Genomic DNA, 57,671 nt, shown 5'->3' on the forward strand with positions numbered 1-57,671 from the left:
GCTCGTGCCCGCAAGCAGTTGCGCGCTCCACGCCAGCTGCCCGGTCGGCGAGTCGGCCAGGGCGTGCGCGAGGTTCTGCGGCGCGCTCTCCTGGAGCTTCGCGTAGCCGGACATGTCGTCGTTGAAGGTCTGAAGGAACTGCATGTACTCCAGTTCCTTCTCGGTCATGCCCTCGAACTCCGCCGGATCACCGCTCGGGAACGAGAACAGCTGCGTGACGTGCACGCCGATGACGTGCTCGGCGTCGCCGCGCCCCATCTCGGGGGCGACGAACGAACCGGCGTCGTTCCCATGCGTGCCGTAGCGCTCGTAGCCCAGCCGACGCATCAGCTCGGCCCACGCGCGAGCCGTGCGGTACCGGTTCCAGCCCTTCTCCCGGGTGGCGCCCGAGAAGCCGAAGCCGGGCAGCGACGGGATCACCACGTGGAACGCGTCCGCCGCGTCGCCCCCGTGGGCCTTCGGGTCGGTCAGCTGGTCGATCAGCTCCAGGTATTCGAAGACCGAGTTCGGCCAGCCGTGCGTGAGGATCAGCGGCGTCGCGTCCGGCTCCGGCGAGCGGACGTGCAGGAAGTGGACGTTCTGCCCGTCGATCTCGGTGGTGAACTGCGGGTACTCGTTGAGCTTCGCCTCCCATGCCCGCCAGTCGTAGCCCTCACGCCAGTAGGCGACCAGGCGCTGCACGTAGTCGAGGGGCACGCCGTACTCCCAGCCCGGCGTGACCGGTCCACGCTGCACCCCGTCGGTGACCTGGTCGGCGGGCAGTTCGTTCGCCCAGCGGACCTTGGCCAAGCGGTCGGCCAGATCGTCCAATTCGGACTGCGGGATGTCGACGCGGAAGGGTCTGATCTCTGTGTTCTCGTTCATGACACCAAGGTAAGCTGCCATTAGGAACATACCGTTCCTAATGGAGAGGCAGTCTCAAAATATGCTGGAAACTTCCGCAAGACTGCTGAGCTTGCTCTCCCTTTTGCAGACTCCCCGTGACTGGACCGGCACCGAACTGGCAGAACGCCTCGAAGTCAGCTCCCGGACGATCCGCAACGACGTCGAGCGGCTGCGCGCGCTCGGGTACCCGGTGAACGCGACCCGCGGGTCCGTCGGCGGCTACCGCCTCGGCGCGGGCGCCGACCTGCCGCCGCTGCTGCTGGACGACGAGGAGGCCGTCGCCGTCGCGATAGGACTCCGGACGGCGGCAGGCGGCACCATCGCGGGCGTCGAGGAGACGTCGCTGCGCGCGCTCGCGAAGCTGGAGCAGGTGCTCCCGTCTCGGCTGCGCCGCCGCGTGAACGCCTTGCAGGCGTACACGATTCCCGTGCCGAGGGACGATCCCGGCCCGCGCGTCGACGCGAAGACGCTCACAGTGCTGACAGCCTGCTGCCGGGATCACGAGGTGCTGCGGTTCGGCTACCGGGCCCACGACGGTTCGGAGAGCGTCCGCAAGGTCGAGCCGTATCGCCTGGTCAACTGGGGACGCCGCTGGTACCTGGTCGCGTGGGACCTCGATCGCGGCGATTGGCGCACGTACCGCGTCGACAGGCTGACCCCGCGCGTCCCGGTCGGCCCCCGGTTCACCCCGCGTGACCTGCCCGAGGACGTCACGGACCGGGTGCGGCGCGGGGTCTCGTCCGCCGCTTGGCGGTACCGGGCCGACGTCACGGTGCACGCCCCGGCCGAGGAGGTGACCGCGCGGATCAACCCGGCCGTCGGCACGGTGGAGGCCGTCGACGCGGGCACGTGCGTGCTGCACACCGGCGCCGACAGCATCGAGACGCTGGCCGTCCACTTGGGACTCCTCGGGTACCCCTTCAAGGTCACCGAGCCCCCGCAGTTGGTCGACTACTTGCGCACGCTGGCCGACCGGTACCGCGACGCGACCCGCGTTTAGTCCCCGAATGCAGGGGTCAGTGCGCGAAGGTGGTCAGGAACCGGTCCCGGAACGTGTCCATCCGCCACACCGGCGCGTTCCGGTCCGGATTCAGGCCGTCCTGCCAGCTCCATCCGGAGACCTTGTCGAGCACGGCCTTGTCCCGCGTGACGACGGTGATCGGCACGTCGCGATCCGCGCCCGCGCCGGCGACGATCGGGTTCGGCTGATGGTCGCCCAGGAACACGAGCACGAGATCGTCGTCCCCGAAGTTCTCCACGTACGAGATGAGCGAGTTCAGCGAATAGGCGATCGAGTCGCCGTACGCGCCGCGCACCTTGGCGGAGTCGGTGAAGACCTCGTCGGGCGTTTTCCCCTGCGACGGCATGGGGTTGTAGATCGACCCGTCGCCGACGGCGGCCCAGTCGACCATGCGGGGGAGCGGCGTCCACGGCCAGTGACTGGTGACGAGGTCGATTTCCGCCATCAGCGGCGGATGATCCGGTTTCGCGCGTTCGGCGCGCTGGAAAGCCGAAAGCGTGAACTGGTCCGGCATCGTGGCGTAGGAGAACGGCGGGCCGTGATACCCGACGGCACGTGAGTCGTAATAGCGGTCGTAGCCGTAGACCTTGCCCTCCGGCCAGTCCTCGGTATGCGCCGGAACGACGCCGACGGTCTCCCAGCCCGCGCGTTTGAACGCGCCGCCGAGGGTGAACCGGTCGGTCTTCACGAAGTCGTCGTAGCGGTGCTGACTGTCGACCCAGACGCCGGACTGGAACGTCGAGTGTGCCAGCCAGCTTCCCGCGCTCGTCGTCGGCGACGTCAGGAACGCGCTGCGCGAGCCGTACCCGGCGGTCTTGAGCCGCGCTGTCCCGGCGTCGAGCACCGCGTCGACCTTGGGCGCGATGTCGGAGTCCTGGACGGCCACCCGCCCGTAGCTTTCAATGAAGGTGAACAGGACGTCCTTGCCGCGCAACGCGTTCAGCAGGCCGGACGGCGGGGCACCGCGGAAGGCGTCGGCGCCGACTTCCGCGGCGAAGGCCTCCCTGTCCCGGATACCGGCCCGCACCTGGCGGAGGTCGTCGTAGGCGAAGGCGGCCGCGCTGCGCGACGCGAGCGGCTGCCCCGGGGCGAGTTGCGCGCCGGACACCGCGCCCACGATCCAGAGCACGCTGAGCACGGCGATCACCCGGGTCGACGCGGTGCGCCGCCCGGCCACCACCCGGCTCAGCCGCCGCGTCGCCAGCGCCATCAGCACGATCACGACCACGGCCAGCAGCGTCAGCCCGAGGAACGACGCGATCGCCCCCGTCCGGCCGATCGACGTGCCGAGCAGGTCGACGCCGTTGCCGAGCACACCCCAGTCGAACACCGGGTTGAACCGCCGGTTCAGCGCGAGCCCGAAGCCGATGTCGATGGCCTTGACGACGGTCAGGAGCCCGAGGACGGCGCCGGCGGACACCGCGACGATCCGCCGCGCCCCGTCGCGCAGCACGAGCACGACAGCCACCCCGAGCAGCGCCTCCACCGGCAGCCGCACGAACGCTTCCGGGGTGAGCCTGTCGAGGTCGTTCGGCGCGAGCAGGGCGAACAGCACGAGGACGGCGGAGGAGGTGGTCACCGCGCTGGACGTGATTTCGCGGGCGGCCGTCCGGTCGCCCGGCAGGCCCACCAGGGCGGGACGCGTGAAAAACGACAACGCAGGAACCTTTCCGAGGGGCAGCCTTCATCGGGTTACACGGACTGGGGGACCCGGCGGTTCAAAGGTCGCTAGTCTGCGCCGGTGAGTGAAGAGATCTGGGCGGCCCTCGGTGCGACGACCCTGGACGAGGTGCGGCGGCGCGCCGCGATCATCGACGCGGTCGCCGAGATCGAGCCGGTCGAGGTGGCCGGTGCGACGCGGTACGCCTGGAACAACGGCGGGGGAGAGTCGGCCGTCTGGTACTTCACGCCGGACGGGCGCGCACTGCTGCTGACCTTCGACCACGAGTCGGACCTGAACCTCTTCGCCGAGGGTGACTATCAGGAGCAGGAGGCGCTCTACGACGGCGTCCCCGAAGACCTCGTCGGGCTGCTGCGTGATCGGCCGGAGAACTACGAGTCCTTGAACCTCGTCCACCCGGAGACGGGAGCCACGATCCTCTACGCCGGTGGCGTGTTCTGGTTCGACGGCAAGCGGTGGTCGCGGGCCGAAGGCTTCCTCGACCACTGTCGCCGGGAAGGCCTGGACCCGCTGAGCGAGTCGGGCTTCACCTACTGCCTCGGCGAGTACCGCTTCGGCGAGGAGTTCACCCCCGAGGCGCTCGTCGAGGACCGAGCCGCCGACGGATGGTACGAAGACGACGCCGAACGGGCGAAGGCGTTGATCGAAATCCGGGAGATCTTCTCGCGGCTCGGCTGACCTTCCGCTCAGCGCACGATCTTGGCCCCGTTGTGGCACCGTTTCAGGCATGAGCCTGCTCCTGGGTCCCCTGCTGCGGCACGTCGACGAGAAGTCGGCGACGGTCTGGGTCGAGACGCGGGCCGAGGGTGAGGTCGAAGTCCTCGGCACGACCGCGAGGACCTTCGAGATCCGGGGCCACCACTACGCCCTGCTGGTGCTGACCGGTCTCGAACCCGGCTCGTGCGTCGAGTACGAGGTGCGCGTGGACGGTGAAAAGGTGTGGCCCCTGGAGGATTCCGGGTTCCCGCCCAGTCGCATCCGGACACTGCCCGGGGACGGGTCCCGCTTCCGGCTCGTGTTCGGCTCCTGCCGCAAACCGCACGAAGACGACGCCTTGGGTCCCGACGCGCTGGCCGCGTACGCCCGCCGGATGGCGGACGGCGAGGAGGCCGACTGGCCGCAAGCGCTGCTGATGCTCGGCGATCAGGTCTACGCCGACGAAACCACCGACGAGACGCAGGAATGGCTGAGCCGCCGCCGCGACACGGCCGAACCGCCGGGCACGGAGGTGGCGGATTTCGAGGAGTACACCCACCTCTACCACGAGGCCTGGGGAGAACCGGTGATCCGCTGGCTGCTGTCCACCGTGCCGACGTCGATGATCTTCGACGACCACGACGTCCGCGACGACTGGAACACCTCCTACACCTGGCAGCGGCAGATGCGGGCGCAGCCGTGGTGGAAGGAGCGCCTGCGCGGCGCGATCATGTCGTACTGGGTGTACCAGCACCTCGGGAACCTCGGCCCCGCCGAACTCGCCGAGGACGCGACCTTCCAGAAGGCCGTCACCTCCGGTGGCGACAACGCGGACCTGCTCGTCTCGTACGCCGACGAGGCCGACAACGAACGCGACGGAACCAAAGGCGCGAGATGGAGCTACCGCCGCGACTTCGGCACCGTGCGGCTGCTGGTCATCGACAGCCGGGCGGGGCGGATCCTCGCGGGCGGCACCCGGTCGATGGTCGACGAGGACGAGTTCGACTGGATCGAGGAGAACGCCGCCGCGCCCTGCGACCACCTGCTCATCGGGTCCTCGCTGCCGTGGCTGCTGCCGCCGGTCGTGTCCCATCTGCAGTCGCTCAACGAGCGGTCCTGCGCGCGCCCGGGACGGCGGGGCAGGTTCGCGGAGAAGCTCCGGCAGGCCGCCGACCTCGAACACTGGGCGGCGTTCCGCGCCTCGTTCGAGCGGCTCGCCGCGATGATCGCCCGCGAGGGACGCCGGGAGGACCCGCCCGCCACCATCGCGGTGCTCTCCGGCGACGTCCACCACGCGTACATCGCCGAAGCGCGGTACCCGAGGCCGGTGGAATCGGCCGTCTACCAGCTCACCTGCTCGCCGGTGCACAACGCGATGCCGCGGCCGCTCAAGCCGATCTTCGCCGCCACCTGGTCGCCGAGGCTGGCGTCTCTCGCGCGCCGCTGGGCGACGCGCGGCGGTGTCGGACCCGATCCGGTGACCTGGGCCAAACTGTCCGGCCCGCATTTCGGCAACGTCGTCGCGACGGTCGAGGCCACCGGCCGGGCGTGCGTCACGACCATCGAACAGGCCACCGAAGACGGGCTCGTCGAGGTGGCCAGGCAGAGGCTGGCTTGAGCCGGTTCCGCGCTCGGTAATATCGGCGCGTGACCACCTCTGCCGAAACACTCGAGTTCCAGTCGGAGGCACGTCAGCTGCTTCAGCTGATGATCCATTCGATCTACTCGAACAAAGACACGTTCCTGCGGGAACTGGTGTCCAACGCCTCCGACGCACTGGACAAACTCCGCCTCGAAGCGTTCCGCGACAAGGAACTCCAGGCGGATACCGATGATCTCCACATCGAGATCGAAACCGACCCCGAAAACCGCACCCTCACCGTGCGGGACAACGGAATCGGGATGAGCCGGGACGACGTCGTCGCGTTGATCGGCACGATCGCGAAATCCGGCACCGCCGAATTCCTGAAGAAGCTGAAGGAAACCAAGGATTCCGCGGCCTCGCAGGATCTGATCGGCCAATTCGGCATCGGGTTCTACGCCAGCTTCATGGTGGCCGACAAGGTCACGCTGCTGACGCGCCACGCGGGTTCGGACGAAGGCGTCCGGTGGCAGTCCGAGGGCGAAGGCACGTACACCATCGAGACGGTCCCGGACCTGCCTCAGGGCACGTCGGTCGTCCTGCACCTCAAGCCCGAGGACGCCGAAGACCAGCTCTTCGACTACACCTCGGCCACCAAGATCAAGCAGATCGTCAAGAAGTACTCGGACTTCATCACCTGGCCGATCCGGATGACCGAGGGCGAAGAGGTCGCCACGGTCAACTCGATGAAGGCGCTGTGGGCCCGCTCCTCCAGCGATGTCACCGAAGACGAGTACAACGAGTTCTACAAGCACGTCGCGCACGACTGGAACGACCCGCTGGAGACGATCCGGCTCCAGGCCGAGGGCACCTTCGAGTACCAGGCGCTGCTGTTCCTGCCGGGACACGCGCCGCTCGACCTGTTCATGCGGGAGCGCAAACGCGGCGTCCAGCTGTACGTGAAGCGCGTCTTCATCATGGACGACTGCGAAGCGCTGATGCCGGAGTACCTGCGCTTCGTGAAGGGTGTCGTCGACGCGCAGGACCTCTCGCTCAACGTCTCGCGCGAGATCCTGCAGCAGGACCGCCAGATCCAGCTGATCCGCCGTCGCCTGGTGAAGAAGGTCCTCTCGACCGTCAAGACGCTGATGGCGGACGAGAACCCGTACAAGTACGAGACGTTCTGGAAGGAGTTCGGCCGGGCCGTCAAGGAAGGCCTGCTGGACGACCACGAGAACCGCACCGCGATCCTCGACATCTGCTCCTTCGCTTCGACGAATGACCCGGAGAAGCTCACTTCGCTGCGCGACTACGTCGAGCGGATGAAGGACGGCCAGGAGCACATCTACTACCTGACCGGTGATTCGCGGCAGAGCATCGAGAACTCCCCGCATCTGGAAGCCTTCCAGGCCAAGGGGTACGAGGTGCTCGTGCTCACCGACCCGATCGACGAGATGTGGGTCGACGCCGTCTCCGGCTACGAGGAGAAGCAGTTCCAGTCGGTCGCGAAGGGCGAGGTCGAACTCGACTCCGACACCACCGACGAGCAGAAGGAAGAGTTCTCCGGGCTGCTGACCTGGCTGACGACGACGCTGTCGGAGCAGGTCAAGGAGGTCCGGCTCTCGTCGCGGCTGACGACGTCGCCCGCGTGCATCGTCGGCGACACGAACGACGTCACCCCGACGCTGGAGAAGATGTACCGCGCGATGGGCCAGGAGATGCCGCAGATCAAGCGGATCCTGGAACTCAACCCGGGCCACCCGCTGGTCGCCGGGCTGCGGTCGTCGTTCGCCGAGAAGGGCGAGTCCGAGGGGCTCGGGGAGACCGCGGAACTGCTCTACGGCATGGCTTTGCTGGCCGAGGGCGGAGAACTGGGCGACCCCGCCCGCTTCACGAAACTCCTCGCCACGCACCTCCAGAAGACGCTGTAGCCGGAGTACATGAAGGCCCCCTTCCTTGCGCCTAGGTACAGGAAGGGGGCCTTCGTGTACTTCTACGGCCGGGTCTTCCAGAGCACCAGCACGAAGTACGGCGTCCCGACCATGGCGATGACCAGGCCGGCCGGGATCTGGGCGGGCGCGATGACCGTGCGCCCCAAGGTGTCCGCGACGCTCACCAGCAACGCCCCGAGCGCCGCGGCCACCGGGACGATCCGGCCGTGCCGTCCGCCGACGAGTGACCGCGCCAGATGCGGCGCGACCAGTCCGACGAAGACGACCACGCCGATCGCGGACACCGCGGTGGCCGCCAGGATCCCGGAAGCCCCGAGGATCACCAGCCGCGACCGTTCGATGCGCATCCCGAGCACCCGCGGGGTGTCCTCGTCCAGCGCGTGCAGGTCCAACTCGCGGTGCTTGAGCCACAACAACGGCGTCAGCGCGACGAGCGCCAGCGCCACCGGAGCGACCTGCTCCAGCGTCCGGCCGTAGGTCGACCCCGAAAGCCAGGTCAGCGCCTTGGCCGAGTTCCACGGGTCGGAGACCACGATCAGCAGCGTGATCAGCGCCATCCCGGCCGACCAGACCGCGATGCCGATGATCACCAGCCGGTCCGAGTCCAGGCCTGACCGCCAAGCCAGCCCGTAGACCAGCAGGAACACCACGGTCGCGCCCGCTCCGGCGGCTCCGGCGATCGCCCAGGCACCGGCGACGGGGACGATCGTGATCAGCGTGATCGCGCCGAGCCCGGCGCCCGCGGTGATGCCGAGCAGACCCGGTTCGGCGAGCGGGTTGCGGCTGACCGACTGGATCCCGCAGCCGGACACCGCCAGCGCGGCACCGGCGAGCAGTGCGGCCAAGACTCGCGGAAGTCGTTGGTCCAGCACGAAAGTGAGTGCGGTCCCGGTGTCGCCGGTGACCCAGTTCGCGAGGTCGCCGAGCAGCACCATCCGGTCGCCCAGCATCAGCCCGACGACCGGGATCACGGCGAGCAGCACCACGAGCACGGCGGAGATCAGCACGAGTCGCCGTGTCGACCCGGCGACACCGACCCGTCCCGCCGGAGCCGGACGGCGCGAGCCGCTGCCCCGGCCGCGCCGGGCCAGCCACACCATGACGACCGCCCCGATGATCGTGGTCACCACGCCGGTCGGCACCCGCACGGCGGCGGCCGACCCCATGATCGCCCGCAGGACGACGTCGGCGCCGAGCACCGTCACGACGCCGACCAGCCCGGACACCGGCAGCAGCACCCGGTGCTTCGCGATCGGCAGCAGCAGCTTCGTGATCACCGGTGCGCTCAGCCCGACGAAGCCGACCGGTCCGGCGACGGTCACCGCCGCCGCGGTCAGCGCGACGGTCAGCACGATGGCGCCGACCCGCGTCCGGCGGACCCGGAGGCCGAGCACGGTCGCGTTGTCGTCGCCGAGGGCGAGGACGTCGAGTTTGCGGCCCATCGCGACGAGCGCCACCACGGCGATCACCACGATCGGCGTCATCTGGCCGGTCGCGCGCAGGTCGGACACGGTGAGCGAACCGCTGCCCCAGGCGAACAAGCCGGCCGTCTCCTGCTCGAACATGAGCAGCATCAGGACGGTCACCGACTGTAGCGCCAGCAGGACCGCCGAGCCGACGAGTACCAGCCGCGGGCTCGCCGAACCGCCGCCCGCCAGGCCCAGCACGATGACGGCCGCCGCGAGCCCGCCCACGAACGCCGCCCCGCCGACCGGGACGAGCGGTAGCGAAAGCCCGAACGCGGAGATGGCGACCACGGCGAAATGCGCGCCCGCGTTGACCGCGAGCGTGTCGGGTGAGGCGAGCGGATTCCTTGCCACGGACTGCATTCCCGCGCCCGCGACGCCGAGTGCGACCCCGAGCAGCAACGCGGCCAGCAGCCGCGGGACGCGCGAACCCTCCAGTACCGCGAGGGTTTGCGCGTCGCCGTGACCGAAGATCGCCTTCACCACGTCCAGCGGGCCGGACGTCGAAGTGCCCTGGGTCAGGTGGACGCCGGCGAGGACGGCGATCAGCACCACCAGCCCCGCCGACACCACCGCGGTGCGCACCGCTTGTGGCGCCCGTATTTCTTTGACCATCAGGCCGTGATGACCTTCACGATCTGGTCGGCGGTCATGATGACCGACTTCGGTCCGCCGAAGGTCCACGTGCCGGATTCCAGCTTGTGGATCTTTTTCGACACCACGAACGGCAGCCGCTGGTAGACGGCGTTCTGCGCGAGCCCGGTGGTGAAGACGTCCTCTTCGGAGGCGCTGTAGAACAGCACGGTCTTCGGGTCGGTGATCGCGGTCAGGCCTTCGACGTCGGTCTGGCCGAGGCCCCACTGCGCGTCTACCTTGCCGGTCCAGACGTTCTTGAGGCCGACGGCCTCGGCGGTGTCGGAGACCAGCGAGCCCTTGCCGAACGGGCGGACGCTGACTGTGCTGCCTTCGAGGTAGGCGTCGGCCATCAGGAACGGGGTGCCCGCGGCGCCCTTGCCCTCGACGGCCTTCTTGCCCTCGGCGAGTTTGGCGTCCATTTCGGACAGTTGCTTGTCCGCCTCGGCCTCCTTGCCGACCGTCTTGGCGATCAGCTTGAAGTCCTCGCGCAGGCGGTCGAAGTTACGGCTCGCGTCGCTGGTCTTGGTGACCACGACCGGGACGTACTTCTCGATCTGCGGCACCAGGGGCGAGTCGCGCTCCTCGGCGATGATGACGACGTCGGGGTTCAGCCCGACGATCGCGTCGACGCTGGGCTCGTTGCGCTTGCCGACGTCCTTGACCTCCGCGGTCAGCGGGACGGCCTTGTCCCAGACGTTGTAGCCCGCGACGTCCGCGGCGCCGACCGGCATGACGCCGAGCGAAGCGACCATCTCGGCCTCGCCCCATTCGAGCGCGACGACCCGCTTCGCCGGGGCCTTGAGGGTGACGGCCTTGCCGCGCGCGTCGGTCACCGTGACCGGACCGCTCGCGGCCGCGGCCTCGCTCGGCGCGGCCGCGGTGTTCTCGGTGGTGCCGCAGGCGGACAGCAGCAACGCCGTCGCCGCGACGAGGGCGGCGGGGGTCAGCAAACGCATGGTTCTTCCTGGTTTCTCAGGCGGGCCTGGGCGAATGCCGCCCGAGTGGCCTGCAGTGGATCGCGCCCGTCACCGGGTCGTTCGCGACGTGGACGGTGACGCCGTAGGCCTGGGAGAGGTGCTCGGTGGTGAGCACCTGCCCGATGTCACCCGTGGCCACGATGGTTCCCTCGCACAGCAGCACGACCTCGTCGGCGATGATCGCCGCGTGGTCGAGGTCGTGCAGTACCACGCCGACCGCGACCCCCTCGTTGGCCAGATCGCGGACGACGTCGAGGATCTCGACCTGATAGCGCAGGTCGAGATGGTTGGTGGGCTCGTCCAGCAGCAGGACCGAGGTCTGCTGGGCGAGACAGGACGCGAGCCAGACACGTTGGAGCTCTCCGCCGGACAGTTCGTCGACGCCGCGTTCGGCCATCGGGGTCACGCCGGTCAGTTCCATCGCGCGGCGGATCGCGGCGGTGCCGTCGATGTCGACCCCGCGCCAGCCCGAGCGGTACGGGTACCGGCCGTAGGAGACGACGTCGCGCACGGAGACGCCGCTCGGCGTGGGCCGGTGCTGGGTCAGCAGCGTGACCTGGCGGGCGAACTCCTTGCCGGACAACGCGTTTCCGCCCCAGACGGTGCGTTCGCCGAGGTGGACGCTGCCTTCGCGGGGCTTGTGCAGCCGCGCCAGCGAACGCAGGAGCGTCGACTTGCCGGAGCCGTTCGGCCCGACCAGCGCGGTCACCGTGCCGGCGCGCAGCGACAGGGACACGCCGTCCACCACGGCCCGCTCTTGGTGCGCGAGCACCAGGTCATGGCCGGTGAGCAGCGCGTCTTCCGTAGACATGAGGGGAGCCTAACCTAAGGTTCGGCGCATCCCCATGTCGCGAGAGACACAGAGCGCGGGGTGATTGTCCGGTTACCGCGGGCAGAGGGACGGCTCGCGGTCCAGAAAACGTCCAGTCGCGCTGCTTAGTCTCGAACCGCGAGAATGCGGGGAGAAAATGGAAGGTCTCTACAAACTGTTGTGGGATCGGGTGGATTTCAACGGGCGGCGGGCCGTCGACGTCTATCTCAGCGAGGTCCCCGATTTCCGGGCGGCGGCCAGGATGGCCGGGGTCCGCGCTTCGATGCTGGACTTCGCCGTCCTGCTCAGGCGCCGGGAGATCGAACTCGCCGCCGAGGGCGCGCCCTTCACCGGTGAGGACCTGGCGGTGTTGACCGCTTTCGGCGAGCAACGCGGTGGCCAGGGCGTTTCCCTGGCTTCCGGGCGGCACGTGCTCGACCTCCACGACGTGCTCACCCTGCGGGAGATCCACGAGGCGGCGGGCCTGCGCGAGGTCGGGCACGTGACCGAGATGATCGGCTGGCTGCCCACCAACGGCCTCGCCGGGCAGAACGCCTATCTCCGCGGATTCCTGGCCGGGCAGAAACGCGGCACGCCGTTCGTCAAACGGGCCCAGGAATTCGCCGCGACACTGCTCGACGACAAAGCGGTGATCCCCGGACTCCCGGAAAGCCTCGAACTGGGTTTCACCGACCGGTACCTGATCACGGTCGTGCGGCTTTCCGGTTCCCCCTTGCCTTCGGAGGAACGGCGCGAGGAGATCATCGGTGTGCTGCTGAAACGCGATCGGGTGCCGATGATCTGGCGCGAGCCCGGTGAGCTGGTGGTCCTGTTCCCGTGCGAAGACCCCGAAGAGGCGCGGGAACGCGGGTTGAGCCTCGCTCTCGAATGCGCGGCACTGACCGGACGGCCCGGCGCGGCGGGCGCGGCCTCCGGACGTGTCGGCGCGCTGCGGGACACCGCCGCGCTGGCCCGGCGGATCAGCCGGGTCGCCCCCGTCGAGGCCAGGCCGAGCCGGCTGCCCGTGATGACCGACCTCTTCGTCGAACTCGGTGTCGCCCGGCTGCCCCCTGTCGACGACTGGCTGCTCGGGATCGCGCGGCAGCTGGAGTCCGGGCCCGATCTGGTGGCCACGCTCGACGCCTACTACCGGCACGACATGAACCGCCTGAACACCGCCGGAGCGCTGCACATCCACCCGCGGACGCTGGACTACCGGTTCCGCCGGGTCCGCGAACTGGTCGGGCTGGAACCCGGCTCCTTCCACGGCGTGCGCGTGCTCGGCGCGGTGATCGCCAGGGCCCTCGCCGGCCGCTGGGCTTGACCCCTACACCGCCCGCGCGGCTTCCCGCCTGCGCTTGGCCAGCCGCTTCCCGACGATCCCGTGCCGCGGCCCGAACAGGTACACCAGCGTGAACCCGGCGCCCTGCACCAGCACGATCATCCCGCCGGACGCGGTGTCGAGGTGGTAGCTCAGGTAGAGCCCGGTCACCGCCGCGAGCACCGAGAACGACGGCGCGATCACGAGCATGCGGCCGAACCGGTCGGTCAGCAGGTACGCCGTCGCGCCGGGAATGATCAGCATCGCGACCACCAGGATCACGCCGACCACCTGCAACGCCACCACCGCTGTCAGCGCGAGCAGCCCCAGCAGCGCGGCGCCGAGCACCCGCGGGTTCAGCCCGATGGCGTGCGCGTGCGTGGGATCGAAGGCGTACAAGGTGAAGTCGCGGCGTTTGAGCACCAGCACGGTGAGCGTGATCGCGCCGAGGACGCCGATCTGGATCAGATCCGAGGTGTCGACGCCGAGCAGGTTGCCGAAGATGATGTGGTTCAGGTCGGTCTGGCTCGGCGTCACCGAGATCAGCACGAGGCCGAGCGCGAACAGCGTGGTGAACACGATGCCGATCGCGGCGTCCTCCTTGACGCGGCTGGTGTCGCGGACGACGCCGATCAGCGCCACGGCGAGGAAACCGAAGACGACGGCACCCAGCGCGAAGGGCGCGCCGAGGACGTACGCGAGCACGACGCCGGGCAGCACCGCGTGCGAGACCGCGTCGCCCATCAGCGACCAGCCGATCAGCACCAGCCAGCACGAGAGCACCGCGCAGACCGCGGACGCGATGACCGTGGACGCCAGCGCCCGCACCATGAAGTCGTAGCTCAGCGGTTCGAGGAACAGGTCGTAGAGACTCACGCGAGTTCCTCTTCCCGTTGCAGGACGTCGAGTCCGAAGGCCAGCGCGAGGTTCTCGGGCCGGAGCACCTCGCCGGGGGAGCCGTGCGCGAGCACCTTGCGCATCAGCAGGATCGCCTCGTCGGCGAGACCGGGCAGCGCGTGCAGGTCGTGGGTGGAGATGAGGACCGCGGCGCCGTCGGCCGCGAGTTCCTTGAGCAGCCGGGTGATCGTGGCTTCGGACCGCTTGTCGACGCCCGCGAACGGCTCGTCCAGCAGCAGGACACGGGCGCCCTGGGCGATGCCGCGCGCGACGAACGCGCGTTTGCGCTGCCCGCCGGACAGCTGGCCGATCTGCCGTCCGGCGAGTTCGGTCAGCTCGACTCGCTCCAGTGCCCGCTCGACGGCCTCGTGGTCGGCGCGGCGCGGCCTCCGGGTGAAGCCGAGGTGACCGTAGCGGCCTGTCATCACGACGTCGCGCACCGAAAGTGGGAACGACCAGTCGACGTCCTCGCTCTGCGGCACGTATCCGATCGCGCCGGTCTTGCGGGCCAGCGCGGGGGTGCCGCCGTCGACCGAGACCGTGCCGGTGTCCGGCCGGACCATGCCCATGACCGTCTTGAACAGCGTCGACTTGCCGGAGCCGTTCATCCCGACCAGACCGCAGACGTGGCCGTGTTCGAGCGTGAGGTCGACACCGTCGAGCGCGAGGACCTCGCCGTAGTGGACGGTGACGCCCTCGACGCGGATCGCGGCGGTCACGGCTTCGCCCCGGTGAGCGCGGCCACGATCGTCTTCGAGTCGTGGCGGATGAGGTCGAGGTACGTCGGCACCGGGCCTTCGGGACCGGACAGGGAATCGACGTAGAGGACGCCGCCGAACGCGGCACCGGTCGCGGAGACGACCTGGCGCATCGGGGCGTCGGAGACGGTCGACTCGCAGAACACCGCGGGGACCTTGTTCTCCTTGACGAAGCCGATCGCGCGGGTGATCTGCTGCGGGGTGGCCTGCTGTTCGGCGTTGACCGCCCAGATGTACCGCTCGGTGAGGCCGGAGTCGCGCGCGAGGTAGGAGAAGGCGCCTTCGCAGGTGACCAGCGCGCGCTCGTTCTTCGGCAGCCCGCTCAGCGCGCCGGTCATCTCGTCCTGGACCGCCTGCAGTTTCGCCTTGTAGGCGTCGCCGTTGGCCTTGAACACGGCGGCGTCACCGGCGGAGACCTCGCTGAACGCCTTGACCATGTTGTCCACGTAGATCCCGACGTTCTTCGGCGACATCCACGCGTGCGGATTCGGCTTGCCCTGGTAGGAGTCCTCGCCGATGGCGATGGGCTGGACGCCTTCGCTGACCACCTTGTGCGGTGCGTCGCTCTCCTTGACGAACCGGGCGAACCACGCCTCCAGGTTCAGCCCGTTGTCGAGGATCAGGTCGGCCTTCGCGGCCTTCTTGATGTCGTCCGGCGTGGGCTCGTAACCGTGGATCTCGGCGCCGGGTTTGGTGATCGACTCGACCCTGAGCTTGTCGCCCGCGACGTTCGCCGCGACGTCCGCCAAGACCGTGAACGTGGTCAGCACCACGGGCCGCTTGTCGTCCGAGCCGCCTGCGGGCGCGCCGCACGCGGTCAGGACGAGCGTCGACGCGGCCAGCCCGCAGACGGCCTTGAACAGATTCGCCATCCCGTGAGTCTAGAGTTCGGTGCGCCGAACTTCCAACTCCCGTGTGCCTTAAATCTCTGGGTGAACCCGCGTCCGCGATCGACGTCGGCAGGGCGCGGCATGGTCACACCGGTCAGGCCGGGCAGGAAGGGCGCCCTGCCACCGCGATAGCGGGGCCTGCGGCCGGGCGGGTTCACGTACTGTGTCCATTCCCGGCATGCATCTCAGCTCCGCCAACCGGTGCCTAAATCTCGGTCGCGGTCCGGTCTCGCTCCTTCACGGTCTCCAGCAGGAGCTGGGAAACGTCGCGCACGGTGACGCCTTCGCCACGCTGCTCGCTCTGCCGCTGGACAAGGCCGTCGTTCAGCATCACGCGGCAGAACGGGCAGCCGGTGACGATCGTTTCGGCGTTCGTGCCGAGGGCCTCGTCGACGCGTTCGAGGTTGATGCGCTTGCCGATCTGCTCCTCCATCCACATCCGCGCGCCACCGGCGCCGCAGCAGAGCGAGCGGTCGGCGTGCCGGGGCATCTCGCTGAGCGTGGCGCCGGTCGCGCCGACGAGTTCGCGCGGCGGTTCGTAGACCTTGTTGTGGCGGCCGAGGTAACACGGGTCGTGGTAGGTCACCGGGCCGGCGTCGACCGGTTGGACCGGGGTCAGCTTCTTGGCGCGGACCAGCCGGTTCAGCAGCTGCGTGTGGTGCAGGACCTCGTAGTGCCCGTCGAGTTGCGGGTACTCGCGGCCGAGCGTGTTCAGGCAGTGCGGGCAGGTGGTGACGATCTTGCGTGTGCCCGGCTCGCGGCCCTCGAACACCGCGTTCAGCGTCTCGACGGTCTGCTGCGCGAGCATCTGGAAGAGGAACTCGTTGCCGGAGCGGCGGGCCGGGTCGCCGGTACAGGACTCGTCGGTGCCGAGGATCGTGTACTTGACCCCGGCGAGATGCAGGAGTTCCGCGGTGGCGCGGACGGTCTTGCGGGCGTTGTCGTCGAAAGCGCCCGCGCAGCCGACCCAGTAGACGTACTCGACGTCTTCGGCCAGCTCGCCGTCGAAGATCGGGACCTCGAAGTCGAGGTCCTTCGTCCAGGCGAGCCGGTCGGAGTTGTTCTGGCCCCAGGGATTCCCCTTGGTTTCGAGGTTCTTGAACAGCACGCCGAGTTCGCTCGGGAAGGCCGACTCGATCATCACCTGATAGCGGCGCATGTCCACGACGTGGTCGACGTGCTCGATGTCGACGGGGCACTGCTCGACGCAGGCGCCGCAGGTGGTGCAGGACCAGAGGACATCCGGGTCGATGACGCCGAAGGCCTCCTTGGTGCCGACGAGCGGACGCTCTTCGGGCGCCTCCTTGCCGTCGAGGATGTACGGGGCGCTCTCGAAGAGATGGTCCCGCAGGTCCATGATCATGAGCTTGGGGGACAAGGGTTTCCCGGTGTTCCACGCCGGGCACTGCGACTGGCAGCGGCCGCATTCGGTGCAGGTGGCGAAGTCGAGCATGCCCTTCCAGGTGAAGTCCTCGATTTTGCCGCGGCCGAACGTGTCGTCCTCGCCCGGATCCTCGAAGTCGATCGGCTTGCCGCCGGACTCCATCGGCAGCAGCGGGCCGAGCGCGTCCGGGAGCCGTTTGGCGGTGACGTTGACCGGCGCCAGGAAGATGTGGAGGTGCTTGGAGTAGAGCACGATCGACAGGAACGCCAGCATCACGCCGATGTGCAGCAGCAGCCCGACGGTCTCCAACGGTTCGGTGACGGAGAGGCCCAGCGGCTCCAGGAGTTCGCCCACGCCGAGCGAGACCCACGCGCCCGACTCGTACGGGAAGACGCCGACCGCCGCCGACGCGCCGCGGAAGAAGAACATCGTCCAGATCACGTTGAAGATCATGAACAGGATCAGCCAGGCGCCGCCGGTGTGCGAGCCGTAGAAGCGCGACGCGCGGTCTTTCCGTTCGGGTGCCTGCCGGATCCGGATGACCGCGAAGACCCCTAGCGAGGCGACGACGGCGACGGCGATGAAGTCCTGCAGGAAGCCCAAGACCGCCCAGTGCCCGATGAGCGGGATATGGAAGTCGTGGTCGAACAGGGCGCCGTACGCCTCGACGTAGACCGACCCGAGGATCACGAAACCCCAGAACGTGAACAGATGCGCGAGCCCGGGGACGGACCACTTGAGCAGTTTGCGCTGCCCGAAGACCTCGGCCAGATGCGTCTTCGCGCGGACGGCCATGACGTCGGAGCGTTTCTCGTCCGGCTGGCCGGAGCGGATCAGTCTGGCGAGCCAGGCGGCGCGGCGGGCGGCGAAAGCGAGGCCGACGACGGTGATGAGCAGACCGAGGATGAGACGAACGAGCACGAGCCCTCCGGGGGAGAAGCGGCTCAGTGAGAGCCGGTGTAGTACCGGCACGCCTTGCAGGCGTACCGCATTTTGGCCACTCGCCACCGTTTTCGGTAGGTCTCGAGGTGCCCCGGCCGTGGCGGATGCACGCCGAGCCTGTGGTGACGGCGGATCCGCCGTCCCGTTTCGAAGAGTTCGGTCGCCAGGCCGAGATAGGCGCGCCTGAGCGCCATCCCGGCGTCCGTGCCGGTGTGGTCGCGGCAAAAGCGGTGCAGGAGGGCGAGATCCGGCAGGCCCGGACTGCTCGCGCCGGGGAGATGTTCGACGATGCCGAGCCCGGGATGTCCCGCGGGAACGGCGAAACGCGCGGGAAGTCCACAATGGACGCAGGTGAGCGTGCAGCTCAGACATCGGGTGACGTGGCGGATTCGCCGTTCGCGCTGATCCTCGTCGATCGTCTCGCGAACGTGCCAACCCAATGGAGCCTCCCAAGACCGTGGTGTGTCCTGTGTCACTCTCAATACTGGAGAGTAGGGCTCGCTCGTGTGGTGCGACAGGTCCAACCGGATGGCTTCCGAGCGGCCGCTCGGCGTAACGCTCCGCGCCCGCTTGCGCCTTCCGTGTCGCGCCCCTCCGCGACCCCGCGCATCCCTGCCGCATTCAGAGGACTAAACGCGGCGGAGCGACGGGATGCGGCGGGTGGGCGTGGGTCGAGGTGGTCGTGAGTGGCAAGTGTCGTTAGAACGCGACTTATCACTCACGACCACCTGTACCGACGCCTCACCGCCGCCCCCGCTCACCTGTAGTACGTGAAGGACCCCTTCATTGCGCCTAGCGCAATGAAGGGGTCCTTCACGTACTACGGAAGGTGTGAAGGTCGAGTTTCCTCGGCTGAGCCGCGTGAAGGGGTCCTTCACGCGCACCCGCTGTGACTCCTGCTGCGCCTGGGACGAACGTGGCGATCAGGAAGTCCGTGAAGGCCTCCTTCACTACCTTCAGGGTAGGCAAGGGGCCCTTCTCGGACCTGCCGGTCTTCCCCGGGGCCCCCACGACCCCGCCGCATTCAGAGGACGAAACGCGGCAGGTGGCCGGACCCCGCACGCTTCCGCACACCGTGACCCACTCGTAGCCGAAAACGGCCCGCCCGGCGTCACGCGCTGGTTATAGTCCTGACCCGGGGTAATGGGGGAGGGAACGACGGCGATGGGCGGGTTCGTCACCGCGGCTCTGGGGTTTCCGGCCGTGCTCTTCAGCTTCCTGCTGATCGTGGTGATCGGCTACTGGCTGCTGGCACTGTTCGGCGGCGTCGACGTCGATGACGCTGTTGGCTTCGACGGCGGCGACGGGCTCCTGGCGGGCTTCGGCGGGGTCCCACTGTCCATTTCGCTCTCTTTGCTGATCGCATTCACCTGGTTCGCCAGCCTGGCAGGAACGGTTCTTCTCGATGACTTGGAGCTTTCGACACCATCGAGGATCGGGTTCGGGGTCGGCGTGCTCGCCGTCGCGCTCGTCCTCGGCACACTCGGGACGAGGGTGATCGTGGTGCCACTGCGCCGGGTATTCGGTCCCGCGAAGGAGCCGAGCAGGCGGGACTTCGTCGGTCGCGCCGCCGTCATCCGCACTTCGTCGGTGACGCACGACTTCGGCCAGGCCGAAGCGACCGCCGCCGACGGGTCGTCGGCCATTGTGGACGTTCGGCAGGCGGGCCAAGGCAACCTGACGGCGGGCAGCCGCGTAGTTCTCTATGACTACGACTCCGAAGGCGAGTTCTTCTGGGTCGAGTCCTTGGACATCTGAAGCAGAAAAGGAACACTATGGGTGCCATCAGCGTGGGGGCCGGCGTTCTGATCGCCGTGATAGTTGTCATCCTCCTGGTCTTGCTCTTCACGATCACCAGGTTGTTCAAAAAGGTGCCGCAGGGGAAGGCACTGATCATCTCGAAGGTCCGCCGCGTCGACGTGACGTTCACCGGCGCGATCGTCCTGCCGGTGCTGCACAAGGCCGAGATCATGGACACTTCGGTCAAGGCGATGGAAATCACCCGCACGGGCCGTGAAGGCCTGATCTGCCGGGACAACATCCGCGCCGACATCCGGATCTCGTTCTTCGTCCGGGTCAACAAGACCGTCGAGGACGTGATCAAGGTCGCGCAGGCGATCGGCACCGAACGCGCGAGCCACGAGGCGACGCTGCAGGAACTGTTCAACGCCAAGTTCTCCGAGGCGTTGAAGACCGTCGGCAAGCAGCTGGACTTCGTGGATCTCTACACCAAGCGCCACGAATTCCGTGACCAGATCATCCGCGTCATCGGCACCGACCTCAACGGCTACAGCCTCGAGGACGCGGCCATCGACTACCTCGAGCAGACGCCGATGGCGCAGCTCGACTCCGCGAACATCCTCGACGCGCAGGGTATCCGCAAGATCACCGAGCTGACCGCGATCGAGCACGTGCGTACCAACGAGTTCCGCCGCGGCGAGGAAAAAGAGATCACCCGCCAGAACGTCGACGCCCGCGAGGCGATCCTCGAACTGGAGCGGCGGCAGGCCGACGCCGAGATCAAGCAGCGCCGCGAGGTCGAGACCATGCGGGCGCGCGAAGAGGCCGAGATCGCCAAGGTGCAGGCGGAGGAGCGGCTCAAGTCGCAGGCCGCCGATCTGCGCACGGACGAGCAGCTCGGCGTCCAGCACCAGAACCAGCAGCGTGAGATCGAGGTCGCGGGCAAGAACCGTGAGCGCGTCATCGCCATCGAGAGCGAGCGCATCGAGAAGGACAGGCTTCTGGAGGTCATCGGCCGCGAACGCGAGACCGAGCTGTCCCGGATCGCCAAGGACAAGGAAGTCGAGACCGAGAAGCGGTCCATCGCCGAGGTGATCCGCGAGCGGATCGCGGTCGAGAAGACCGTGGCGGAGCAGGAAGAAAACATCAAGAAGCTCCGCGTCGTCGAAGAGGCGGAGCGTCAGCGCTCGGCCATCATCATCCGGGCCGAGGCGGAAGCGCAGCAGAACCTCGTCAAGGACATCAAGGCCGCGGAAGCCGCCGAGGCCGCGTCGAAGCACAAGGCCCGCGAGGAACTGACGCTGGCCGAGGCCCGTCAGCAGGCCGCCGAGCTGGAGACCCGCGCGAAGATCCGCCTGGCGGAGGGGATCCAGGCCGAGGAGGCCGCCATCGGCCTTGCCGCGGCACAGGTCAAGGAGCGCGACGCCGACGCGCTGGAGAAGGTCGGCCGCGCCGAGGCGATCGTCGCCCGCGAGAAGGCGATCGTGCTCGCCGACGGCATGCGCGACAAGCTCAAGGGCGAGGCCGAAGGTCTCACCGAGAAGGCCGCCGCGATGGCCGCGCTCGACACCGCCAGCCGCGAGCACGAGGAGTACCGCCTGCGCCTGGAGGCGGAGAAGGAGATCCGGCTCGCCGCCCTCAACGTGCAGCGCGAGGTCGCCGAGGCGCAGGCCACGGTGCTCGGAATCGGACTGGAGAAGGCCGACATCGACATCGTCGGCGGCGAGACGATGTTCTTCGAGAAGATCATCGGCTCGATCGGACTCGGCAAGAGTGTCGACGGGTTCGTCGAGCACTCGGACGTCGTCCAGACGCTCGCGAAGCCGTGGCTCGACGGCTCGGGCAGCTTCACCGACGACCTGACGAAGCTGATCTCCTCGGTGAGCACTGAGGACGTGAAGAACCTGACGCTGTCGGCCTTCCTGGCGAAGCAGTTGCAGGCGGGCGGCCCGGACAGCGGCAAGGTGCAGGAGCTGCTGGCCATGGCGCAGCGGCTCGGCCTCGCCGACAAGTCCGTCGCCGCCCTCGCCCCCGCGAAGCAGTGACGGCGACCGAACCGGCGGCAGGAACGGAGCAGCTGGACGCGGGCACCTATGAGGTGCTCCGCGCCCGGCTCGCCGCACAGGCCGCCGAACTGGCGAAACGCGCGGACGAGCTCAACACCGCGCGGCTCGGGGTCTTCGGCAGCGCGCAGCTGGCGCTGATCGGCACGGAACGGATCCGCACCGCGAACAACTGCGTGCCGCGGGACGTCGTTTCGGTCGGCGGGCGGATGTTGTTCGGCTACAACGTCTTCATCGGGCTCAAACCCGAGACGACGGTCGACGACGTCTTCTCGCTGCACGGTTTCAGCCATGACGCGGAAGCCTTCCGCTTCGACGACGTGCCGGCCGAGGAGCTGCCGGGTCTGCTGCGCGACGAGCAGTTCGTCCGCGATTTCGCCGAGCTGTACCGGTACTACCGGCAGGCGAAGCTGCTGCAGCTGCGGCGGGTCGAGGGCAAACTGCTCGCGGTGTTCCAGATCGGTCCCCGGACCGAGGACATCCGCGTGCTGCGCTGGGGGATCGCCGCCGACGGCAAGGTGTCCTATGTGGACAGCCGAGGCGAACGCGATCACGTCTTCCCGCCGTCGCACGACTTCGAATGGATCGAGACCAGCCGCGAGCAGCACGTCCTCGGACGGCACCCGCACATCTCGATCGAGGACGAGGTGTTCGTCGAGACCGTCGGCGGCAACCTGACGATCAAGGTCGAGGACAACACCGAGACCGGCGAGGGCGTCTACTCCGAACCGGTCGACGAGCCGCTGCAGAGTCTCGCCGACGCCGAGGTGTCCTACGCCAGGATCGGCCCGCTGATCCTGCTGCGGATGCTGCCGTACAAGGAGACCGTGCACCGGTACCTGGTGTTCAACACCCGCACCCGGGACGTGGTGCGCCTCGACGGGATCGGGCAGGCGTGCCAGCGGCTGCCCGAGGACCACGGCATCATCTTCCCCGGCGGCTACTACCTCGACACGGGCATCAGCAAGACGTTCGACACCACTGTGGACGGTCTCGAATTCGAACGCGTGATCCGCTCACCCAACGGGGAGGACGTGCTCTACGTCTTCCACGCGCGGGCCGAGGGACGCTCGCTTCTCCTGCCGTACAACGTGATCCGCAAAGAGGTCTCGAACCCGATCCCGTGCCACGGGTACTCGCTGTTCGACGACGGCACGATGGTGCTGTTCCGCGCGCTGTCCGACGAGCCGAGCCGGGTGCACCCGATGCAGGTGTGGCGGACGCCGTTCCAGTCGGACACGTACGCCGCGTCGCAGCCGGCCGGGACAGGGCCGCTGGAGCGGGTCGGCAACGCCGATCTGGTCCGCGGGATCTCGGACTGCCTCTCGATCGGCCGGATGGTCGGCGAGATGGCGCCGTCGGTGGCGGTGTTCGAGGCCCTGATCGCCGCGTGCGCCAGGGTTTTCGATCACTACCACTGGCTCGGCGAGGCCGAACTCGGCGATCTGCGGTCGCCGCTTTCGGACGTCCGGGTCACCGCGGAGCAGGTGCTCGACGAGTTCGAGACGGTCACCTCGCTCACCGCGCAGGCGGCCGAGGCCGTCGAGGAAGCCGCGGCGGAAACCGCGTCGCTCGTGCGGAGGGTCCGCGGTGAAGCACTGAACGCGGCCGACGCGTGGGTGCGCAGGCTCGCCGAAATGCACCGCGCGCGAGGCCATCTCGTCACCGTGCGGGAACTGCGGTATGTCGACACCGAACGTGTCGACAAGCTGATCGCCGACCTCGACACGGAATTCGGCGAGGCCGCGCAGCGGGCCGTCCGGTTCCTGCAGGGCGAGGAGGCGTTCACGAGCTACCACGCCGAGGTCGACGAGCTGATCGAGGCCGCGGGCGCGATCTCCACCGTCGCCGAGGCGGTCCCGGTCGCCGAGCAGCTGGACGAGCAGTCCGGCGGGCTCGAAGTTCTCACCGACGTCGTCGGCGGGCTGGAGATCGCGGACGCCGTGGTGCGGACCAAGATCCTGGAACGCGTCGGCGAGGTCATCGGCGGGGTCAACCGGGCTCGGGCCACCCTCGACGCGCGGCGCAAGGAACTGCTGGAGACCGAGGGCCGGGCGGAGTTCGCCGCCGAGTTCGCGTTGCTCGCACAGGCCATCACCGGCGGGCTCGCGGTCGCGGACACCCCGGACCGCTGCGACGAGCAGCTCGGCAGATTGTTGCTGCAGCTGGAAAACCTCGAATCGCGGTTCGGCGAGTTCGACGACTTCCTGGCGTCGCTCGGGGAGAAACGCACCGACGTCTACGAGGCTTTCTCCTCGCGCAAGCAGGCGCTGCTCGACGAGCGGGCCCGCCGCGCGGACAGGCTGGTCGATTCGGCCGAACGCATCCTGACGAGTGTCACCCGCCGGGTCGGCACGCTCGGTTCGGTCGACGAGATCAACACCTACTTCGCCTCCGATCCGATGGTCGCGAAGCTGCGCAGCGTCGTCGCCGAACTGCGCGACCTCGGCGATCAGGTGCGTGCCGAAGAGCTCGAAGGCCGGGTCAAGGCCGCTCGCCAGGAGGCAGGCCGCGCCCTGCGCGACAGGCTCGACCTCTACGGCGACGGCGGGGAGACGATCCGCCTGGGCCGCAACACCTTCGCGGTCAACACGCAGGACATCGACCTCACTCTGGTGCCGCACGACGGCGGGATGAAGTTCGCGATCACCGGGACCGACTACCGCTCGCCCGTGCGGGACGAGTCGTTCGAGGCGACGCGGCCGTACTGGGATCAGTTGCTGGTCTCGGAATCGGCCGAGGTCTATCGCGCCGAGTACCTGGCCACGTCGATCCTGCTGGACAAGCCGGATCTGCCGGAGGACGGCCTGCTGGAGGTCGTCCGGCGGGTCGCGGGAGACCGCTACGACGAGGGCTACGCGCGCGGCGTGCACGACCACGACGCCGCCGCGATCCTGTCGGCCCTGCTGCGCCTGCGGTCCGCCGCCGGGCTGCTGCGGTATCCGCCCGCCGCGCGGGCCGCGGCTCAGCTGTTCTGGGCCTTCGGCGCCGAAGAGGCGGCGAAGTCCGCGTGGACAACGCGTGCCGCGTCGCTCGCGCGGGTGCGGGAGGCGTTCGGGCACACCACGGCGATCGACTCGCTGGCGAGGGAGCTCGCCGAGGCGATGGCCGCGTTCGCCGCGTCGTCCGGGCTGGCGCTGGACCTCGAATCCGCCGGTGAGTACCTGTTCGAGGAACTGGCCGACGCGTCGCCGGGGTTCGTCACCAGCGGTGGCGCGCGGACGCTGCTCGACAAGTTCCGCCTCGACCGCCGGAGCTTCGCCGAAGACCTGCGGGCACTCGAAGACCTCGCAGACCGTTACCAGCTCGCCGAAGCCTGGCTTTCGTCCTTTGTGGACTCTGCTGGGATTCCGGGCGACGAGCTGGCCGAGGCCGTCGCGATGGAACTCGCCGATCTGCCGCGCTACGAGTCCTCTGCGGAGCTCACGGCCACTGTGGACGGTCTGCTCGGTTCGCATTCCCGGATCGTCAACCGGTCCCTGACCCTGCGGCTCGACGAGACGCTGGCCAGGACGGGACGGTTCCGGCGTGACCGGGTGCCGGGTTTCCGGGCGTACCAGCGGCAGCGCAACGAACTGGTGGCCGCCGAACGCGACAGGCTGCGGCTGGCTGAGTACAAGCCGAAGGTGATGAGCGCCTTCGTGCGCAACAGGCTGCTCGACGAGGTCTACTTGCCGCTGATCGGCGACAACCTCGCCAAACAGCTCGGCGCGACAGGCGACGCGCGGCGCACCGACCAATCCGGTCTGCTGCTGTTGATTTCGCCGCCCGGATACGGCAAAACGACGCTCATGGAGTACGTCGCGAGCCGCCTCGGGCTGGTGTTCGTCAAGGTGAACGGTCCGGCGCTCGGGCACGAGGTCACGTCGGTGGATCCGGCGGACGCGCCCAACGCGACCGCGCGGCAAGAGGTCGAGAAGATCTCTTTCGCGCTGGAGCAGGGCAACAACGTGCTGCTGTATCTGGACGACATCCAGCACACCTCGCCGGAATTGCTGCAGAAGTTCATCTCGCTGTGCGACGCGCAACGGCGGATGGAAGGCGTTTGGGAAGGCCGCACGCGGACCTATGACCTGCGGGGCAAGCGATTCGCTGTTTGTATGGCGGGCAACCCGTATACGGAGCAAGGAAAGCGGTTCCGGATCCCCGACATGCTCGCCAACCGCGCGGACGTGTGGAACCTCGGCGACGTGCTTTCGGGCAAGGAAGACCTGTTCGCGCTGAGCTACATCGAGAACTCGCTCACCGCGAACACCGTACTGGCACCGCTGGTCTCGCGCGAACGTTCCGATGTGGACGTTCTCGTGCGGCTGGCCCGCGGCGACGGTTCGGTGCGGGCGGATCAGCTGAAGCACGCGTACTCGGCGACCGAACTCGAGCAGATCCTCGCCGTGTTGCGAAAGCTGATCCAGGTGCAGCGGATCATCCTGAAGAACAACCAGGCCTACATCGCTTCGGCGGCGCAGGCGGACGCGTCCCGGGTCGAACCGCCGTTCCAGCTGCAGGGTTCGTACCGGAACATGAACAAACTCGCCGGCCGGATCGTGCCCGCCATGAACGACGCCGAACTGGAAGCCCTGATCGACGACCACTACGCCGGCGAAGCACAGACGTTAACCTCGGGCGCGGAAGCGAACCTGCTCAAGCTGGCCGAATTGCGGGGACGGCTGAGCGCCTCGGAGGCGCAGCGGTGGGCGGACGTGAAGGCGGCCTACCTGCGTGCGCAAGCGCTGGGTGGGGACGACGAGGACCCGATGAGCCGGGCTGTCGGCGCCATGGGGCTGCTGGCGGACCGGGTCGGCGCGGTGGAAGCGGCTATTGAGCGGGCTTCGGAGCGGATGGTCGTTCGGGATGTGATGTAGGGCTTTCCCGGCAGCCGGATTTCGGCTGCCGGGAACGGCTTTCGGGCGTTGCCGGAAATCGGCGACGCCTTGTGGCGTCTGGATGATCGAAAAGTGTCGGTGGTCGGTCGTATGTTCGATGGGTGGACACGCGCGAAGCCACCTCTGTGGCGCAACTCAAAGAACTTATCGACCCGGACGTCTTGGAGTCGGTCAACGGTGCCGTCTTTTCCTTGGAGGACAGCGATTGTGTTGCTGTGGCGCAGGCGGCGTCGGCGGGGATCGCGCGGCTGGAAGCTGTCCGGTTCCGGGCGCTCGCTCAGCTGAACCTTCATCGTGAGGGTGCGCGGAGTGTGGTGCAGGAGGTCGCGTTCGCTCTGTCTCTTGTGGACAATCATGCGGGGGCGATGGTCGCCGCCGCGGAGGCGTTGACTACCCGCTTGCCCCGAACCCTGCATCTGATGGACCAGGGCGAGGTGAGTGGTTTCGGGGCGATGAAAGTCGCCGCCGCGACCGCGTGGCTGTCGGATGAGAACGCGCGGGCTGCTGATGCGTTGCTGGAGGATCGGTTACCGGGGCGGAACGTCGATCAGATCCGGAAGGCGGCGAGTCATGCGGCGATCTCGGTCGATCGTGAGGGTGCCGAGACCCGTGCGGAGCGTCATCGGGAGGGTCGTCGTCTCACGATCCGGCAGGGCGAGACCGGGGTCGCGTCGATCGAGGTCGAGGACGGCCCGGTCGAGAAAGTGACCGCTGCTTACCGGCGGATCGATCGTGAGGCCAGGGCGCTCAGAACCGGCGGCGAGACCCGCACCCTGGACCAGCTCCGCGCGGACGTCGCCCTGGATCTCCTGCTCGGCGGCACCGGTGGCGTGAGCGAACGCACGGAAGTGTTCCTGTATATGGACTTGGCTACTTATCTTGGTCTCAACGAGGATCCGGCTGAGTTGGCGGGGCATGGTCATCTGCCTGCCTCACTGGCGCGGGAGATCGCGGCCGGGCCGGGCACGGTGTTGCGGCGGATCATCACCGACCCGCTGTCCGGGCAGGTCCTCGACCTCGGCCGGGAGCGGTATCGGCCCACCGCCGGTCTCGGCGAGTTTGTCCGGGTGCGGGATCGTGAGTGTCGAAGACCGGGCTGTCACCGGCCGGCGCAGGCCTGCGATCTAGATCATGCGGTGCCGTGGCAGCACGGCGGCCACACCGACGCCGATGACCTTATCGACCTCTGCCGCCGAGACCACCGCCTCAAAGACGAACCCGGCTGGACCTACCACCTCGACCCCAACGGCACCCTCACCATCACCACCCCCACCGGACAGACCTACGACAGCGTCCCACCACCACTCCACGACCCCCGCCCGCGAGACAGTGAGGAACCGCCGCCGTTCTGAGCCCCGTTGCCGAAAACCGGCGACGATCGGCCGCCGCGCACCCCACCGGCAGGCCTCGGCGAGTTCGGCCAGAGACGGACCGCGAGTGCCGAAGACTCGGCTTGACCCACCGGCCTTACACCCTCACCGCCACCGTTCTGAGTGCCGTTGCCGAAAACCGGCGACAGTCGGACGCCGCGCATCCCACCGGCAAGCATCGGCGAGTTCGGCCAGAGACGGACCGCGAGTGCCGAAGACTCGGCTTGACCCACCGGCCTTACACCCTCACCGCCACGGTTCTGAGCCCCATCGCCGAAAACCGGCGACGATCGGTCATCGCACACCCCACCGGAAAGCCTCGGCGAGCTCATCCAGGCAGACCGCGAGTACCGAAGACCTGGCTCGACTTACCGGCTCACCGCCAGTCCGCACGCAAACACCGAAGAACCACCGTCGCCCTGAGCCCCGTTGCCGAAAAACGGCGACGATTGGTCGCCGCGCACCCCACCGGCAAGCATCGGTGAGTTCGGCCAGGGACAGACCGGCAGTACCGAAGCCCCGGCTCGACCCACCGGCCACCGGCCTCACACCCGACGGCACTTTCGCCGAAAACGGCTACCGGTCGGTTGCTTCGACAGCCTGGGGCAGTCAGTGTTGGGTCGCATTACCGAAAGACGGCAACTAGCGGCCGGCTCTGAATCCCCAAGTCTGAGCCTGACATCGCGTACAGCCGCCCATCGCCGAAAAACGGCCACCGCGCTCAAGAACCCAAAGCCGCCAACTGCGCCGCGGTCAGCCGTTCCACCAACGGAACCGCCCGATACTCAGAACCGCCAGAACCGCCAGAACCGCCGGAAACCACCCTCACCGGCCCGGCGATGTGCGGAGACTCCTCAGCCACCCGCAAAGCCTTCGCGACCCGTTCCGAGGGCCACTCCAGCGCGGACGCCAGCGCCGTGACGGAAAGTGCGCGTCCGGCATGCAGTAGCGCGGCGAGGGCCGTCAGGGCGTCGGCGGTGTACACCTCGACGCGGTCGTCCAGCATGACTTCGTTGATCCGCGCGTGGAATCGGGAGAGGTCGTCCATGCGGGCACCGGCGGGTGTCGCGGTGCCGAGCACTTCGGCGCCCTGGCGGGATATCTTGACCCATTCCTGGTTCGCCCGGACGCTCTCGGCCCATACTCGCTGCGGCATTTCCTCGTCGATGACGTACTGCTCCCGGCGGCCGTCCCTGTCCCGCCGGAGCAACGCCTGGGTCTCCAGGTAGCCGACGGCGATCGAGATCGACGCCGGGCTGACCTGGAGGCGCCGGGCGAGTTCGGCCGCGGTGAGGACACCGTCGTCACTGACGGACAGGCACGAGAGCACCCGCGACATCATCCGGGGCAGTCCGGTCGCCACCATCATTTCGGCGAAGTCGGTCTCGAAGGCGCGTACGGCCCCCGGATCCCGTCCGTACCCGTTCGCGACGGCGGGGATGGCCTGTGGCTGTGGCCTGCGGCGCCGAGCCCGTTCCCCGGTCACCCGATTCGCTTCTTCCGGGCGGTAGCCGGAGTGACCGCTGTTGCGGGCGACTTCGCGGCTGATCGTCGACGTCGGGCGCCCGAGCCGCCGCGCGATTTCAGCGTATCCGAGACCGTCCCCGAGCCAGGCCGAGATCAAACGGCGGTCTTCCAGCGTCAGTCTGCCGCCGGGCATCGGCGCCTCCTTTGCGTTCAGCGTCATTCCATTGCAACGAAGCGTTGCGTTCACAGGCAAAACCGTTGCAACGATTTCCGGAACTCTACCAGCAAATACCCAGAAAACAGCCAGAAGTGACCTTTGGGCGATAACTGAACGCAACGTAGCCTTCAGTTATCGCTAAAAACTGGGAGGAACAGTTATGACGTCTTCAGCGCCCCATCTCGCGGAGTTACCCCTCGAACGGCCGAAGGGCTGCCCGTTCGACCCGCCCGCCGAGCTCGGCCCGTTGCGCGACGAACACCCACTTGTCCGGATGACGTTCCCTGACGGGCACGAAGGCTGGCTCGCGACCGGTCATGCGATCGTCCGGGACATCACCGCGGATCAACGGTTCAGCGCACGGCAGGAACTGTTGCATTCACCGTTGCCGGGACCGTCCGCGATGGTGGTGCCGCCGCCCGCGGTACCGGGGATGTTCATCAAGATGGACGACCCCGAACACGGCCGCTACCGCAAGCTGCTCACCGGCAAGTTCACCGTCCGCCGGATGCGGCTGCTCACCGAACGGGTCGAGCAGGCGACCGCCGAGCACCTCGACGCGATGGAACGACAGGGAACGACCGCCGATCTGGTGACGGCCTTCGCCCAGCCCATCCCGGCGCTGATGATCTGCGAGCTGCTCGGCGTCCCTTATGCCGACCATGAGTTCTTCCGGCTCAGCGTCGCGCCGCTGAACAGGCCGGACGCCTCGCTCGAAGAACAAGACACCGCCATCAACGCGCTGGGGGAGTACCTCTACAAACTCGTCATGGCCAAGCGGGCCGAGCCGACGGACGACATCCTCGGCGAGCTGGCCGCCACCGAGCTCACCGAGGAAGAACTCACCAGCATCGCGTTCCTCTTGCTGGGGGCCGGTTTGGACACCACGGCCAACATGCTGGCGCTGGGCACCTTCGCGCTGCTGCGGCATCCGGACCAGCTCGCCGCTCTGCGCGAGGATCCGGAGCGCATCGAAGGCGCGATCGAGGAACTCCTGCGCTACCTGGCGATCGCGCACACCGGTGTGCGCACCGCGCTCGAAGACGTCGAAATCGGCGGACGGCTCGTCAAGGCGGGGGAGGCTGTCGCGCTCTCGGTGCTGGCCGCCAACCGCGACCCGCTGAAGTACCCCGAGCCGGAGCGGCTCGACGTCGGCCGGAAGACCGCCGGGCACCTGTCCTTCGGGCATGGGGTCCACCAATGCCTCGGGCAGCAGCTCGCGCGGGTCCAGATGAAGGTCGCCTTCACCGGGTTGCTCGCCAGGTTCCCGGCGCTGCGCCTGGCCGTCCCGGCCGACGAGGTCCCGCTGCGGTCCGATTCCGACATCTACGGGGTGTATGCGCTCCCGGTGGCCTGGGGCTGATCGCGATGAGGCTCGAAGTCGACCGCGAACGCTGTGTGGGCGCCGGGATGCAGCTGTGCCCGGCGGCGGCGATCACGGCGAAGGGCTGACGTGGCGAAGGGCTGACGTGGCCAGGGGGTGCCGGGCGGGCACCCCCTGGCACGTGATCAGCCGACTTCCGCGAGGACCTTGCCCGCGTCGGCGCTCCGCACGGCGGTGCCGGCGTAGTTCCGCTGGACTTGGGCCTTCTCCTGGGCGTTCGGGTTCACGCTGGCGCAGCTGACGCCACCGGTCGAACCGGACATCAGCGACGAGCACGGCCCGGGCTTCACGTCGGGCAGGCCGAGGCTGTGGCCCAGTTCGTGCGAGGCGATCCGGGTCTTGTTGTAACCCTGCTGGACGGCCTGCCTGCCGTACCAGACGGTGACCGTGCCGCTCGGGCGGACCGGCCCGAGGGTGGCGCGCGGCCAGCCGTTGTCGGCGACGATCCGGATGTTGACCCGCTGCCCCGGCGTCGCCTTCACGAGGCGGACGTTGGTGACGTTGGTGTTCCAGACGTTGATGCCGGCGGCGACCGCGTCCTTGAACTCCGCGGCCTGGCTGTCGTCGTAGGTCAGGGTGGTCGCCATGATCTCGGCGGCACCGGCGGAGGGTGCCGAGAGCACCGAGATGGAGAGCGCGGCGCCGGTGAGCACCGCGGCGAAGGTACGTCGAAGCACGTTGAACTCCTCGCGTTAAGGCGTGCTGGAATTTCGGAGCAGTGTCGACACTTTTGTTCTGGCGGGAGGGATCTGTGCGTAATCCTCCGTTGCCTCCGCGTGATGTTAGGACCTGCCGAGGTCGTCGGGGTACCCGCCGATAGTCGCCTGTCGTTAACCATGATCTTGACTCGCCAGGAAGACTGTGCCGTTATGACGACGGCGCGTTTCACCGGCCACGAAGAACCGATCCTCGCGGTCGCGGTGAAGGGGAACAGGCTGGTCACCGGGGGTGCGGACAGGACGGTCCGGGTCTGGGACCTGGAGACCGGCAGTCAGCGGTTCGCGCTGAGCGGCCACGATCGGCCGGTGCTCGCGGTGGGTATCTCGGGGCAGCACGTGGTCGGTTGCGATGGGGCGACGGTGCGACGCTGGCGGCTCGCCGGGCATGAGGCGCAGCCCCCGGAGGTCCAGACCACCAAACGGACCGTCGTGGTCGCGGTGGCGCAGGACTTCGCCGTGTCCGGCGCGGGAAACACCGTCGAGGTCCGGCGGCTGGACGGGGTGACGGTGCGGGGACTGCGCACCGGCGGCCCGGAGATCGAATCGGTCGCGGTGACCCCGGACGGCCGGATCGTCGTCGCCGGTGACGACACCGGCGGAGTCCGGCTGTGGGACAGGGAAGTCGTTTCCCACTACCGGTTCGGCGGCGCGGGCGCGGTCCACGTGGTCGCGGTTTCGGCCGACGGCGAGCGGGTGCTGTCCGGTGAGGGCGAGACTGTCCGGTTGTGGGGACGCAACGGCGATCCGGCCCTCGTCTTCCCCGGGCACGCCGGGGTGGTGCGGACACTGGCCTTCAGCCCGGACGGCAAACTGGTGTTCTCCGGCGGTTCCGGCGGCGAGGTCTGCGTCCGCGACATCGACGACCCGGCCGGGTACACCCTCCTCAAGGGACATCGGGGGAACGTCCGCGCGATCGCCTGCACCGCGGGCAACGAGAAGATCGTCACGGTCGGGGACGACCGCACGATCCGGGTGTGGGACCGCTTCGGCAACCAGATCGACGGCACCGGTTTCGTCGAGCCCAAACCGGGGCGGGCGCGGCCGCGGATCACGCCCGACGTCGAAAGCCCGCTCGACCTGATCGGCTTCCAGGACGACGTGCGCACCCTCGCCGCGGTCATCGCCGACCGCGAGACCAGCCCGCCGCTGTGCGTCGCGCTGCTGGGCCCCTGGGGCTCCGGCAAGTCCAGTTTCGTGCGCCAGGTGACCGACCGGGTGGCCGAACTGGCCCGCCGGTCCCGCGGCGACGCCGCCAGCAGCGTGTTCGCCGGTGAGATCCGGCAGATCCGGTTCAACGCCTGGCAGTACCACGACGACCATCTGTGGGTCGGGCTGGTGGACCACCTGTTCCGGAACCTCGGCGCGCCCGAGGCGCACGCGGACGCCGGCGAGGTCCGTGCCGAACGCGAGGAGCTGCGGACCCGGCTCGCGAGCCTCCGGGCCGTCAAAGGGGACTCCCCGCTCACCTGGCGCTGGCGGCTCCTGGTGTCCGGGGTGGACCAGGCGGAACGTCGTCGGCGGCGCCTCGCCGTCGCGGGCTACGCGGTGCTGTGGGTACTCGGCGTCGTCGCGGCGATCACCGGCTGGGCCTTGTGGCACAACGTGATCCTCGCCGCGGCGGGTGCCGTCGTCGCGCTCGGCGCCGTGCTGACCCCGGCGCTCACCACGGCCAAGGCGGCGCTCGCACCGGTGAAGTCCACATTGGACAGATTGCGGAATGACGTCGACAAACGCGCCGAACGGTTCGAGACCGAGGTCCGCGAGACCGAGGAACGGCTCCGGCGGCTGGACGCGGCCACCCGGCTCGGTGACCTGATCGAAGAGGCGAAGACCGGCCGATACGGGGACTACCAAGGGGTTTTCGCCCGTGTCCGGGAAGATCTCGCGGGCCTGAGCGCCGATCTGGTGGACGCGCGGAAGGAATGGCAGCTGGCGGGCGGAAAGGGCGAGCCGCCGCTGGAACGGATCGTGCTCTACATCGACGACCTCGACCGCTGCCCGCCGTCGAAGGTCATCGAGGTGCTCGCCGCGGTACACCTGCTGCTGGCCCTGCCCGCGTTCGTCGTGGTGGTGGCCGTCGATCCGAGGTGGCTGCGGCGATGCCTCGACCAGCACCACGAGGAGCTGTTCGGCGCCGGGGAGGAGAGGCGGACGGAGTACCTCGACAAGATCTTCCAGATCGTGTTCGCCCTGCGCCCCATGGGAGCCGCGGCGGACGAACTGATCGACGTCCTGATGCCGATCGAAGGACGGGAGCCGTCGGCGCGCGGGCACGAAGAATGGGCCGAGGACGGCTTCGAACGCGGGGAAAGCGAGGAACCGGTGCAGGTCCTGGTCGAGGACACGGCCCCGCCGACGTTCTACAACATGCGGCCCGACCGGTTGCGGCTCACCGAGGTCGAACGCGATTTCGTCCACGTCCTCCGGAAAAGACTGAACACACCGCGCGAGATCCGGAAACTGGTCAACCTGTACCGGCTCGTGCGCATCGGCATTCCCGACGCGGAACTGGCGCGGTTCGTCGGCGGCCCGTATCGGGCGGTGCTCGTCCTGCTGACGCTCTTGGTCGCCGATCCGGCCGCCGCGCGCTCGACTTTCGTCGCGCTTTCCGGCGGCGAATCGCCGCGGGAAGCCTTTCCACCTGAATGGCGGCTAGACGTCGAATCCTTCGATGATCTACAGGCCTATCGGAATTGGGTGGGCACCCTCGCCCGCTTCAGTTTCGAAACCTATGATCTCGTGACCGAGGAAACGGAACCGGGAACCACGTTGTAGCTACACTTGCCCGCTATAACGGCAAGGGGGCGGCGTATGCGGAGATCAGGCTGGCTTTCGCTCGTCTTCGGCGCGCTCGTCGGGACGCTCGTGATCGTCCTGCTCGCGACCACGGTCACCGCGCCTTCGAACGCGGCCAGGGCCGACTGCGTCCGGCTGGTCACCAGTTCTTCCACGGAGAAGGGCGACCTGATCGCCGAACTGGCCGAGCGGTACAACAACACCGGCCGGACGTTCGACGGCGGCCGGTGCGCGAAGGTCGAAGCGTTCAAGAAGACCTCGGGGGCCGCGCTCGACCTCATCGCCGACGGCTGGAACGACATCGACGAACACCAGCCCGAGCCCCAGGCCTGGCTGCCGAGTTCGTCGCTCTGGCTCGATCTGCTGCGCCAGCGCGGCAAGGGGGACCTGATCCAGGACCGCCCGAAGAACTCGCTCGCCACGAGCCCGATGGTGATCGCGATGCCGGAGCCGATGGCCAAGGAGCTGGGCTGGCCCGCGAAGAGCATCGGCTGGCGGGACATGCTCGAGGTGAACCGGAAGGGCGGCTGGGGCGCGATCAGCCCGCAGAACGCGGCGTGGGGGAACTTCACGCTGGGCAAGGACAATCCACGCCGGTCGACCTCGGGCCTCGCCGCGACCATCTCGACCTACTTCGCGGCGACGGGCGGCGATTACGGCAAGCTCGACGGCGCGGACGCCGTGCAGTTCGTCCGCGGCGTCGAGGCGTCGGTCGCCTACTACAGCGACGATTCGGTGGCCTTCCTGAAGACACTGTACGAAGAGGACCAGAAGAAGCCCACGCCGTACATCAGCGCGATGGCGATGCAGGAACAGATGGTCTACCTCTACAACCACGGCGCACCGACAGGGAACCCGAAGCAGTTGCACGACGATCCCGCCCCCCTGAACCGGCCGCTGGTCGCCGTGCACCCGAGCGAGGGGACGATGCTGATCGATCATCCCTTCCTGACCACGGCCAAGGCGTCACCGGAACAGCGCGCGGCGGCCAAGGACTTCTCCGACTTCCTCCGGGAACCGGCGCAACAGGACCGCTTCCGCGATCTCGGCTTCCGTGATCCGGAGGGCCGCGGGAACGACAAGCTGGCCAAGGGCGTGCACACCGGAGGGATCGCCGAGCCGCGGCGCATCGAGATCCCCACCGGCGAGCAGATCCAGAAGATGCTGGACGGCTGGGAGTACACGCAACGGCGCGGCCGGATCCTGCTGGTGCTGGATCTGTCGGGATCGATGGGCGAGCCGTTCGACAAGAACCGCAAGGACAAGCCGTACTCCGAGCGCCGGATCGACCTGCTGAAACCCGCGATCAAGAAACAGCTCGAGTACCTGCATCCCGAAGACGAGGTCGGGCTGTGGACCTTCTCGAACAAGTACGAGGAGAAAGTGCCGATCGGCAAGGTGAAGAACGTCCGTGGACCGATGATCGACCTGGTCGAGAACCTGACCCCCAAGGGGGACACGGCGCTCTACGACACCGTGGTGAAAGCCAACGACGAGATGCGGCGGACGTTCGACCCGAACGTCATCAACGCCATCGTCTTCCTGACCGACGGCGAGAACACCGGTATCGGGACCACCAAAGAGCAGGCGCTCCAGGCCGTCGACGCCGAACGGCTGGACAACTCCGTCCGGATCTTCACCATGGCCTACGGCGCTCAGGCGGACAGTCGCGTTCTCGACGAGATCGCGCAGAAGTCCAAGGCCCGCAGCTATCAGGCCGTGGACCCGCAGGGCATCGACAAGATGTTCGTCAACGTCTTCAGTAACTTCTGACATGGCCGAGCACGACAACCGCCCGTTCCACGTCGTGGCCTGCGTCCTCGCGCTGATCGCCGGGCTGATCGGCCGCGCGGTGACCTATCCGCATCCGGCGGCGTGGCTCTTCGGCGCCGTCGCCGTCTTCGCCGTGCTGCTTCCCGCCGAAGTCGCGTTCTTCGTGTTGAACGGCAGGCGATCGAAGCCGGTGAGGGAGGTCCGCGCGCCGGAACCCGCCGGCGTCTACGACCACTTCAGTCTGCTCGGGCGGGCGCTGACGGCCATCGAAACGGTGCAGCCAGGCGAATCGGAGCTTTCGGGGGTCTTCCGGCAGGCGGTGGCGAGGCTCGAAAGCCGTCGGAGTGAGAACGGGTCCGAGGTCCTCGAACTGCGGGTGACGGTGAAACAGACCACCGAAAAGCTGGAGCGACACGCGCGAGATGAGAACCCGGATCCGGTGATGCTCGTCGAGCGGATGAGGGTGTATCGGGAAACACTCGAAGAGGCCATCGCAGTGGTCGAACCACGCTGAGTGTTCGGTGCCGAACAGACTACGGCCGTGCGTCATGCTGATCTGACAGTATGCCGTTGATCGGGCGCCGGGTTGTCGAGGGCGTGGAACATGTGGTCGTACCGGTGGAGCACCGGTTCAGCCTGGAGGAAGCCGTGCTGGCGGTGATGGCCGCCAAGAGCACTGTGCGGCCCGCTCCAGGAATCAAGGTCGCTCCGCTGAAGGTGTCAGAGGTACGGTCAGCGCTGCTCTATGCGGCGAAGCACGCCGATAGGCGACACCAGATCGTGGACAGCTATTTCGTCGAGGCCGAAGACGGACCGTTGCACCGGCTGGCCGAGTGGATCAGGTTGGAGCTGGTCCGGCTGGGCATCTTCACCACCCATGATGGTTCCGCCGCCGGATCGGGTGGCCGATTCGGTTACTCTCCGCGATAGGTGTTCACGACTGCCTGGGAGGGTGTTTCGTGGGTTTGGGCCCGGAGGCCGCCGAAGAGAGAGAACGTCCGTTCCTGGAGCGGCTGGACGAACCCGTCCGTGCCCGGTTGCTGGAGATGGGTACCCCGCAGACCTACGACAGCAGACAGGCGCTGATGCGGGCGGGTGAGCCCGGCGACTTCGTCATGCTGCTGCGGCACGGCTATGTGAAGGTGACCAGCGCCGACCGGATGGGTGCGACGGTCATCCTCGACGTCGGCGTGCCCGGCGATCTGCACGGCGAGATAGCGGTGATCGCGGGCGGCATCCGGATGGCCGACGTCGTCGCCATCGAGGAAGTGCACGTCCGGCGCATCGCGGCGAGCGAGTTCAACCGGTTCCTGCTGGATCATCCGGCGGCGATGCGGGAGGTGCTCGTCAGTGTCGCCCGCCGGTTCGTGCTCGCCCAGCGGCAGCGGACGCAGTCCTGGAAACCGCAGGCGGTGGCACGGGTCGCGACGCGGCTGGACTACCTCGTCGACGTCTGTGGCATCCGGACACCCGCCGGCTGGCGGATCGGGATCCCGCTGAGCCAGGACGAACTCGCCCAGTTCATCCCGATGGGCCGGACCATGGTCGCGCAGGCTCTGGACAAGCTCCGGAAGGCGGGAGTCGTGGCCAGTTCGCGCCGTGCGATCACCGTCATCGACCGCGAGGCATTGCGCGTGATCACGGAAAAAGGTGTGACTTAGCTCACTGGCGTTGACCAGCGCGGGGTCAGGTTTTGTTCGGTTCCGAACAGAACTTCCGGTGAGGAGTGGGAACACTGCTTCCTGCCGCCAGTTTTCACCGATCAGGGGAGGGGTCGCAGAGATGCAGGTGCTGACCTCAGGCCACTACAACGCGCACACCCACGCCGTACTTTCCGTCGACATCGTCGGTTCGTCCAAGGCCAGTGACGACCTGCTGGACCCGATGAAGACCGAGATGGAAACGCTGGTTTCCCGCTCTTTCAACGCGGTGGGACTCGCTCCGGGGGATGCGCGTCACTTCCGGGAGACCGGGGACGGGCTGATGGTCGCCTATCCGGACCACGCCGTCGGCCAGCTCTGCGAGGTCGCGTTCCATCTGGACCATCTGCTCCGGACCCGCAACCGCTACGCCCGTGTCCCGATGCGGGCGCGGGTGGCGGTCCACATGGGACCGATGGCGGACAACCACCGGTACCACCGCACCTACATCACGCTGACCAGGCTGTTGTGCGCCTCGACCTTCAACGACGCCGTCGGCTACTGGTGCCGTTCGGACCCGACGGGCGACAAGTTCGGCGCCGGGATGATCGTCTCGCAATCCGTGTGGCGCAACGTGGTCGAGCCGTTCGGGGTCGCGCTGGTCCCGCCCGCGCGCTGCGCCCGGATCAGCGTCACGACCCCGGACTTCGCGGACAGCGCGTGGATCCACTTGCCCGGCCTGGACGCCGAAGCGGTCCTCGCCGAACTGAACCCCGCTGTCGCGGTGCCGCTCGTGTTCAACCGGGTGAGCCGGTTGTCGACGACGGCCTGACCCACAGACCGGGCGGTCCGGTTTCCAGGGAGGGAAAGCCGTATCGCTCGCCGGTTTCTGGCCCGGTACCCCTACGCCGGGCCAGGAACCGGACCCCCGGCGCGGGGGGTCGGGGGCGCGGGTCATCCCCGCCGCGCCCCCTGACCAGGAAATGTCAGGAAAGGGTCGTTCAAGACACGCTTGATCAGCGCTGTTCGTCCTGAACGACCCTTTCATGACATCCCGCGGACTTCGCCTACTGGCGGCAGCGCTTACCGCTGTTGACGCACTTCACCAGCTGGTTCATCAGCCGCTGCGACATGACGTTCGCGAAGTCGTCGTGATCGGAGCGCGGGTTGTGTTTCTCCTGCGCGAAAGCGTCGACCGCGTACTGCCCGGCCGCCTGGATGTCCGGCGGGATGTTGTACACCAGCGTGATCCGCAGCTGCGGCACGTTCTTGAAGCCGCGCGGGCATTTCCCGTTGCGGTCGGAGAACACGATATGCGTGCGGTGGTTCGCGCTGTCGGTGTTCTTCCCGTCCCAGCAGTTCGGGAACGCGTGGATCCGGGCGATCTTGCTGCCCTGCGGGCAGATCGGGTACAGCTCGGTGAGCCGGTCCTCGAAGCCGGTGCAGGTCCAGCTGGGCCGGGCGTTGGCCGGGCCGTTGGTGCTCTGTTTGGCGTCGCCGTAGAGCACGCGCAGGAACTTCGGCATCGCGACGACGCGACGGGCGCCGCCGCTGGTGAAGGTCAGGTCCGCCTTCTCAGGGCGCTGGATCTCGCCCTCGTTGTTGCCGATCTCGTTGTTGCCGTCGACGCCGGGCAGGTCGGCGGCCTTGCCGTCGGACTTCTTCTTCTCGGCGTCGCCGGCACCGGCGGCGTTGACGTTGCTGTTCTGGCCGCCGTTGTCGAGGCCGCCTTCGCCGTTCTGCTTCACCGCGCAGCCGGCGAGCTGGTCTTCGTTCTTCTCGACAGCCTTGCCCGCCTGCTTCATGGTGTCGCTGATCTTCTTGATCGACGGCTTCCGCTTGTCCTTCAGCTCGTCGAGCACCTGGCCCGCTTGTTTTCCTTGCGCCAGCTGGTTGTTCGCGTTGTCGGAATCCTGGTCGAGCTTGTCGAGGTTCTCCTCGACCGCGGGCGTGGCCTGGTCGGGAACGTCACTGAGCTCACTGAGTTCGCTGGCGACGTCGGGGCAGTCGACCTGGGCGCCCGCCTCGTCCTTGGCCGCGTCGACGCGGTCGGCGGCGAGTTTCTCGTCGTTCGCCGCCGCGTTCTCTTCCTCTTCCTCGGTGTCGATCCGGATGACCGGCCAGAAGTAGGCCGACTTGTCCCCGTTCTTGCAGGTGGTGCCCGCGCGCAGCAGGCTCTTGTTGTTCGAGTCGGCGTTGGTCGAGAGGTTCCCGACGTAGTCGTGGAGGTGCTCGGCTCCATTGCGGACGCCGGGCTGCGCGATGAAGTTGTCGCCGTTGAAGTGGCCGTTCTCGTTGCGGCCGCAGTCCACGGTGAACGTCCCTCGGGCGCCTCGTTTCGCGAGGTCGAGGTTGACGTTGTTGCCGCGGGGAACCTTCTTGATGTCGATGAAGAACGACTTGTCCGCGCCGTCCGCCCTTGCCGAGTCGGGGGTTCCGGTCGTGTTGACCACGACGATCCCGCCGACGGCGAGGGAGAGCGCGATGGCGCCGGTGGCGACCTTGGTGCGACGCGCCATGCGGTGACGTCCGGCGGTTCTTTGGTTACGGGGCATGAACTTGTTCACCTCGTTCGGTGTCGTTGCGCGAAGCCCGGGGGATGCGGCACCGGCAGTGCCGGCGTCACTGACTCCGCGTTGGCTGAAACGGCCCCGAAGCAAGGTCGGTTCAAAAAGCGATCTTGCCGTTATCTTTTCGTTATATTAATTGTTCCCCAGGACGCGAGAAGGCCCGGCCTCGGGGCAGTCGAGGCCGGGCCGGATTCCCACTGGTCAGGCGTCCACCTTGTCCTTGGGCTCCGCCTCGGAGGCGGTGGGACGGGCAGGCAGGAAACGCTTGATCAACGGGAAGAACAGGATCACCAGGATGATCACGTAGACCACGATCGCGAACGGGGTGTTGAACAATCCGCCCAGGCTGCCGTCACTGAGCTGCAGCGCGCGCCGCATCTGCTGTTCGGCGGCCGGGCCGAGGATCACGCCGATGATCGCCGGCAGCACCGGCAGGCCGTAGCGGCGCATCGCGAACCCGATCAGACCGATCACGAACATCACCAGCAGATCGAAGATGTCCGCGTTGACCGCGTACGCGCCGACACTGGCGAAGAACAGGATGCCCGCGTAGAGGTACGGCCGCGGGATCCGCAGCAGCTTCGCCCACAGCGGCGCCAGCGGCAGGTTCAGCACCAGCAGCAGCGTCAGGCCGACGAACAGCGAGGCGATCAGGCCCCACACCAGCGAAGACTCCCGTTCGAACAGCAGTGGTCCCGGCTGGATGCCGTACTGCTGGAACGCCGCCAGCATCACGGCCGCGACCGCGGTGGTCGGCAGGCCGAGCGTCAGCATCGAGACCAGCGTTCCGGCGGCCGACGCCGACGCCGTCGCTTCCGGACCCGCGACGCCTTCGATGGCGCCCTTGCCGAACTCGTCCTTGTGCTTCGAGAGCCGCTTTTCCGTGACATACGAGAGGAACGTCGGGATCTCCGCGCCACCCGCGGGCACCGCGCCGAACGGGAACCCGATGAGCGGTCCGCGCAGCCACGGCTTCCAGGTGCGCTTCAGGTCGGCGCGCGAGAGCCACGGCCTGCCGACCGGGATCGGTTTGAACGCGTTGCGCCGCAGGTGCGCGGCGACCCAAAGGGACTCGCCGACCGCGAACAGCGCGACCGCCACGATCACCACGTCGATGCCGTCGGCCAGGTGCAGCGAGCCGAAAGTCAGCCGCTGCTGGCCGGTCATCTCGTCCAGGCCGACCAGGCCGATGGTGAGCCCGATCAGCAGCGACGCCACGCCGCGGATGCGGGAACTGCCGAGCACCGAGGTGACCGCGATGAACGCCAGCACCATGATCGCGAACAGGTCCGGCGCGCCGATGTCGACGGCGTGCTTCGCGATCACCGGGGCCAGGATGACCAGCGCGATCGTGCCGAGGATGCCGCCGACGAAATGCCCGATCGCGGCCGCTGCAAGCGCTTGCGCGCCGCGACCCTTGCGGGCCATCGGGTTGCCGTCGATGGCCGCGACCACCGCCGCGCTCTCACCCGGGGTGTTCAGCAGGATCGACGTCGTCGAGCCGCCGAACATCCCGCCGTAGTAGATGCCGGCGAACATGATGAACGCGCCGGTGGGCTCCAGGCCGTAGGTCACCGGGAGCAGCAGGGCCACCGCCATGGCCGGGCCGATGCCCGGCAGCACGCCGATCGCGGTGCCCAGCAGGACCCCGATCGCCGCCATCGCGATATGCGTGGGGGTCAGCGCGGTGCCGAAGCCGTCGATGAGTTGCTGGAACATCAGAACACCTCCATCAACGGGCCACCGGGGAGCGGGACACCGAGCAGGTTGTTGAAGACCAGGAAGGTCACGACGGACATGCCCGCCGCGATCAGCGGGTCACGCACCAGGTTGCGGCTGCCGAGCGCGTACGCCGCGCCCCAGAACAGGATCGCGCCCGAGATCGGGAACCCGACCAGGCCGATCAGTGCCGCGTTGGCGAGGAACGCGCCGCACAGCAACAGGACCGTGCGCAGGTCGGCGGGCTCGGTGAGGTCGATGTCCTCGCCGCCCTCGGCCTCGCCCTTGCCGCCGCGCAGTACGTCGCGCGCCAGCAGCACGGCGACGAGCAGCAGCAGGGAGCCGACCAGGATCGGCACCGCCTTCGGCCCCACCGGTCCGCGCTGGGCGAAGTCGGTGGGGATGCTCAGCGCGTCGGTGAGCACCAGTACGCCGAGCGCCAGGAGCCCGACGCTCACCCCGAGTTCGGAGCGCTCCTTCAGCCACGTGGTCGTCATGCGAGACCCAGCCATGCGAGACCCAGTCATGCCAGACCCAGCTCTTTCAGCACCGTTGCCACTCGCGTGTTCTCCTCTTTGAGAAACGAACCGAACTGCTCGCCGGGAGCGAACGCCCCGGTCCATCCGTTGCGCTGCAAGGCTTCCTGCCACTGCGGCGTCTTCTGCAGCCGCTCGAACAGGCTGACCAGCTTCGCGCGGTCCGCCTCGGTGATGCCGGGCGGTGCGACGATGCCGCGCCAGTTGGTGAACTTGACGTCCACCCCGGACTCCGAGAGCGTCGGCGCGTCGATCCCGGGGATGCGCTTCTCGCTGGTCACCGCCAGCACCCGGAGCGTGCCCGCGGCGATCTGGTCGCGGTATTCGCCGACGCCCGAGACGCCGAACGCGACCTTGCCGCCGAGGACCGACGCGAGCAGTTCGCCACCGCCGTCGAACTGGACGTAGTTGACCGTCTTGGGCGCGAGCCCGACGGCCTTCGCCATCAGCATCGGCGCCAGGTGGTCGGGGCCGCCGGGGGACGAACCGCCGCCGACCTGGACCGCGCCCGGGTCCCTCTTCCACGCTTCGACCAGCTGGCCGATCGTCTGATAAGGCGAGTCCTTGCCGACCACGACGATGTCGGACTCTTCGATCAGCTTCGCCACCGGCGTGGTGTCGAGCAGCGAAGACGGCGACTTGTTCGTGAACACGCTGCCGACGACGCCGAGTCCCATCGACATGACGAGTTTGCCGTTGCCGCGTTCGGCCACCGTGCGCCCGAGGCCGACCGTGCCGCCGGCGCCGGGGAGGTTGAACACCTCCGCGTTGCCGAGCAGGTCGGCGTCCTCCATCGCCTTGGTCGCCGTGCGGGCCGTGATGTCGTAACCGCCGCCGGGCGCGTTGGGCACGAGGACCCGCAACGACCGGATCTGCGAGCCCTCGTCGGCCTCGCTGCCCGGGGTGAGCAACGGTGGCACCAGCAAGACGGCGACAAGCGCCGCCGCGATGGCCAACCAGCTACTGGGCTTCACTGTGATCCCCGCCTCTCTGCCGCGTGGTTGGACATGTTGCACTCGTGTAAACAGAGATGTCCCGCTTGCGGGCCCAATGGTTGTTGTGGTCGTTTTGGTCACGCGGAGGTGGCGATGGGTGCTCGGGGTTCCTTGGCCCGCCAGCTCCTCGTGTGGCAACTGGTAGTCGTCACGTGCCTACTGTGCGCGGTGGGCGTGCTGGCCGTCACCCAGGCGGGGAACAACTTCCGCACCACCGAGGGACGCCGGGTGCTCTCGGTCGCGGAGACCGTCGCCGCGCAGGGTGTCGTCGGCGACCTCGAAAACGGCCCGTTCGAACTCAACGCGCCCGCGGAGACCGCGCGGAGCCTCTCCGGGGTCGATTTCGTCGTCATCGCCGACGCCCAGCGTTATGTGCTCGCTTCGCCGTATCCGGATCAGCTCCGGAGCACGCTCGACATCGGCGAGAGCACCGTCCTTTCCGGACGGTCGTGGGTCGGCGAGGTCGACGGTTCGATCGTGGCGCACGTCCCGGTGCTCGACGAAAAGGGCGGCACGGTGGTCCGCATGGTCGCGGCCGGCTCGAAGTCGCCCGGCTTCTTCGCCGGTTTCCTCGACTCGCCGGACAACGCGCTGCGGGTGCTGGGTGTCGCGCTGGTGATCGGCGTGAGTGGTTCGCTGCTGCTGGCGCGGCGGGTGAAGAACCAGACGCTCGGCCTGGAGCCGCACGAGATCACCGCGCTGGTGGAGAACCGGGAGGCGCTCCTGCACGGCATCAAGGAGGGCGTCGTCGGGCTGGATCCGCAGCACCGGATCACCCTGGTGAACGATCACGCCCGCGAACTGCTGGCCCTGCCCGACGACGCGGTCGGCCGGTCGGTCGAAGACCTCGACCTCAACGAGCGGATCCGCGACCTGCTCACCGGCCGCGCGACCGGCGCCGACCAGATCGTGCTGCGGCAGGGGAAGGTGCTGACCCTGAACCGGATGCCCATCGACGTGCGGGGCGCCGTCGTCACCTTGCGCGACCGCACGGATCTGATGACCCTGCGGGACGAACTCGACGCCAGCAGGCACGCCACCGACACGTTGCGGGCACAGGCGCACGAGTTCAGCAACCGGCTGCACACCATCTCCGGCCTGCTGGAACTCGGGGAATACGACGAGGTGCGCGGCTACGTCAGCCGGATCAGCTCGGCGCAGGGGGAGTGGCGCGCGGAGGTCGGTTCGCGGATCGGCGATCCGGCGGTGGCGGCGCTGCTGATCGCGAAGGCGTCGCTGGCCGCGGAACGCGGGGTCGGGCTGCGCATGGCGCCGGACAGCGAATTGGACCGGGTCGAGGACGCCCTTTCGACGGATTTGGTGACCGTGCTGGGAAATCTCGTCGACAACGCGCTGGACGCGCTGAGTTCGGCCAAACAGGGCGGCGAGCAGGGCTGGATCGAGGTCGGTGTGTGGCAGGAGGAGGACGAAGTGCGGGTGGAGGTCCGCGATTCCGGTCCGGGAGTCGCTCCGGAGATCGCGGAAGAGGTGTTCAAGCACGGCTTCACCACGAAGGCGGCCGCGCACGGGCAGCGCGGTCTCGGGCTCGCGCTGATCCGGCAGGCGTGCGTCCGGCGGGGCGGTTCCGTCGAGGTGCACAACTCCGGTGGCGCGGTGTTCACGGCGAGGTTGCCGCGATGATCCGGGTACTCGTCGTCGACGACGATTTCATGGTCGCGAAAGTCCACAGTGGATACGTCACGCGCACGGAGGGGTTCGCCGTGGTCGGGGTCGCGCACACCGGTGCCGACGCGATCCGCCTGGCGCGGGAGCTGAAGCCGGATCTGGTGCTGCTGGACGTCTACCTGCCCGATCTCGACGGGCTTTCCGTGCTGCGGGAACTGCGCGCCACCGAAGACGTCGACGTCATCCTGATCACCGCCGCGACCGACGTGGAAACCGTGCGGCAGGCGATGCGGGGCGGGGTCCTGCACTACCTGATCAAACCGTTCGAGTACGCGTCGCTGCGTGATCAGCTCACCCATTTCGCGTCGCTGCACCGGCGGCTGGACAGGCTGGCCGAGGCCGGGCAGGCCGACGTCGACCAGGTCTTCGGTGCGCGGCCGAGCGCGAAACCCGTGCTGCCCAAGGGACTCACCGCCGAGACCGCGCGGCTGGTGGAGACCGCGCTGCGGGGCGCGTCCGGCGGGATGTCCGCGAGCGAATGCGCCGAGGCGACCGGCGTCGCCCGGGTGAGCGCGCGCCGGTACCTCGAGCATTTCGTGGCGACGGGGAAGGCCGAGGTGACCCTCAAGTACGGCGGGACCGGCCGGCCCGAACGGCGTTACGTGTGGAGCTGACGGGGAGCAGCAGATCCTCGTCAGCGGCGCGGAGGCGGGCCAGCGGGCCGGTGATCGCGGTGGTGACGACGGCGATCAGCACGATGATCGTGTAGCCGAGCGCGTTGATCAGGCCGTGCTGCAGGCCGACGTTGGCGATGACCAGTTCGGTGATCCCGCGGCAGTTCATCAGCGCGCCGAGCCGCAGCGCCTGACGCCCGCCCTTGCCCGCCAGGGTCGCCGCCCCGGCGGTGCCGGCGAACTTCGAGAGCATGGCGACGGCCAGCCCCGCCGCCAGCAGCAGCCAGCCAGCCTGGCCACCGAAGGCGGCGAAGTTCGCCTTCTGGCCCACGCTGGCGAAGAACAGCGGAAGCAGGACCACCACCGCGAAGTCGTTCAGCTTCGCCCCGGCCCGGACGACGACGTCCTGGCCGCGGGGGAGGAGCACCCCGAACAGGAACGCGCCGATGACCGGGTGCAGGCCGATGGCGTCGGTGACGGCGGCGAACGCCACGGCCCCGGTGACCAGGAACGCCGCGATCGCCCGTTCGCCGGTGCCGCGCCGCGCCGCTCGCCGCAGGACGGCCGCCAGCGCGGGCCGGACAAGGGTGAACGAGACGATCAGCAGCACGACCGCGATCAGGCCGCGGACGACGACCGTGCCCGCGTCACCCGCCCCCGCGGCGGCGAGGACGACGGCCAGGATCGCCCAGGCCAGCCCGTCCCCGATCGACGCGACCGCGAGCGCGAGGGTGCCGGTCGGGGACCCCTCGACGCGGTGATCGGTCAGGATCCGCGCGAGGACCGGCATCGCGGTGATCGAGATCGCGAGCCCGAAGAACACCAAGTACGCCGCGAACGGGACGCCCGGCGGCGCGAACCACTCGCCCACCGAGGCGGCGAAACCGAAGCCCGCCGCGAACGGCACCGCGATCGTGCCCGCCACGATCAGGCCGATGCTGCGCCGGTCACCGTCGAGCAGCTCGGTCCGGAGTTCGCTGCCGAGCAGCAGCATGAACACGACGAGCCCGAGCTGCCCGGCGAGATCGATCGTGGTGAGCAGGGCGGGGGTGAACAGCGCGTGGTGCGCGCCGGGGACGATCGCGCCCAGCAGCGACGGGCCGAGGAGCAGCGCCCCGGCCAGTTCCCCGACCACCGGCGGCTGGCGCAGCCTGCCGCACAGCGCGCCTGCCAGGTGACAGACACAGAGGACGAGGGCCACCACGAGAAGGAACCGGGTGAGCTGCTCGAAGGCGGGCATGGTTCTTCTTTCCGTGCGATGGGCGGGTAGGGCGGGGGCGTCGGTCAGGTTGCGGTGAGCGAAGACGGAACTCGCGTGATCAGGAACGTGACTCGCGTGATCAGGAACGGATCTCGCGTGATCAGAGACGTAACTCGCCCGAACACGTCCTGTTCTCCGGACGGTCAGGCGGTGACGATCAGCGCGCTGTTGAAGCCGCCGTGCCCGCGGGCGAGCACCAGGGCCGTTCGCAGCGAGGCCTCCCGAGGCTGGTCCAGCACCAGGTCCAGCTCCGCGGTGTACGAAGACTGTCCGATGTGGATGGTCGGGGGGATCGCCGAGTCACGCAGTGACAGCAACGCCGCCGCGACGTCGAGTGGCGCGCCGCCTGCCGAAAGCCGTCCGGTCATCGTCTTCGGCGCGGTCACCGGGACACCGCGGGCGCCGAACACGGCGGCGAGGACGGCGGCCTCTTCGGCGTCCTGGGCGGGGACGCCGCTCGCGTCCGCGAACACGACGTCGACGTCCGACGCGGTGAGCCGGGCGTCGTCGAGGGCCAGTTCGATCGCGCGTCGCAGGGCAGGCGGGCGGCCGGAACCGGGTCGCGGATCGAACGTCGAGGCGTGGCCCGCGATGGCGCCGTACCGGTGTTCGGCACCGCGTTCCGCCGCCTGCGCCGGATCCTCCAGCACCAGCAGTGCCCCGCCTTCGCCGGGGACGCTGCCCGAAGCCGCCGCGTCGAACGGCAGGAACGCCCGCGCCGGATCCGGTTCCGGGCTCATCGTCCCGCTGCGGGTCAAGCACAGCCACGACCACGGGCACAGCGAGCCGTCGACCCCGCCGGACAGCATCACCGGGGTGCCGGAGCGGACGTTGCGCCGCGCCTTCGCGAGCGCGTCCAGGCCACCCGCCTGCTCGGCGACCAGTGCGGAGCCGGGCCCGCGCATCCCGTGCCGGATGGAGATCTGCCCGGTGTTCACCGGATAGAACCAGGCGAACGACTGGTACGCGCTGACGTGGGAGCCGCCCTTGCTCCACAACGCTTCCAGCTCGCGCTGGCCGAATTCGAAGCCGCCTGCCGAGGCCGCGGTGACCACACCGCAGGCGAACTCCGGCATGCCCGCCGGACTCACCCCGGAGTCGGCCAGCGCCTCCTCGGCGGCCACCAGCGCGAGCCTGGTCATGTGGTCGGTCTGGGGCAGGAGGCGGCTCGGCAGGTGGTCCTTGGGCTCGAAGTTCACCTCGCCCGCCACATGCGCCCGATAGCCCGACGTGTCGAACCGGCTCACCGGGGCCAGGCCACTGCGGCCGGCGAGGGTCGCCGCCCAAAACTCCTTCACCCCCCAGCCGTTCGGCGCGACCACGCCGATTCCGGTCACCACAACGGGGTCACGTTCGTCCTCACCCGGCACCGGGGGCGTCCTTTCTCTCGTCCTGCACGGAAGTTCAGTGGTTCTTGACGAAGTCCCAGAGGGACTCGGCGAGGTAGGCGACCATCTCCGGGGTGAGGACCGGGTGCACGCCCACCCAGAAGGTCCGTTCGGTGACGATGTCCGAAGTGGACAGATCGCCGACCACCCGGTGCGGCTTGTCTTCGTACGCCGGGTGCCGGGTCAGGTTCCCGGCGAAGAACTGGCGCGTGCCGATCCGGCGGGAATCGAGGAACCGCACCAGTTCGAGCCTGCTGAAGGGCGCGTCGGGCTGCACGGTGATCGCGAAGCCGAACCAGCTCGGATCGCTGTCCGGCGTCGGGCTCGGCAGGAGCAGGTTCGGGATGTCTTCGAGCGCGTCACGCAGCAGACGCCAGTTGTGCCGCCGCGCCTCGGCGAACGCGGGCAGCTTCGGGAGCTGGGTCAGCCCGAGCGCGGCCTGGAGATCGGTCGACTTCAGGTTGTACCCCACGTGCGAGTAGGTGTACTTGTGGTCGTAGCCGAGCGGCAGGGTGCCGAGCTGGTAGGTGAACCGCTTGTGGCAAGTGTCGTCCTCGCCGGGCAGGCACCAGCAATCCCGCCCCCAGTCCCGCATCGACTCCACCACGCGGCCCAGTACCAGGTTGTCGGTGGCCACGCCGCCGCCTTCGCCGGTGGTGATGTGGTGCGCGGGGTAGAAGCTGACCGTGGCCAGATCGCCGAAGGTGCCGGTGGCCTTGCCTCGGTAGGTCGAACCGAAAGCGTCGCAGTTGTCCTCGATGAGGAAGAGGTCGTTGTCTTCGGCGATCTTGGCGATTTCCTCGGCGGCGAAAGGGTTTCCGAGGGCGTGCGCGAGCATGATCGCCTTGGTGCGCGGGCCGATGGCTTCGGCGATCCGCTCCGGGGTGGGGTTGTAGGTCCCGAGTTCGGTGTCGACGAACACCGGGACGAGCCCGTTCTGCAGGATCGGGTTCACCGTGGTGGGGAACCCGGCCGCGGCGGTGATCACCTCGTCGCCGGGCCGCAGGGCGCGGTCGCCCAGCCTCGGCGACGTCAGCGTCGACAGCGCGAGCAGGTTCGCCGAGGAACCGGAGTTCGTCAGATAAGCCTTGCGTCGCCCCATGGATCGCGCGAACTGACGCTCGAATCTCGTGGCGATGGCGCCGGAGGTGATCCGCAGATCCAGCGCCGCGGCCACCAGCGCGACCCGGTCCTCCTCGTCCAGCACCGCACCCGCCGGATTGATCGGGGTGACCCCCGGCACGAACTTCGCGGCTTGGCGTTGTTCGGTGTGGTAGCTGCGGACCTGATCGAGGATCTGACGGCCTAGCTCGCTCATGCCATGCCCTTTCTCGCTCCGGGTGCGGGCTTCCCGGCAGACGATGCGGCGCCGGGTTCGAGCGTGGATCCAGCCGCCGCGCTCCATCCGCGCTCGACGCGGCGGGCCGAGCATTCATCGTGTCCTGAGCCGAATTCTGAGGAGTGGCGCCATGAAAGCACTCGTGCTGGCCGGCGGAACCGGAAGCCGCCTGCACCCGCTGACCTTCTCCCTGCCCAAACAGCTGATCCCGGTGGCGGGACGGCCGGTGCTCGAACTCTGCCTGGAGAACGTCCGCGAGCTGGGGGTGCGCGAGGTCGGCCTGATCGTCGGCGAGCACGCCGGCCAGATCGCCGACGTGCTCGGCGACGGGTCGCGGTTCGGCCTGCGGATCACCTACCTCCACCAGGATCGCCCGGCGGGGCTCGCGCACTGCGTGCTGCTGGCGAGCGATTTCCTCGGTGACGACGACTTCGTGATGTACCTGGGCGACAACGTGCTCGTCGGTGACGTCACGGCGGCCGCCGAACGGTTCCGCGCCGAGCGCCCCGCGGCCCGGCTGATGGTGGCGAAGGTGAGCCAGCCCAGCTGTTACGGCGTCGCCGAACTCGACGCCGACGACGCGGTGCTTTCGGTGGCGGAGAAGGCCGAGAAGCCGCCGAGTGATCTGGCCATCATCGGGGTCTACTTCTTCACCGGCGCGATCATCGAGGCGGCGCGCAGGATCGAGCCCAGCGCGCGGGGAGAACTCGAGATCACCGACGCGATCGCGGCGCTGATCGACGAGGGGCTGCCGGTGGTGGCGAGCCGGTTCTCCGGGATGTGGAAGGACACCGGCACCGTCGAGGAACTGCTGGAGTGCAACCGTTCCCTGCTTTCGGAGCTGCCGAGCCGGGTCGACGGCGAGGTCGACGCCGAGAGCGTGCTGCGTGGGACGGTGGTCGTCGAGGCGGGCGCCAGCGTGGTGCGGTCCACGATCCAGGGGCCCGCCCTCATCGGGGCCGGAAGCCAGGTCACCGACAGCCGGATCGGCCCATCGGTGTCGATCGGCGAGGACTGCGTCCTGACCGGGGCGGGCGTGACGGACTCGATCGTCATGGCGGGCGCGACCGTCCGAGGGCTTGCCGAGGTGACCGGCTCGCTGATCGGCCGGGAGTCCGAATTGGACAGTGATCTGGACAGTACTTCGGCTCCGTCGACACATCGGCTGCTGCTCGCCGACCGGTCCCGGCTCGGCCTCACCGCGGGACCGGCTCGATGACCGCGATCCGGAGCGAGACGATCGCCGAGCGGTTCACGCGGTCGGCCGAAGCCACCGACAGCCTGGTCTCGCCGAACGCCGACTTCGCGGCCTGGTTCGCGGCCCGGTCGGCCGCGCACTCCTACACCGTCGAGCGGGTGCCGCTGACGGAACTGCCCGGCTGGGGGTTCGAGCCGGGGACCGGCGACCTGCGGCACACCAGCGGCCGGTTCTTCGGGTTCACCGGCGTGCGGGTGCGGACCGGCCGCGGCGACTGGGAACAGCCGATCATCGACCAGCCGGAGATCGGCATCCTCGGCCTGGTGACCCGGGATTTCGCCGGGATACCGCATTTTCTCGTGCAGGCGAAGATGGAACCGGGGAACACCAACCTCGTCCAGCTCTCGACGACGGTGCAGGCGACGCGCGGCAACTACCTGCGCGCTCATCAGGGACTGCCCACCCCGCATCTGGAGCACTTCCTGCCACCGCGGCCCGGCCGGGCGCTCGTGGACCGGATCCAGGCCGAGCATTCGCAGTGGTTCCTCGGCACGCACAACCGGAACATGGTGGTCGAAACCGGACAGGACGTGCCGATCGGACCCGATCACCGGTGGCTCACCCTCGGGCAGCTCTGGGACCTTCTCGGCCACGACAACCTGCTCAACTCCGAGACCCGCACGGTGCTTTCGTGCGTTCCCGTCGCCCCTCCGCAGGCGGACACCGGTGACCCGTATCGGGACGCACTGCGGCGTTCGCTGGCCGGTCCCGGCCTCGACGACGACCTGCTGAGCTGGTTCAACGACGGCAAGGGGGCGCTGGAGCCGGTCGCGAGGACGTGCGGGCTGGCCGAGGTCGGCGGCTGGCGGCTGTCGGGCGGCCGCATCGGGCACGAGAGCGGCCGCCATTTCGAGATCGTGGGGGTCCGGGTCGAGGCGCCGACGCGTGAGGTGACCCGGTGGAGCCAGCCGCTGATCGAGCCTGTCACGCCCGGGCTGTACGGCTTGCTGGTCCAGCGCTTCGACGGCGTGCTGCGGGTTTTGATGCACGCCCGCGCCGACGCCGGTTCCGCCCGGTTCACCGAATTCGGGCCCACCGTCCAGTGCTGCGACACCGGTGACCGGCCGGTGCCCTTCCGCGCCGAGGTCGCCGCCGAACCGGGACCGGGCACCGTCCGGCACGACTCGCTGCAGTCCGAGAAGGGCGGCCGGTTCCTGAACGCGGTCAACCGTTACCGCGTCGTCGAACTGCCCGCGGACCGGCCGGTGCCCGCCCCCGACGGCTACCGCTGGCTGAGCCTGCGCCAGGCACTCGACCTGATGGCCCAGCCGGATCAGGTCAACATCCAGGCCCGAACCCTGCTCACCGCGCTGCTGAGCACCTGGTGAAAGGAGAAACGATGTCGTTCACCCCGGCCGAAACGGCCTATCTCGCCGCACAGACCTTCGCCCGGCTGGCGACCGTCGGGCCGGACGGCCCGCACGTCGTCCCCGTCGGGTTTCACCACGATCCCGAACTCGGCACCATCGACATCACCGGCCGGGACCTCGCGGCGAGCCGCAAGTTCCGTGACGTACTGCGGGAACCGAGGGTCGCGCTGGTCGTCGACGACGTCCCGCCGGGTTCCCCGCCGTCGCCGCGGGGCCTGGAGATCCGCGGCACGGCGGAGGCGCTGGGCACCGGGGACGACGCGCTGATCCGCGTCCGGCCCCGCCGGGTCGCGGCCTGGGGGATCGACGCCCACTGGAGCGAAGGCGTCCGAAGCCGCGACCTCACCACGAAGGAGCACAGCGCGTGATCGGCGAACTGCCCGCTTTCCCCTGGTCGGCCTTGATGCCCTTGCGCGCGCTCGCGGCGGGTCATCCCGGCGGCATCGTCAACCTCGCGCTCGGCACCCCTGTCGACCCGTCCCCGGACGTGGCGCGCGCCGCGCTGGTGGCGGCGTCCGACGCGCCGGGGCACCCGGCGACCGAAGGCACGCCCGAATTCCGGGAGGCGGCCACCCGCTACCTCAAGCGGCGGCTCGGCGCGGAGGTCGCCGAGACGGCCGTGCTGCCCGCCGTCGGCACCAAGGAACTGATCGCCTGGCTGCCGGCCGCGCTCGGCCTCGGCGCCGGCGACACGGTGGCCTACCCGCGGTTGTCCTTCCCCACCTACGACGTCAGCGCCCGGCTCGCCGGGGCGACGCCGCTGGCGGTGGACCTGACCGCGGGGCCGCCCGTGTCCGCGCCGAAACTGCTCTGGCTGAACTCGCCGTCCAATCCGGACGGCCGGATCCTCACCGCGGCGGAACTTCGCGAATACGTCGAATGGGGCAGAAAGCACGGCGTGCTCGTGGTCAACGACGAGTGCTACATCGAGCACGGGTGGACCGCGGAGCCGGTTTCGATCCTGCATCCCGACGTCAGCGGACCCGGCCACGAGGGCGTGCTCGCTGTCCATTCGCTGTCCAAACGGTCGAACATGGCCGGGTACCGCGCCGGTTTCGTGGCGGGTGACGAACGGCTGGTGCGCACGCTGCTCGAGGTGCGACGGCACGCGGGCCTGATCGTGCCCGCGCCGATCGCCGCGGCGATGACAGCCGCGCTGAACGACGACGACCATGTGGCCGAACAGCGGCTCCGCTACCTCCGCCGCCGGTCACTGCTGCTGGAAGCCTTGCTCGGCCGGGGTTTCCGGGTCGACGGCTCGGCGGGATCGCTGTTCCTGTGGGCGACCGAGGGCAGGCCGTGCTGGGACACCACGCGGGACCTGGCCGAGCTGGGCATCCTGGTGGCGCCGGGGGAGATCTACGGCCCGGCGGGGGAGAAGCACGTCCGGCTGGCGCTCACCGCCACCGACGAACGGATCGAGACGGCGGTGACCCGGTTGCGGCGGTGATCTCCCGCGTGCGGCGACGATGTTACGATTTTGGCTTCGCTGAGCCGAAATCCGGAGGCACCGAATGCTGCGTGGGCTGCTGCCCGGGACGAGACCGCTGCGCACCTCCAGGGATTTCCGCCTGCTCTGGCTGTCCGGTTTCGTGACGTCGTTCGGGACCGTGCTCACCCTGCTGGCGATCCCGGTGCAGATCAAGGAGCTCACCGGCTCCCCGCTCGCCGTCGGCCTGATGGGCACGGTCGAGCTGGTGCCGATGATCGTCTTCGGGCTCTACGGCGGCGCCCTCGCCGACGCGATCGACCGCCGTCTGATGGTGCTGTTCACCGAAATCGCCCTCGGCCTGCTTTCGGTCGGCCTGCTGCTGAACGTCCTGCTGGACCGGCCGCTGCTCTGGCCGCTCTACGTCGCCGTCGGCGCCGCGGCGGCGGTGGGCGGGCTGCAGGGCCCGGCGATGACCGCGATCGTGCCCCGGCTGGTGCCGCCCGAGCAGATGACCGAGGCGCTGGCGCTCAACTCGTTGCGCGCCAACACCTCGGCGATCGGCGGTACCGCCGTGGCGGGCGTGCTGATCTCCGTACTCGGCCTGCGGGCGGCCTATCTGATCGACATTGTCACCTTCGCGCTGTCCGCGCTGCTGATCTTCTGGGTCCGGCCGCAGCCGGTGGGCAAGCACGCGACGCCGCCCTCGCTGCGCGCGATGGCCGAAGGGGTCCGTTACGCGCTCAGCCGTCCCCTGCTGGTCGGCAGCTACCTCGTGGACCTGGTGGCCACGGCGCTCGCGCTGCCGTTCGCGTTGTTCGCCTTCCTGGCCGCCGACATCGGCGCGCCGTGGGTGCTGGGCCTGATGTTCTCCGCGACCGCGGTCGGCGGCCTCGTCGCGGCGGCGACCAGCGGCTGGTCGTCACGGATCCGGCGGCACGGCATCGCGATGCTCGTCGCGGCGGCCGCCTGGGGCGTGGCGATGATCGGCGTCGGGCTGAGCCCGTGGTGGTGGCTGACCCTGGTGATGCTCGCGTTCGGTGGCGCGACCAACTTCGTCGCCGATCTCTTCCGGGGCACGCTGTGGAACCACGTCGTCCCGGACCGGTTGCGCGGCCGCCTCGCCGGCATCGAGATGCTGGTGGGCTCCGCCGGGCCGCAACTGGGCGACCTGCGGGCGGGCCTGTTCGGCAGCCTGTTCGGGATCCGCCGCGCGGTCTGGACCGGCGGGCTGGCCTGTGTGGCGGGCATCGGCCTGGTCGCGACGGGCGCGCGTTCGCTCGTCCGGTACGAGTACCGGCCGGAGGAGTCGACGGCGTCGGTGAACTGACCACGGGCGGAGAGGCCCGAGGGGCGGGCGGCGATCCACCCCCCGGGCGCGGCTCAGGCGGGGACGGGCAGCATGCCCGCGGCCCGTGCCTTGTTCACCGCGTCGATCCGCGAGACCGCGCTCAGCTTCACGAAGATGTTGCGGAGGTGGCGTTTCACCGTGCCGATGGTGATGAGGAGCCGGCTCGCGATCTCGGCGTTGCTCAGCGCCTCGGCGACCAGCAGGATGATCTCCCGCTCCCGGCTCGAAAGTCCCAGCTCACGGGGGCGCACGATGGACGCGATCCCGACCCGTGAGGTCACGATGAACACCAGTTCGTGGTCTCCGCTCACGCCGCGGACCACGGAGACCAGATGCTCTCCCGAAACGTCTTTCGGGAGGTACGCGCTGACGCCGGAGCCGAGGAAGGCTTCCGCGGAGCCGGGCTGTTCGCCCTGGCTGAGCACCACCACGCGGTAGCCGGGGCGCTGGCGGAACAGCCGCGCGAGACCCGCCGCCGGTGTCCGGTTCGGCGCCGCCTCCTCCATTCCGTACAGCACGACGTCGACAGGCTGGCGGTGCAGCACTTCGATCGCCTGGTCCACGCTGCCCACGGCGGCGCAGACGGCGAAGTTCTCCTCGGCGGCGAGGAAGGATTGCAGACCCATCCGGAAGACGGGGTTCGGCTCGACGACCAGGATCCTCGTGGCGTTGTTTGCGTACGGCAAAACATCTCCTTCCGGTCAGGAACGAACACGCGGAGTCACTGTCGTGCCTGTCGGAAGGAATTCTTTCGGTGACGAAGCATTTCGCGCCGTACACCTTTTGTTCTGGTTGTTCGAAACCGGATCAACCATTCTCGGAAAATGGTGTGATCGCAATTTGTAACCCCCAAGCAATACCTTCGTCCCCAGGAACACAACTCCCCGTGTACGCGTTTCTATCGAGCGCCTCGGGGGGCTCGTAGCTGAGGTTAACGACTCGCCGAAGGCTTGGAATCGTCCATTGAGGTGACCCGTCGGGGCGTCATCGGTAATCGTTCACAAGTGGACAAAGAGGACGAGTATCGCTATTTGGTCGCCGTATTCCGGGTAGTAAATGACTGAGTAATGTAGTCTTTACCCGGCGGTCCGGACGCTGGGATTCATCCTTTTGCCCGACGATTAATCGCGAATGTGATCCGGAGTCGAACGAGTGCCGAGAGTGATAGTCGAATGGGGTTTCGGCTGTTCTTCGTCCTACTTCGGCGAATGGTCTATCGGCGTCGCAAAGTATAGCACGCGAATTATCCTTGTCGATCGCCCCGGATTCCGCTAAAGGGGGCCGGGCGCGTCATCGCTCCGGGGGCGGGATCAGTACCGAGCGGCGGACGGCGTCCATCCGCGAGGCCGCGCCCAGTTTGGCGACGATGTTGTGCACATGCCGTTTGACGGTGCCGTCGCTCAGCTGCAGCGTCCTGGCGATCTGCCGGTTGGTCAGCGAGCGGGCCATGAGCCGGACGACCTCCTGCTCCCGCAGGGAGAGCACGGTGCGTTCGCTGGTGAGCAGGGCGGGGAGCGCCGCCTGGGGTGCCGAGACGAAGATCCATTCGTCGTTCTGCCCGATCTCGCGGATCACCGAGACCAGATGGTCGTCGGTGACCTCCCTCGGCAGCCTGCCGCGCACCCCCGGCCGCAGCAGCAGCTGGGCCGCGGCGGCGCGGGAGTGCCTGCCGACCAGCAGCAACACCTGCTGGTCGGCGCGGGCCTCCAGGATGCGGTCCAGACCGGCTTCGAGGTCGGCGCCCGGGTCGTCGTCACCCAGCAGCACGAGATCCGGCAGCTCCCGCATGATCAGCGGCGCGGCGGACGGCGCGTCGGCGGCCGAGCCGACCACCCGGAGGCCGGCGGCGCCGAGCACGGACCTCAGCCCGCCGCGGAAGACGGGGTTGCTCTCGACGATCAGGACGCGCGGACCGGTTCTCATCGGGCCTCCCGTGCCGTATCAGAGATCGAGCCGGATCCGGTAGCGGTCCAGCCAGGAGTTGAGCCACAGTGCCATCTCCAGGCCGCCGCGGTCATAGGACCGGCTCTGCTCCCGCAGGGGCTTGGCCAGCAGCGCGCGCACCCGTTCGCGGTCGAGCAGCGGCCGTACGGGCGCGTCCGGATCGGCGTCCACCCGGGCCAGTTCCGCCCGGAGCGCCTTCTCGTAGCCGGTGTCCAGCGTCGCCGGATACGGCGTCTTGGGCCGCTCCAGCACCGAACGCG

45 protein-coding genes (2 of these 45 cut by a window edge) are annotated in these 57,671 nt (G+C 68.6%); 23 read left to right on the top strand and 22 right to left on the bottom strand.

Features of this window, described 5'->3' with window-relative positions; translation table 11 throughout:
- Window positions 1-864, bottom strand: the 5' portion of a protein-coding gene (locus ACZ6YV_RS24030; protein ID WP_465511750.1) for an epoxide hydrolase family protein. The gene continues 294 nt to the left of window position 1, outside the view; only the first 864 of its 1,158 coding nucleotides appear in the window; its start codon is at window positions 862-864; the stop codon falls past the left edge of the window.
- Window positions 865-925: 61 nt separating this feature from the next.
- Here ACZ6YV_RS24030 and ACZ6YV_RS24035 point away from each other — a divergent pair, with 61 nt between their 5' ends.
- Window positions 926-1,885 (top strand): helix-turn-helix transcriptional regulator, encoded by a 960-nt coding sequence (locus tag ACZ6YV_RS24035; RefSeq protein ID WP_465511751.1) that lies wholly within the window; start codon window positions 926-928, stop codon window positions 1,883-1,885.
- A 16-nt stretch (window positions 1,886-1,901) separates the two neighbouring features.
- Here the strand turns inward: ACZ6YV_RS24035 and ACZ6YV_RS24040 are convergent, their stop codons facing one another.
- Entirely contained in the window at window positions 1,902-3,563 is a 1,662-nt protein-coding gene (locus ACZ6YV_RS24040) for a sulfatase-like hydrolase/transferase (protein WP_465511752.1), read from the bottom strand.
- An 84-nt stretch (window positions 3,564-3,647) separates the two neighbouring features.
- Between ACZ6YV_RS24040 and ACZ6YV_RS24045 the strand changes: the two genes are divergently transcribed.
- The 3 genes from ACZ6YV_RS24045 to htpG are packed head-to-tail and all read left to right on the top strand — an operon-like array spanning window position 3,648 to window position 7,796.
- Window positions 3,648-4,265 carry a hypothetical protein gene (locus tag ACZ6YV_RS24045; protein ID WP_465511753.1) on the top strand — a complete coding sequence of 206 codons (618 nt, stop codon included), beginning with the start codon at window positions 3,648-3,650 and terminating at the stop codon, window positions 4,263-4,265.
- 49 nt (window positions 4,266-4,314) lie between these two features.
- Window positions 4,315-5,901, top strand: a complete 1,587-nt coding sequence (locus ACZ6YV_RS24050; protein ID WP_465511754.1) for an alkaline phosphatase D family protein — start codon at window positions 4,315-4,317, stop codon at window positions 5,899-5,901.
- A 29-nt stretch (window positions 5,902-5,930) separates the two neighbouring features.
- On the top strand, window positions 5,931-7,796 hold the full coding sequence (htpG, locus tag ACZ6YV_RS24055; RefSeq protein WP_465511755.1) for a molecular chaperone HtpG: 1,866 nt from the start codon (window positions 5,931-5,933) through the stop codon (window positions 7,794-7,796).
- 62 nt (window positions 7,797-7,858) lie between these two features.
- On the opposite strand, the gene ACZ6YV_RS24060 is transcribed toward htpG, so the two are convergent.
- The 3 genes from ACZ6YV_RS24060 to ACZ6YV_RS24070 are packed head-to-tail and all read right to left on the bottom strand — an operon-like array spanning window position 7,859 to window position 11,707.
- Window positions 7,859-9,898 carry an iron ABC transporter permease gene (locus tag ACZ6YV_RS24060; RefSeq protein ID WP_465511756.1) on the bottom strand — a complete coding sequence of 680 codons (2,040 nt, stop codon included), beginning with the start codon at window positions 9,896-9,898 and terminating at the stop codon, window positions 7,859-7,861.
- Entirely contained in the window at window positions 9,898-10,875 is a 978-nt protein-coding gene (locus ACZ6YV_RS24065) for an ABC transporter substrate-binding protein (RefSeq protein WP_465511757.1), read from the bottom strand. Before ACZ6YV_RS24065 ends, ACZ6YV_RS24060 begins: the two co-directional genes overlap by 1 nt.
- Window positions 10,876-10,891: 16 nt before the next feature.
- The gene (locus ACZ6YV_RS24070) at window positions 10,892-11,707 is read right to left on the bottom strand and encodes an ABC transporter ATP-binding protein (protein ID WP_465511758.1); all 816 of its coding nucleotides are present in this window, start codon (window positions 11,705-11,707) and stop codon (window positions 10,892-10,894) included.
- Between the two features lie 157 nt (window positions 11,708-11,864).
- Between ACZ6YV_RS24070 and ACZ6YV_RS24075 the strand changes: the two genes are divergently transcribed.
- On the top strand, window positions 11,865-13,031 hold the full coding sequence (locus tag ACZ6YV_RS24075; RefSeq protein WP_465511759.1) for a PucR family transcriptional regulator: 1,167 nt from the start codon (window positions 11,865-11,867) through the stop codon (window positions 13,029-13,031).
- Window positions 13,032-13,034: 3 nt separating this feature from the next.
- Here ACZ6YV_RS24075 and ACZ6YV_RS24080 read toward each other — a convergent pair whose 3' ends face one another.
- From ACZ6YV_RS24080 to ACZ6YV_RS24100, 5 genes are all read right to left on the bottom strand, one after another.
- Window positions 13,035-13,904 (bottom strand): metal ABC transporter permease, encoded by an 870-nt coding sequence (locus tag ACZ6YV_RS24080; RefSeq protein WP_378237416.1) that lies wholly within the window; start codon window positions 13,902-13,904, stop codon window positions 13,035-13,037.
- Window positions 13,901-14,644, bottom strand: coding sequence for a metal ABC transporter ATP-binding protein (locus ACZ6YV_RS24085; RefSeq protein ID WP_465511760.1), 744 nt, complete (start codon window positions 14,642-14,644; stop codon window positions 13,901-13,903). Before ACZ6YV_RS24085 ends, ACZ6YV_RS24080 begins: the two co-directional genes overlap by 4 nt.
- Complete coding sequence (locus tag ACZ6YV_RS24090) at window positions 14,641-15,555, bottom strand: metal ABC transporter substrate-binding protein (RefSeq protein WP_465511761.1); 915 nt, start codon at window positions 15,553-15,555, stop codon at window positions 14,641-14,643. Before ACZ6YV_RS24090 ends, ACZ6YV_RS24085 begins: the two co-directional genes overlap by 4 nt.
- Before the next feature lie 223 nt (window positions 15,556-15,778).
- Window positions 15,779-17,878, bottom strand: coding sequence for a (Fe-S)-binding protein (locus ACZ6YV_RS24095; RefSeq protein ID WP_465511762.1), 2,100 nt, complete (start codon window positions 17,876-17,878; stop codon window positions 15,779-15,781).
- A 23-nt stretch (window positions 17,879-17,901) separates the two neighbouring features.
- Window positions 17,902-18,339 carry a hypothetical protein gene (locus tag ACZ6YV_RS24100; RefSeq protein ID WP_465511763.1) on the bottom strand — a complete coding sequence of 146 codons (438 nt, stop codon included), beginning with the start codon at window positions 18,337-18,339 and terminating at the stop codon, window positions 17,902-17,904.
- A gap of 703 nt (window positions 18,340-19,042) precedes the next feature.
- On the opposite strand from ACZ6YV_RS24100, the gene ACZ6YV_RS24105 reads away from it, so the two are divergent.
- The 4 genes from ACZ6YV_RS24105 (at window position 19,043) to ACZ6YV_RS24120 (ending at window position 27,937) form a co-directional block, all read left to right on the top strand.
- Window positions 19,043-19,657: a hypothetical protein gene (locus ACZ6YV_RS24105; RefSeq protein ID WP_465511764.1), complete on the top strand. Its 615-nt coding sequence runs from the start codon at window positions 19,043-19,045 to the stop codon at window positions 19,655-19,657.
- 80 nt (window positions 19,658-19,737) lie between these two features.
- Window positions 19,738-21,684: a flotillin family protein gene (locus ACZ6YV_RS24110; RefSeq protein ID WP_465511765.1), complete on the top strand. Its 1,947-nt coding sequence runs from the start codon at window positions 19,738-19,740 to the stop codon at window positions 21,682-21,684.
- Window positions 21,681-26,564, top strand: a complete 4,884-nt coding sequence (locus ACZ6YV_RS24115) for a DNA repair ATPase (protein WP_465511766.1) — start codon at window positions 21,681-21,683, stop codon at window positions 26,562-26,564. The genes ACZ6YV_RS24110 and ACZ6YV_RS24115 overlap by 4 nt, the downstream gene beginning before the upstream one ends.
- A gap of 146 nt (window positions 26,565-26,710) precedes the next feature.
- Window positions 26,711-27,937 (top strand): HNH endonuclease signature motif containing protein, encoded by a 1,227-nt coding sequence (locus ACZ6YV_RS24120; RefSeq protein WP_465511852.1) that lies wholly within the window; start codon window positions 26,711-26,713, stop codon window positions 27,935-27,937.
- Window positions 27,938-28,676: 739 nt separating this feature from the next.
- Here ACZ6YV_RS24120 and ACZ6YV_RS24125 read toward each other — a convergent pair.
- On the bottom strand, window positions 28,677-29,615 hold the full coding sequence (locus ACZ6YV_RS24125; protein ID WP_465511767.1) for a helix-turn-helix domain-containing protein: 939 nt from the start codon (window positions 29,613-29,615) through the stop codon (window positions 28,677-28,679).
- 184 nt (window positions 29,616-29,799) lie between these two features.
- Here ACZ6YV_RS24125 and ACZ6YV_RS24130 point away from each other — a divergent pair, with 184 nt between their 5' ends.
- A complete protein-coding gene (locus tag ACZ6YV_RS24130; protein WP_465511768.1) occupies window positions 29,800-31,002 on the top strand; it encodes a cytochrome P450 in 1,203 nt (400 codons plus the stop codon).
- A 146-nt stretch (window positions 31,003-31,148) separates the two neighbouring features.
- Here ACZ6YV_RS24130 and ACZ6YV_RS24135 read toward each other — a convergent pair whose 3' ends face one another.
- Entirely contained in the window at window positions 31,149-31,700 is a 552-nt protein-coding gene (locus ACZ6YV_RS24135; RefSeq protein ID WP_465511769.1) for a snapalysin family zinc-dependent metalloprotease, read from the bottom strand.
- A gap of 192 nt (window positions 31,701-31,892) precedes the next feature.
- Here ACZ6YV_RS24135 and ACZ6YV_RS24140 point away from each other — a divergent pair, with 192 nt between their 5' ends.
- The 6 genes from ACZ6YV_RS24140 (at window position 31,893) to ACZ6YV_RS24165 (ending at window position 38,783) form a co-directional block, all read left to right on the top strand.
- Entirely contained in the window at window positions 31,893-34,517 is a 2,625-nt protein-coding gene (locus tag ACZ6YV_RS24140) for a P-loop NTPase fold protein (RefSeq protein WP_465511770.1), read from the top strand.
- A 36-nt stretch (window positions 34,518-34,553) separates the two neighbouring features.
- A complete protein-coding gene (locus ACZ6YV_RS24145) occupies window positions 34,554-36,311 on the top strand; it encodes a substrate-binding and vWA domain-containing protein (protein WP_465511771.1) in 1,758 nt (585 codons plus the stop codon).
- 1 nt (window position 36,312) lies between these two features.
- Window positions 36,313-36,825, top strand: a complete 513-nt coding sequence (locus ACZ6YV_RS24150) for a hypothetical protein (RefSeq protein WP_465511772.1) — start codon at window positions 36,313-36,315, stop codon at window positions 36,823-36,825.
- A gap of 50 nt (window positions 36,826-36,875) precedes the next feature.
- A complete protein-coding gene (locus ACZ6YV_RS24155) occupies window positions 36,876-37,241 on the top strand; it encodes a hypothetical protein (RefSeq protein WP_029715552.1) in 366 nt (121 codons plus the stop codon).
- A gap of 29 nt (window positions 37,242-37,270) precedes the next feature.
- Window positions 37,271-37,972 carry a Crp/Fnr family transcriptional regulator gene (locus tag ACZ6YV_RS24160; protein WP_378237400.1) on the top strand — a complete coding sequence of 234 codons (702 nt, stop codon included), beginning with the start codon at window positions 37,271-37,273 and terminating at the stop codon, window positions 37,970-37,972.
- Between the two features lie 121 nt (window positions 37,973-38,093).
- Window positions 38,094-38,783: a hypothetical protein gene (locus ACZ6YV_RS24165; RefSeq protein WP_378237399.1), complete on the top strand. Its 690-nt coding sequence runs from the start codon at window positions 38,094-38,096 to the stop codon at window positions 38,781-38,783.
- Between the two features lie 235 nt (window positions 38,784-39,018).
- Here ACZ6YV_RS24165 and ACZ6YV_RS24170 read toward each other — a convergent pair whose 3' ends face one another.
- The 4 genes from ACZ6YV_RS24170 to ACZ6YV_RS24185 form a co-directional block, all read right to left on the bottom strand.
- The gene (locus tag ACZ6YV_RS24170) at window positions 39,019-40,470 is read right to left on the bottom strand and encodes a DUF1996 domain-containing protein (protein WP_465511773.1); all 1,452 of its coding nucleotides are present in this window, start codon (window positions 40,468-40,470) and stop codon (window positions 39,019-39,021) included.
- A 252-nt stretch (window positions 40,471-40,722) separates the two neighbouring features.
- Window positions 40,723-42,240: a tripartite tricarboxylate transporter permease gene (locus tag ACZ6YV_RS24175; protein ID WP_465511774.1), complete on the bottom strand. Its 1,518-nt coding sequence runs from the start codon at window positions 42,238-42,240 to the stop codon at window positions 40,723-40,725.
- The gene (locus ACZ6YV_RS24180) at window positions 42,240-42,737 is read right to left on the bottom strand and encodes a tripartite tricarboxylate transporter TctB family protein (protein WP_378237554.1); all 498 of its coding nucleotides are present in this window, start codon (window positions 42,735-42,737) and stop codon (window positions 42,240-42,242) included. Before ACZ6YV_RS24180 ends, ACZ6YV_RS24175 begins: the two co-directional genes overlap by 1 nt.
- 26 nt (window positions 42,738-42,763) lie before the next feature.
- Window positions 42,764-43,732: a Bug family tripartite tricarboxylate transporter substrate binding protein gene (locus ACZ6YV_RS24185; protein WP_378237553.1), complete on the bottom strand. Its 969-nt coding sequence runs from the start codon at window positions 43,730-43,732 to the stop codon at window positions 42,764-42,766.
- A 132-nt stretch (window positions 43,733-43,864) separates the two neighbouring features.
- On the opposite strand from ACZ6YV_RS24185, the gene ACZ6YV_RS24190 reads away from it, so the two are divergent.
- Together ACZ6YV_RS24190 and ACZ6YV_RS24195 are read left to right on the top strand one after the other, a co-directional pair.
- On the top strand, window positions 43,865-45,412 hold the full coding sequence (locus tag ACZ6YV_RS24190) for a sensor histidine kinase (RefSeq protein WP_465511775.1): 1,548 nt from the start codon (window positions 43,865-43,867) through the stop codon (window positions 45,410-45,412).
- Window positions 45,409-46,071 carry a response regulator gene (locus ACZ6YV_RS24195; RefSeq protein WP_465511776.1) on the top strand — a complete coding sequence of 221 codons (663 nt, stop codon included), beginning with the start codon at window positions 45,409-45,411 and terminating at the stop codon, window positions 46,069-46,071. The genes ACZ6YV_RS24190 and ACZ6YV_RS24195 overlap by 4 nt, the downstream gene beginning before the upstream one ends.
- Here ACZ6YV_RS24195 and ACZ6YV_RS24200 read toward each other — a convergent pair.
- The 3 genes from ACZ6YV_RS24200 to rfbH all read right to left on the bottom strand — a co-directional run bounded on the left by ACZ6YV_RS24200 (window position 46,022) and on the right by rfbH (window position 50,038).
- The gene (locus tag ACZ6YV_RS24200) at window positions 46,022-47,311 is read right to left on the bottom strand and encodes a cation:proton antiporter (protein WP_465511777.1); all 1,290 of its coding nucleotides are present in this window, start codon (window positions 47,309-47,311) and stop codon (window positions 46,022-46,024) included. The genes ACZ6YV_RS24195 and ACZ6YV_RS24200 overlap by 50 nt on opposite strands.
- A 164-nt stretch (window positions 47,312-47,475) precedes the next feature.
- The gene (locus ACZ6YV_RS24205) at window positions 47,476-48,702 is read right to left on the bottom strand and encodes a ketosynthase chain-length factor (protein WP_465511778.1); all 1,227 of its coding nucleotides are present in this window, start codon (window positions 48,700-48,702) and stop codon (window positions 47,476-47,478) included.
- Between the two features lie 34 nt (window positions 48,703-48,736).
- On the bottom strand, window positions 48,737-50,038 hold the full coding sequence (gene rfbH, locus ACZ6YV_RS24210; RefSeq protein WP_465511779.1) for a lipopolysaccharide biosynthesis protein RfbH: 1,302 nt from the start codon (window positions 50,036-50,038) through the stop codon (window positions 48,737-48,739).
- Window positions 50,039-50,189: 151 nt separating this feature from the next.
- On the opposite strand from rfbH, the gene ACZ6YV_RS24215 reads away from it, so the two are divergent.
- The 5 genes from ACZ6YV_RS24215 (at window position 50,190) to ACZ6YV_RS24235 (ending at window position 55,446) form a co-directional block, all read left to right on the top strand.
- Window positions 50,190-51,278, top strand: a complete 1,089-nt coding sequence (locus ACZ6YV_RS24215) for a glucose-1-phosphate thymidylyltransferase (RefSeq protein WP_465511780.1) — start codon at window positions 50,190-50,192, stop codon at window positions 51,276-51,278.
- Complete coding sequence (locus ACZ6YV_RS24220; protein ID WP_465511781.1) at window positions 51,275-52,645, top strand: NDP-hexose 2,3-dehydratase family protein; 1,371 nt, start codon at window positions 51,275-51,277, stop codon at window positions 52,643-52,645. The genes ACZ6YV_RS24215 and ACZ6YV_RS24220 overlap by 4 nt, the downstream gene beginning before the upstream one ends.
- 11 nt (window positions 52,646-52,656) lie before the next feature.
- Entirely contained in the window at window positions 52,657-53,055 is a 399-nt protein-coding gene (locus tag ACZ6YV_RS24225) for a PPOX class F420-dependent oxidoreductase (protein WP_465511782.1), read from the top strand.
- Complete coding sequence (dapC, locus tag ACZ6YV_RS24230) at window positions 53,052-54,137, top strand: succinyldiaminopimelate transaminase (protein ID WP_465511783.1); 1,086 nt, start codon at window positions 53,052-53,054, stop codon at window positions 54,135-54,137. Before ACZ6YV_RS24225 ends, dapC begins: the two co-directional genes overlap by 4 nt.
- A 64-nt stretch (window positions 54,138-54,201) precedes the next feature.
- Window positions 54,202-55,446: an MFS transporter gene (locus ACZ6YV_RS24235; RefSeq protein ID WP_465511784.1), complete on the top strand. Its 1,245-nt coding sequence runs from the start codon at window positions 54,202-54,204 to the stop codon at window positions 55,444-55,446.
- Between the two features lie 53 nt (window positions 55,447-55,499).
- Here ACZ6YV_RS24235 and ACZ6YV_RS24240 read toward each other — a convergent pair whose 3' ends face one another.
- From ACZ6YV_RS24240 to asnB, 3 genes are all read right to left on the bottom strand, one after another.
- Entirely contained in the window at window positions 55,500-56,153 is a 654-nt protein-coding gene (locus ACZ6YV_RS24240; protein WP_465511785.1) for a LuxR C-terminal-related transcriptional regulator, read from the bottom strand.
- Window positions 56,154-56,757: 604 nt separating this feature from the next.
- Entirely contained in the window at window positions 56,758-57,390 is a 633-nt protein-coding gene (locus tag ACZ6YV_RS24245) for a LuxR C-terminal-related transcriptional regulator (protein WP_465511786.1), read from the bottom strand.
- Window positions 57,391-57,408: 18 nt separating this feature from the next.
- Window positions 57,409-57,671, bottom strand: partial view of an asparagine synthase (glutamine-hydrolyzing) gene (asnB, locus tag ACZ6YV_RS24250; protein ID WP_465511787.1) — the 3' portion only. The gene runs 1,576 nt beyond the window's last position; only the last 263 of its 1,839 coding nucleotides appear in the window; its start codon lies off the right edge, out of view; it ends in the stop codon at window positions 57,409-57,411.

The sequence above is a fragment of the Amycolatopsis sp. NPDC102522 genome, assembly GCF_055584485.1.

What these genes read in the sequence shown, in the direction of transcription:
- ACZ6YV_RS24035 (WP_465511751.1), top strand. Translation starts at nt 926, where the DNA reads ATGCTGGAAACTTCCGCAAGACTGCTGAGCTTGCTCTCCCTTTTGCAG.
- ACZ6YV_RS24050 (WP_465511754.1), top strand. Translation starts at nt 4,315, where the DNA reads ATGAGCCTGCTCCTGGGTCCCCTGCTGCGGCACGTCGACGAGAAGTCG.
- ACZ6YV_RS24060 (WP_465511756.1), bottom strand. Translation starts at nt 9,898, where the DNA reads ATGGTCAAAGAAATACGGGCGCCACAAGCGGTGCGCACCGCGGTGGTG.
- ACZ6YV_RS24065 (WP_465511757.1), bottom strand. Translation starts at nt 10,875, where the DNA reads ATGCGTTTGCTGACCCCCGCCGCCCTCGTCGCGGCGACGGCGTTGCTG.
- ACZ6YV_RS24070 (WP_465511758.1), bottom strand. Translation starts at nt 11,707, where the DNA reads ATGTCTACGGAAGACGCGCTGCTCACCGGCCATGACCTGGTGCTCGCG.
- ACZ6YV_RS24075 (WP_465511759.1), top strand. Translation starts at nt 11,865, where the DNA reads ATGGAAGGTCTCTACAAACTGTTGTGGGATCGGGTGGATTTCAACGGG.
- ACZ6YV_RS24090 (WP_465511761.1), bottom strand. Translation starts at nt 15,555, where the DNA reads ATGGCGAATCTGTTCAAGGCCGTCTGCGGGCTGGCCGCGTCGACGCTC.
- ACZ6YV_RS24105 (WP_465511764.1), top strand. Translation starts at nt 19,043, where the DNA reads ATGGGGGAGGGAACGACGGCGATGGGCGGGTTCGTCACCGCGGCTCTG.
- ACZ6YV_RS24125 (WP_465511767.1), bottom strand. Translation starts at nt 29,615, where the DNA reads ATGCCCGGCGGCAGACTGACGCTGGAAGACCGCCGTTTGATCTCGGCC.
- ACZ6YV_RS24130 (WP_465511768.1), top strand. Translation starts at nt 29,800, where the DNA reads ATGACGTCTTCAGCGCCCCATCTCGCGGAGTTACCCCTCGAACGGCCG.
- ACZ6YV_RS24140 (WP_465511770.1), top strand. Translation starts at nt 31,893, where the DNA reads ATGACGACGGCGCGTTTCACCGGCCACGAAGAACCGATCCTCGCGGTC.
- ACZ6YV_RS24145 (WP_465511771.1), top strand. Translation starts at nt 34,554, where the DNA reads ATGCGGAGATCAGGCTGGCTTTCGCTCGTCTTCGGCGCGCTCGTCGGG.
- ACZ6YV_RS24150 (WP_465511772.1), top strand. Translation starts at nt 36,313, where the DNA reads ATGGCCGAGCACGACAACCGCCCGTTCCACGTCGTGGCCTGCGTCCTC.
- ACZ6YV_RS24155 (WP_029715552.1), top strand. Translation starts at nt 36,876, where the DNA reads ATGCCGTTGATCGGGCGCCGGGTTGTCGAGGGCGTGGAACATGTGGTC.
- ACZ6YV_RS24165 (WP_378237399.1), top strand. Translation starts at nt 38,094, where the DNA reads ATGCAGGTGCTGACCTCAGGCCACTACAACGCGCACACCCACGCCGTA.
- ACZ6YV_RS24170 (WP_465511773.1), bottom strand. Translation starts at nt 40,470, where the DNA reads ATGGCGCGTCGCACCAAGGTCGCCACCGGCGCCATCGCGCTCTCCCTC.
- ACZ6YV_RS24175 (WP_465511774.1), bottom strand. Translation starts at nt 42,240, where the DNA reads ATGTTCCAGCAACTCATCGACGGCTTCGGCACCGCGCTGACCCCCACG.
- ACZ6YV_RS24180 (WP_378237554.1), bottom strand. Translation starts at nt 42,737, where the DNA reads ATGACGACCACGTGGCTGAAGGAGCGCTCCGAACTCGGGGTGAGCGTC.
- ACZ6YV_RS24190 (WP_465511775.1), top strand. Translation starts at nt 43,865, where the DNA reads ATGGGTGCTCGGGGTTCCTTGGCCCGCCAGCTCCTCGTGTGGCAACTG.
- ACZ6YV_RS24195 (WP_465511776.1), top strand. Translation starts at nt 45,409, where the DNA reads ATGATCCGGGTACTCGTCGTCGACGACGATTTCATGGTCGCGAAAGTC.
- ACZ6YV_RS24200 (WP_465511777.1), bottom strand. Translation starts at nt 47,311, where the DNA reads ATGCCCGCCTTCGAGCAGCTCACCCGGTTCCTTCTCGTGGTGGCCCTC.
- rfbH (WP_465511779.1), bottom strand. Translation starts at nt 50,038, where the DNA reads ATGAGCGAGCTAGGCCGTCAGATCCTCGATCAGGTCCGCAGCTACCAC.
- ACZ6YV_RS24215 (WP_465511780.1), top strand. Translation starts at nt 50,190, where the DNA reads ATGAAAGCACTCGTGCTGGCCGGCGGAACCGGAAGCCGCCTGCACCCG.
- ACZ6YV_RS24220 (WP_465511781.1), top strand. Translation starts at nt 51,275, where the DNA reads ATGACCGCGATCCGGAGCGAGACGATCGCCGAGCGGTTCACGCGGTCG.
- ACZ6YV_RS24225 (WP_465511782.1), top strand. Translation starts at nt 52,657, where the DNA reads ATGTCGTTCACCCCGGCCGAAACGGCCTATCTCGCCGCACAGACCTTC.
- ACZ6YV_RS24235 (WP_465511784.1), top strand. Translation starts at nt 54,202, where the DNA reads ATGCTGCGTGGGCTGCTGCCCGGGACGAGACCGCTGCGCACCTCCAGG.
- ACZ6YV_RS24245 (WP_465511786.1), bottom strand. Translation starts at nt 57,390, where the DNA reads ATGAGAACCGGTCCGCGCGTCCTGATCGTCGAGAGCAACCCCGTCTTC.